Origin of the sequence: uncultured Roseovarius sp. (genome assembly GCF_963972555.1) — a bacterium.
In the GTDB taxonomy this organism is placed as follows: Bacteria; Pseudomonadota; Alphaproteobacteria; order Rhodobacterales; family Rhodobacteraceae; genus Roseovarius; species Roseovarius mucosus.
Window position 1 is genome coordinate 1 of record NZ_CAXAUM010000025.1, and the last position, 43,795, is coordinate 43,795.

Here is a 43,795-nt window from a genome sequence, read left to right on the forward strand (position 1 = left end):
CCAAAGACAATATCCCCGCCAATCCACCGCAAGCGTGCCGCGCAGGTCCGGTTGCGGCGACATCCGCTTGCCGCCCGTGGGCATGTATATAATCGAGAATACAGGTCACACTGGGCCCAAGAGGACCGATCCTTGCCCGAATTTGCAAATTTTGTTATACTTTTTGATATTACTTTCTTCGTTCTTGTCAAAAAACAATTTCGATCGCGACAGGTTTTATCGTCGCTGAGATAAAAGGGATAGTTTGCATGGGTCTTGAGCTGGACGCCTACAAGGCGCGCACCGAACAGACAATTCTTAGATTACAAGCGCTTCAGGATGTGACGTCACGCATTGGCAGGCTGATATCCACAGCCCAGTTTGGCGTGAAGAAATACAAGACGGCAGATAAAACGGCAGAGAGCGTCGACGACTCTCTCTTTACGGTGAACAATCTTCTGACCGTTGCCGGGTTTGTATCGCCGCTCAAGACGCCGGTGACGGCTCTGAAAACCGTTCTGGACCGGATCGAACCGGTGGTTGACAGCATCGACGACAAGTTCGACGAAATCAGCGGCAAAGATAACGCGGCCACACCAGAGACCGAAACAGATGGCCAGTTTGTCGAGACAATCGAAACCGGGCTGACAGGTGCGGCGCTTACGTTCAGCGCCGTGACGGATGCGCTAGCCTTGCGCATCCGACAACTGGAAATCGCCTCTGCCGCGACGGGGAATTTTGTAGACGCCTTAGAGGTGGCTAACCGGGATGCCGAGGCGTGGAGCGGTGATTACACGGCTTTGAATGCGGCAATCGAAGCGCAGATGGCCGCGCGTAATGCCCTGATCCAGGGAGTCCAGGCCCTCTACACCAACGTCAAGGCAGAGGTGGACGCATTTCTTGCTGTCTTGGTCGACATCGACTTTGACAGCATTCTTGGCGAGATTGTCGATCTGGAAGAAATCGCAAAGGTCTTTGATTTCCTCAAGGCACCTCTCAGCGTGGCCGAGAGCCTTTTAGCACCCATTCAGCCGCTGTTGAACGCGGTTGATTTTCTGGTCGGGCTTATCGTTAATCCGGTAATTGATTTTGTCATTGAAACCCTGAACCTCGACAACATCCTGGAAGCCACCGAGGCGGTGATTGATGCGCTTATTCCCTCGATCAACCTGCTGGATGCGTTCGAACAACTGATTCAGCCCCTTCAGGATTTCCTGTTGGAATATATCGTTGATGGGCTTGGCACGCTTCCCTTGTTGGACACTGTGGAGAACGCCTTTTTTGGTGGCGTCGCTGGGAATGCCGATCAGGGGCCGACCGGCTGGGGGAATGATGTCGCGAACCTGCTGACCGGGGACAGTGACGACGACATACTTGATGCGCTTGACGGGAGCGATACGATCTTGGGCGGCGGCGGCAATGACGTGCTTATCGCCGGGGCCGGCTCTGACTTGCTTAATGGTGGCGCGGGCGACGATCTGTTCTATTTCGGGGCAAGTTTCACCGAGTATGAACTTGCACGTGATCCCGATACCGGGGATATCATCGTAAGCCATCTTGCGCCGCAAACCGAGGTCAACACCGGCATCGACGTCCTGAGTGCGCTTCAGGATGGCGACCATGTGGTGTTTACGGATATTTCCTTTACTGGAGCGGAACTGAACAACGCGCTTATCGGCGGTTCTGTCTTGAACGGCGACCGAAATGGTTTTGCCGAGGATGATCTTCTCTTTCTCAATTCAACTGGAACTCCGGTGAACGGATTTCATGTGGCGAATGGCCTTGGGGGTGATGATAGGATCTTTGGCTCGACCTTGGACGATCAGTTGAACGGCGGGACAGGCAACGATGTGCTCGTGCCAGGACGGGGCGATGATCAGGCCAATGGTGGTGCCGGTATCGACACGTTTCAGGTGCTCCGAGGGGCAAATTCGCGCCTGACCGTAGATCTGATCGCGGGGACATCATTCGGACAAGGCCAGGATACACTTAGTTCCCTGGAAAATGTCATTGCCTCTCCGGATCAGGATCACAAGATCCGCGGCACCGAAGGCGCCAACGCGATCTATACAGGCGATGGGATCGACGTGATCACGGGTCTGGGTGGCAATGACACGATCGACGCTGGCGGCGAGGATGATTACATCATCGGCGGGCGCGGCGCGGATGTGATCAATGCCGGGGCGGGCAACATTGATGTGATGATTTCAGGTAGTGCGGCGCAAGCCGGGGTCAGCGATCACTATATCGGTGGCGACGGGTTTGACGTTGTGTCCTATACAAGCTCTTCCAATACGATCCGTTTCGACATCAACGATCAGAGCGACGATCCGTCGATCTTGCAGCAACTGAACACCTACATGCAGGGGATCGAAGACAGCGGCCCGGTGCGGATTGATGCAGATACTGGCCGCATTTCCCGGTTTGATCTGGCAGGCAATATGATCGCGACGGATACGACCGACGGTGTTGAAGGGTTCATGGGATCGGACCTGGCCGATACGTTGTTTGGTGCGCCAAGCGCCCGGCTCTTGCACGGCGCGGGCGGAGATGACGTGATCCGCACCGGCGGCACTGAAAACATAGACGGTGGCGAGGGCGATGATCTAATCCTGATCGAGGAGGTCGATGGCGGAGCGACCGCGCTTCAGGTCGAGGGTGGCGGTGGCTTTGATCGCCTGCAACTCGACGGGGTGGGGGATGCGCGATGGTTCTACCGCGTCGAAAGTGCGATCTCCCTCACACTGCGTGCCCATAAAACAACCGTGCAGGGCGAGGATTTGCGCAACGCGCGCGATGTCTTCTTTTCGGTGCGACCCAGAGGCGTCGAAGAGATTGCCTTGGGGAACTTTGACGATCACGCAATTTATGCCCCCGGTGGCAGCGCGACGGCGGTGTTCTTGTTGCAGGACGGCAACGACCGGTTCGACGGGGAAAACGGATTTGCCGATGTGGATGCTGGCAATGGTAACGATATTGGAAATTTCAATTCTGGCGGCGGCGGGATATTTCGCGGCGGCGCGGGAGACGATTTCGCAGTCTATGACGATGCCGGCACTGACAACGCGGCCCTCATGGGGGCCGACAACGATTTAGTGCAGATAGAGCGGTTTCGTGGCCATGCCGATGGTGGCACAGGCTATGATACGATTGCCTTTGACGTGAATTTCAACGCGCGCATCGTTGCCGATCTCGCGGCGGGCACGGTCATGTCGTTCAACGGTCTGCCTGTTAACAACTCTGAGCAGGTCGGTATGACCCTGCAAGACTTCGAGGTGGTGATCGCAACGGAGTTCAACGATCTCGTAGACGGCAGTAGCCAGTCCGAACAGATTCTTGGGCGTGGAGGAAACGACACGCTGCGCGGTGCAGGGGGGCGTGACAAGCTCTATGGCGGCGCAGGCAATGACACGCTTGAAGGTGGGGCTGATGAGGATTTGCTCCACGGCGGTGGCGGCAATGACCGGCTCGATGGTGGCGCAGGCAATGACACCGCGTCTTACGCGTGGGCGCGCCCCGGCGGGTTGAACGGCGCGATTATCGCGGACAGCTTTGGCGCGGTGACGGTCAACCTTGAAACGGGCACCGCGACAGGCACCTTTGGGTCCGATGTACTGATCTCGATTGAGAATGTGATCGGCACCGGCGCGGATGATCGGTTGATCGGTGATGCGCAGAACAACATGCTGTCGGGCGGTGCGGGGCAGGACAGTCTTGAGGGCGGAGGCGGCGACGATATTCTCATCACAGGCACAGGAGACGATACCGTCGCCGCAGGGGCCGGGGATGATACTGTCGTGGTCGGACTGGGCGTAAAGAGCCTTGATGGCGGTACCGGGTTCGATACGCTGGACTTTGGCACGGCGTCGGGCTCTGTCGACCTGAACCTCGTCACGGGCAGTTATATAGCTACGTTGACTGACCGCATCCCACGCTGGGCAGACCTTGACCCGGATGGCGACGGCGTCACCGAGAGCGATGGCACAGAAGCGCGCATCTTTGCCGATGTGTCCCTGACGCCCCTTGATGTGTTCGAGGCCAATCCAAGCCAATCCAATAGCGCCGACGATGTGACGAGGATACTGCCCTCGCTTGAGGATAGCAGCTTTGCGGCGTTTCAGATCGCTTTGGCTGAGGTTGCGGTTCCCGCATCGGGCAGTTTCGCCGGTTTCGAGCGCGTGATCGGAGGGGACGGCAATGATACCGTCGCCGGGACATCTGAAGGCGACGAGATGTTCGGTGGGGCCGGGCGGGATCGCCTTACGGCGCTTGCGGGGGACGACCTGCTGAATGGCGGGCTGGGCGATGACACCCTCGACGCAGGTGCGGGGAATGACACGCTTGAGGGCGGACTTGGCAACGACAGCCTCGTTGGGGGTGCGGGCTTTGATGTGATGATCCTTGCGGCAGCCATGAGCGATGTCAGGATTGCGCAAGACGGCGACTCTCTCACGCTTGCCTCGCCTGATGGCACCGATACGGTCGTCGGCATCGAGCAGTTCCGCTTTTCGGATGCCACGCTCAGTCTTGCGGAAGTGTTGAGCTTGCCGTCTGTCGGTCGACAGGAGACCGGAACGTCGGGGAATGACACACTTACCGGTGGATCTGGTGACGACACGTTGATCGGGCAGGGGGGCGACGATTCGATCAGTGGGCTTGAGGGTGATGACGGCGTCTTTGGCGAAGATGGGAACGACGCGCTGTCTGGTGGCGATGGCGACGACTCGATTGCTGGCGCGGATGGTGACGACACGGTCAGTGGCGGCCCCGGCAATGACAATATCGGCGGCGGACAAGGTAATGACACGCTACGTGGCGACGATGGCAATGACATCATCGGGGCAGGGTTCGGCGACGATTCCGTTTCCGGTGGGGCGGGCAATGATGTGGTCGCGGGCGGTGCCGGGAATGACAGCCTTTCAGGCGGTGATGGCAATGACAGCATGTCAGGCAGCTTTGGCAACGATATAATCGACGCTGGCAGTGGGGATGATGACATTGGCGGCGGTACAGGGCGCGATACGATCGATGCCGGGGCTGGAAATGATCGGGTCGGTGGTGGCGAGGGTGATGACAGCATCTTGGGTGGCGATGGCAACGATTTCCTCGCGGGGGGAGGTCGTAACGACACCATCGACGGAGGCGCGGGAAATGACACGATCAACGCGGGCGCCGGCAATGACATCCTAACCGGTGGCAGCGGCGGTGATCAGTTCGTGTTTACGGCGTTTTTTGAAGGTGAGAGCGATGTGATCACCGATTTCGAGGACGAGATTGACCGCTTCTTTATTCGCATCGTGAACCCGGACACGGGCGTGGAGAACATCAATAATGGCGGAAACGGCCTTGTCGGTTTTGTCATGGCATTGAACATCACCGACACGGCGGCAGGGGCGCAAATGAGCGTCAACGGCAATACGATTCTTGTCGAAGGTGTCGGCGCGGCGGATCTGACGTTGGATGACTTCAGCTTTCTGTGATGCAAAACCTCGTTGGAATGAAGCTCTGAAATGCTGTTCCACTGGACATTTAAGGTGGGTCGCGCCTGATCTTACATCATTGCATAAGGCGCAATGGGTGGTCCACGCAGATTGCCCCAGGTGCCGGAGAATTCCCCTACGAGCAGTGCCACGTCATGCATGGAACTGTTCCCAACTCACTTGAGAGCTTGCATACATCTTGGTCACTTCGACAGGCGCGCTGAGCCATGTCTCGTATTTCTTGAAGACGCTTGTCGTGTAGTCCTGCGCATAGTGGGCGTTCAGCGCGTCCTCATTTTCAAAACATTCAAACAGATGCAGCGTGTCGCTGCGATCCTTGCTGACGAATGCCGAAAAGACGTGGCAACCTGGTTCTTCCAGAGTAGGCTGGATGATCTCATCCAGCGCGGCCTTGGCCGCGCTGAAATATTCGGGTTTTACCTGGATCACTGCGAACAGGAACAGTTTGGGTTTGTTGTCGGCCATTTACATGCCTCCCGTATACACAGGTTTCAGGCCTTGGATGAGCTGGGCTTGAATGGGCAATACGGCCGCGTTAACGGCAGATACACCCATGTCTTGCCCGATCTGGGTACGGATCGGGCGCGGCCCGCTCATGTCTACAAGGTTCGCGATCTGGGTTGCGACATTGCCGGCATCCGTGCTCGCGTCCCCTTGATCGAACATGCCCTGGAACATCCCCAGCAGGCGGTCACGGCCTAGCGCAAGATCCCCATAGTCATGGACACGCGCGGTGTCGGCAGGTGCTGGGGCCGTTGTAACCAGATCGGTGCCGTGGCCGCTCGGCTCGACCAGGATCGACTCGATGCCGAAGGGTTCCAGTTCATAGTGGAGCGATTCACAATAGGCTTCCATCGCCCATTTGCTGGCGCAGTAGAGCCCGAAGTAAGGCATCCCAAAGCGCCCTGCCGCGGAGCTCAGGCTGATGATCAGCCCCGACTTTCTGGAGCGCATATGCCCTAGAACGGCACGGGTCATCCGCATGATGCCGTAGACATTCACGTCGAACAGATCTTTGGCTTGCTGCATCGTGAAGGCCTCCGTCAGGCCTACGGGCATGACGCCGGCGTTATTGATCAGGACGTCGATCGGAGCCTCTGTTTCGATGGTTGCAACTGCGGATGTGCAAGCGGTCTCATCGGTGACGTCGAGCTCGATCGGTATGATGCGCCCTTGGGCAAAAGCCGCAAGTTCGGCTGCGGCGTCTTTGTTGCGCTCAGTCACGTCGCGCATTCCCGCGTACACGGTATGCCCGCGCGAGGCGAGAGTTTTGGCCGCGAGCAGACCGATGCCGCGGCTGGCGCCGGTGATGAGGATTGTGTTTGAAGATGTCACTGGTGTCGTTCCTTTGTTTTGAAAACTGTTTGCATGAAGAGCGCGAGCGGTTCGTCATTTCCGCGGACCTTCATGCGCGTAAGTGCGCCGCTCCAGGCGTTCATAAGCCAGTCGGCAGCCTGCGCCGGGGTGAGATGCTGCAAGCCGATGTCGGACAGGTCGATATTCTCCAAACACTCGGCCAGCACGGCGGTCATGCCCGACCAATGCGCATCGAGTGCGGCCTGAAACGCGGGCCGTTCATCGGCGAGTTCCGTCGCGAGATTGCACATCAGGCATCCCTGCTGGAATTTGCGGCTGGCCATTTCGCTGCGGGCTTGTTCGAAAAAGCGGCGCAAGCGGTCGATATGCGGGAGCGACGGATCCTCGAGACAGAGTCTGGCTGCCTCGATCTGTCGTTCGTTGTAGCGATCGGCCACCGCGATCCCAAAGGCCTCTTTGGAGGGGAAGTGGTGATAGAACGACCCTTTCGGAACACCTGATTCCGAGAGGATTTCGTTGATCCCGCTTTCGGAAAAGCTGGTCGTGCGAAAGGCGCGTTCGCCCACATCCAGAAGCTTTTCGCGGTGCGACATATGTGTGTTCTGATCTCTGGGGCGTGCCATCTTGGATTCCTCCGGTGGTGTTCAAATAAAAATAGACCAGTCTCTTATTAATTGAAAGCAGATTTTCTTCACACCCGCGTCAAGTCCGTGTGAGGAGGGGCAATGTCTGATCGCCGGAGATTGGCGCAGCTTGCACTGCGCCAAGTCCGTATTCAGGCGCTCGGCCCCAGAATGTGAATTTCCATGTGCAGAAAGCTATCATCGCGCAGCGGGATCAGGTCTTGATACGCCTCTTGCTCAAAGAACGCCTTGGCGGCGACATGATCCGGGAATTCAAGAACCAACGCCGTGGCGGGGCTGCTCTTGCCCGCCAAGGTCTCGACAATGGGCCCCTTGAGTTTGGGGGCCACACCTGCGGCCGTCAGCAAGGGCTGAACTGACTCGGCGTATTTTTTCGCCCCTTCGGCTTTGCCAGGGTCGGGTTTCGCGATGACGATAACATGTGCGGTCATGGTTGTTTTCCTTTCGTGATTATTGAAACATTTCAGGCAGTTCGATCGCAAGGATGCGGTATGGTTCGGCGGGGCCGGCGCTCGGGTCGAACAGATGATCAAGCTGGCCTTCAACGACGTAAGCCATCTTGCCAATCACGGTTGCCGTGGTGGGCACGTTCAGGTCGTCCGCGATGGTGCTAAGATTGACCGTTCCTTCAGAAACGGTTGCCCCCAAAAGCGCACCGCGCGCGCCTGCGTGCAATCCGCCCCCTTCGACGATGAGGAACCTGCGCCCGCCCAGGGCCGTCAAACCGTCGGCGCCGTGGATTTCTGCCGACATTTTCAGATCCGTGATCTTTCCGGCCTCGCCATGAGCGCCAAGGTCGATCTGATGCAGCGTGCCGGTGTTGTAGCGCGCGACAAAAACGGCCCCGTCGTCATAGGCGATACCATTCAGATTGAACCCTTCGCCCGCAAAGCGGCTATCGTCGAGCCAAACCTCAAGCTGATCTGTGCCGGGATTCAGGGCGTAGATACGAGGGACGAAACTATCCGTGGCCAAGATCGTGCCATCGGGGAGTGCTGTAATGTCGTTGCAGAACATGCCGCCCTCCGGCAGCGGGTAGCGGCCGGTGGGGGTGCCGGTTTCAGTGTCGAAGGCGACGAGCGCAGGAGCCGACGTGCCCGTCAGGGCGCCGATGCCCGGATCGGACGAACAGGCAAAGGTTTGATCCCCCTCGACATGCACCCCGACCACGGTCACCAAACCGTTCGCGCCAGCGGGTGCAAATTCCGTAATCTCGCCCGTTTTGAGGGAGATCTTTGCAATACGGCCTTGTGTCAAACTGCCGACATAAAGGTTGCCGGAGGTGTCATGTGAAATGCCCTCGGGGGCGAAGTCCGCGTCTGGTAGAGAAATAGTGGCATCGGCCATCGCCGGGGCGGGCAGCGTCGCGGCCAGTGCGCCCGCGAGCAACAGAGGTTTGAGTGAGAGAGTCATAGCTTTCCTTTCCTGAAACGCTGGAAAAGACATGGGCTATGTGCGGTCGGTTTTCGCGCTGCGGATGGTCAAGCCTGCGCTTGAAACGGTCAATTGCGCGCGCGGTGCCGGTCCAGTGATACAAGGTCTGCGATCGGACGTTTCTGCGTTGCGCGCAGCTCGGTCGGGCTCATGGAAAATCGGAGCCGAAACCGCTCTGCGAACCTCGATTGCGATTGGTAGCCGCATTCAAAGGCGATCTGTCCAATTGGCATATCGGAAGAAATGACACGTTCCACCCCTTGGTTCAGGCGCGTATCCTCGAGCAGCTCTCGAAAGCCTGTCTTTTCGGATTGCAGACGACGGCGCAATGTCCGCTCGCTCATGGCAAGTGTTTTGGTCAGATCCTTGACCGACCAATCGCGTGAAAGATCTGTCTTGAAGTGAGAGGTGATCCGTTCAGACAGGGTTTCACTGTGGGACAACAGCAGGTTTCCAGCCAAACCTTGCCGCGCCAGTATGAGGAGAATTTCGACCAACCTGTGGCGGGCTTGGGTCAGGTCCGCGGGGTAATTCTGGTCGTGGGTGATCCAGTCTGCGATCAAGGAATAAACCTCGTTTGACCCACCGGCCTTCCACTTTGGCGTCAAGTCCCAGTCCTTCAACCTGTCTGAATACGCTTTGTCGAACAAATCCAAGGTCTGCCGATCAAAGACCAGGGACGCCCCCATAAAGCGGCTTTGCCCTGCTTCGGGAATGTTCTCGACGTCACATCGTATCCCCTTGGGGAGCAAAAGAACCTCTCCGGCCTGTGTGCCATAGGTTTGACGATCTGCGATGATCCTCTTTTGCCCGATAATCGGGAACATGAGCATCGGCGCGGAAATGTCCATCCTGGTGATGGTTTGCGCCTGCTGGCAGCCGTTGATCCAGAAAACCCGCGAGGTTTGGCCAGACAGGAAGGCCGTTATCATGGATTTTTCCAGCCGTGACATGATGTTGTGCTCAGTCATCAATCAGTTCCCTTGTCGGTCTGAATGGTGTCCACGTATCAGTTTTTTGGCCTTGCCGGAGGGCAAAGATTGCCCTTGACCGTTTGCGGCTCAGAATTGGCCGGAAGTGGGCAGCATGACCATGCCCCTGATGGATCGCTTGTTGCCTGGTGTGGTGACAATAAAAAAGCGGATCACTATGTAACACTTTGGCGCGTCGAGGCCTCTTCATAGGTATCTGTCGCACTTTCGCGGCGGGAAACTTGGAGACCAAAATGAAAAACTTCGACGTGCAATCCATCGGCCTTACAGTCTCTGCAGAGAGGGCGTTCGACTATATTTCGCAGCCCGCCAACCTGCCGAAATGGACCAACGCGTTTTCGCGGGCCGATGCCAATTCCGCTAATCTGGTGACAGCGAATGGTGACGTTTCAATCGCGTTGCAGACTGTGACCTCGCGAGAGGCGGGCAGTGTCGATTGGCTGATGACCTTTCCTGACGGGGCCGTGGCCACGGCCTATTCGCGGATCACCCCGAATGGGGCGGATGAATCCATCTATTCTTTCGTGCTGATGGCACCTCCGGTTCCGCTCGAGGCTCTGGAAGGCGCTCTGGAAGCGCAGAAGGTGATCTTGGCAACCGAGTTGGAAAACCTGAAAGGAATTCTTGCTGCATGATCCGTTTTGATCCTGTGCAAGTGGAGGCCGCGCGACAGGGAAGTCGCGCGGCGCTGGAAGCACTTGTGAACGCTGCGAAAGGTCCTGTCTTTAACCTCGCGATGCGGATGCTCGCCCATCGGGAGGACGCAGAGGACGCCACGCAGGAAATTCTGATCAAGATCATCACCCATCTGGGGGAAGTGCGTGACACGGATCTTGCCGGGGCGTGGGCCTTTCGCGTGGCGACCCGCCATCTGTCCCACACCGCACGGCTGGGGCGGGTCGAGAGGATGCGGCTGAGCTTTGAAGACTTCGCCGAGGACCTGAACCGTGGCCAGAGGGGGCCTTCGCATCTCGAACTGACGGAGGTCGAACATCAACTGGCGTTGAAGGAGGTGAAAGTGGGCTGCACATTGGCCATGTTGGTGTGCCTGTCACGGCCTCTGCGCATGGCCTATATTCTTGGGGACATCTTCGAGATGACCGATACGGAGGCCAGTGAGATCCTGGAAATTCCGGCAGGGACCTACCGCCAGAGAGTGCGGCGCGCCCGATTGACGGTCAGCGGCTTTCTGCAATCAAATTGCAGCCTGCAATCCCGATCAGCCCCGTGCCGTTGTGAAAACCGCATCACGCCCGCGTTGCAGATGGGGCGCATTGCAAAGGGGGCGGCGCAACTGGACAGCGATCAAGCGGGGCAGAAGTCTCCGCTTGAAATCGGTCAGGATGTGGCGACGCTTGAAGCCGCGCAGCGCTCGGTTGCGATCATGCGCTCGAACCCGCAGTTCGCCTCTACCGTCCCGTCACTGGTCCACCAGGTGTTGGCCCAGATGTCTTGAACACTCCGACGGCGCGTCCGGCCCTCGGAGTGTTCGGTATCCAAATGCTATTGTGCCACGACGAATGTGTTGGGGCCGTCCATTTGCACCAGAATGATGCAGTCTTCCGGACCACGGCAGCGATCACCGTGGACTTCAAGCGCGGGCTGGCGGGCGTAGGAGCCTGGAGTGACCACATGCTCAACCCCGTCGGTGTAGGTATGAACCCAAGAGCCCTGTATCGCGACCGCATCATAGTTGGCATCGTGGTAATGGTCGGGGGCTTTGGCCCCGCCTTCAATCCGAACGATCATGGTGAACGGACCGGTATTCCAATCGCCCCAGAGTAGGCCAAAGTGGACACCTGGTGCGCCTTCGATGAACTCGATCTCGTCGTAGGCACGGCTGGTGTTTTCGTCCGCCTGAACACTTCCGGCGCTCAGGGCGCCGATGGCGATGGCAGCAACAGTGGTCAGAGCCGCAGTTGCATTCTTGAGTGCATGCTTCATGATAAACTCCTTGGGTTTGAGGTGCAGTTAATGCGCCAGCGCAACAGAGCGTTGCACGGCGGCTTTCTGGTCGCCGTCGGGGTCTGCGGTCAGAAGCGAGGGTTGGAACCGGACGTCCGAGATTTCGGATACACCGACGAATTTCAGCCACCAGGACAGGTAGGACGCGTGGAAATCCGCCCCGTATTTGGCCGGTGCGCCGGGGGCGTAGACGCCCGCGCTGTAGAATACTCGGGCCACTTTGTTTTCCAGCAAGCCGCTGTATCCGGCCTCTGGGTCAAAGCCAAACAGCAATCCCGGTTGGGTGATGAGGTCGATGTAGTGTTTCAGTTTGTAGGGGACGCCGCAGTTCCACATCGGGACGGAGAAAACGTATTCGTCCGCATCGGTAAAACGCCGGGTGATCGCGACGATCTGGTCCCAGGCCGATTGGCCGCCTTCGTCCATTTCGCCCACGCCAAAGAATGTCATCTTGGCTGCGGCTTTGTCGCCGTCGAATTCGGGCAGGTCTGCGTGCCAAAGATCAATGACATCTATTTCGACGTCGGGTTGATGGGCTTTGCGTGCCGCAAGATAGGCCTGTGCCAGTTTTGAGGACTGCGAGTTTTCGCCCCGTGGCGACGCAACAATATGCAGGATTTTCGTCATTCTCGTCTCTCTTTCCGTTTGTTGGGGGTGCGCAGCCTAGCGCGCCATGAATTGCAGGATTTCATCGCTGATCTCGGCGACATGCGTTTCCAGCGCGAAGTGACCCGCATCAAAGAGCTTCACATCGGCATCGGGCAAAAGCGCTTGCAGCGCGGACACGGCATCGAGGGTGAAGAACGGATCATTCTTGCCCCAGACCACCAAAGTGTCCGGCTGGGCACGTGCCAAATAGGCCTGCCATGAGGGGTAGCGCGCGACGTTGTCTTGATAGTTCCACAAGTATTCCAGCTGGATTTCAGCGTTGCCAGGGCGGTTCAAGCCCGCTTGGTCGTGGGTCCAGGCATCCGGGCTCAGACGATCCGAGCGACTTGAACCTTGGACGTATTGCCACTGCGTGACCTCGGCCTTCAGCAAGGCGCGCAGGGGTTTCTCCGTTTCGGCGGTGCGTTCCAACCAGAAAGGCGCGAACTGTGCGACAATGTCGGGATTCCACCCTTCGGCGTGGATGGTGGCGTTCTGAAAGATCAACCCTTCCACCCGGTCCGGGTGTTCCACGGCAAGGCGCAGGCCAACAGGCCCGCCATAGTCCTGCATATACAAGGTGTAGGCGGTCAGCCCGATTTCTTGAGTAAAGGCGTCGATGGTCTGCGCAAGGGTTGCAAAATCATAGTCATAGGCCGCCGCATCCGGCGCAGAGGACTGCCCGAAGCCCGGGTAGTCCGGCGCAATGACATGGTAGGTTTCTGCAAGTTTCGGGATCAGGTCGCGAAACATATGGGATGACGAGGGAAAGCCATGCAGCAACAGAAGTGTTGGCGCATCTTTCCGGCCTGCCTCGCGGTAGAAGATGGAAACGCCTTCGACCTCCAGGGTGTGGTAGGCCGTCAGGCTTTCGTTCTGAGACTCTGCCCAAGCGGCCGGGCTGAGCAAAACCGCAGCAAGTGCTGCGGCGTGCTGGGTTGGGAATTTCATGCGGCGTTCCTCATAGCAACCGTCAAATTGTACGTTCAATGGTTTCTTGGTGATAACCTGCAAAATGCGTTTAAGAAAGTTACTTTATTGTGAACGACTGCTGGTCGGAAATAACTTTCAATCGGATGCTTTAGGGGTTATCGTGTGGGGCTACCCCGCACCAACAAGGCGATGAGGCCAAATGGCACCAGAGACCGAGCGGCCTGCCCCAATGCTCATTGGAGACAGCCCAGCCCTTGATTTCCTGAACTCGATAGCTGCCCCAAAGGGCCTGGTGATAGATTGGCTGGAAACCAAGGCCAGTTTACTGGATTGGTTCGAGCAATCTGGGCTGTGTGAAAAGAGCGAGTTGGCGCGCCTGTGCGACGAAGCGGACCCTGCAGAGATGACAAAAGCTCTGCAAGATATTCATGCTTTCCGAGATTTGTTTCGCGATTTCATCAAAGAGGCCGCTGGAAAGGCAAACGCACCGGTGAGCGATCAGTTGGTGAGAGACATCAACGAGATTCTGCTGGGCGGCACATTAACCATGCAGATTGCGGTAACAGCGCAGGATCGCGCGGGCGATACGGGGGCCGCCCCGACCCACGCCCTTAGAACTCAGATCGAACTGCGCACCCCGCGCGATCTGTTGGTTCGGGTTGCGGCGGCTTGTGCCAAGTTGATTTGCGAAGCCGATTTTTCCTGCGTCAGAAACTGTGAAGGGCCAACATGTACGATGTATTTTCTGGACGTCAGCAAAAACCGCAAGCGGCGTTGGTGCAGCATGAGCATCTGCGGCAACCGCGCAAAAGCAGCGACACACCGGAAAGCCAAGGCCGCTTCACCTTAGGTGCACAGTTGGCGGTGCCCCCGATCATTGGCGGTCATGCTCGTCGCATTACGATGGGCAAACGCCTAGCGTCCGGTGCAAGTTGGCGAGCCGTGGGCTGAGCCATGACAGAGAAGACTGGTCACCGAGGCTGAGCTTTGTCCCGGTGGGGGTACCGCGTGTCCATGCGGTGACTGTAGTTCAAGCGTCGGGTTCCCTGTAAGGTAAACATCTAAGTCCGCCGAGCTTTCGCACCGGATCATTTTGGCAAGGCTGCCAACAGCCGGGCTATCGCCTCATTCACCGTGGCGCGTGGGCAGCCCAGATTGACCCGCATGTAGCCATGGCCTTCGGTCCCGAATTTTTGCCCCTTGTCGAACCAGAGGCGGGCGCGGGTCAACATGAAGTCGTTCAATGCCTCAGCTTCAAGGCCAAGCGCCCGGCAGTCCATCCAAGCCAGATAGAGTGCCTGCGTCGGCAGCACCTGAAGCTTGGTCTTGCTGTTGATTTCGGCGGCGAAATGGGCGTGGTTCGCGCGCAGATACGCGAGCAGCGCCTCCAGCCACGGCTCACCATGGGCATAGGCGGCCTCGGCGGCGACCATACCCATCACATTTACCAGAGCAAACATATTGCGGTCATACTGGCGCTTGAACTGGTCGCGGATCGCCCGATTTGGAATGAAGACATTGGCGCTTTGCAGGCCCGGTACGTTGAAGGTTTTGGACGGCGCGGTGCAAGTGATTGCGTTCTGCGCGAACGCTTCGGACAGGCTGGCAAAGGGAATGTGGCGCAGGGCCGGGTTCAGGATCAGGTCCTGATGGATCTCGTCTACCACGACCAAGATGTCGTGGCGGGCGCAGATTTCGCCCATCGTGGTCAAATCCTCGGCCGACCAGACATTGCCGGTGGGATTATGCGGATTTGACAGAATGAAGAGCCGCGTGTTGGGCCTGATTGCGGCCTCGAACACCGCGGCATCAAAGCGATAGCCGGTTTCGGTGCGGTTCAGCGGGGCCGCTACCGGGCAGCGGCCATTCAACAGAACATCGTCGCGGAAATGCGCATAGACCGGCGGTTGGATCAAAACGCTGTCGCCGGGGCTGGTGAAGCCCTGCACGATGGTTTTGATCGCCGTAATGATACCCGATGTCTGCACGACCCATTCTGGGGCTACCTCCCAGCCAAAGCGACGCGCTTGCCAGTCTGTGACGGCCCCAAGATAGCTTTTGGTGGCACCGTTGGGATAGCCGAAGACGCCCTCCTGTGAGGCCTCGATCAGCGCGTCGATCACCGGTTGCGGGGCGCGAAAATCCATGTCCGCGACCCACATCGGCAATGGATCGGCGGCGGCTTGCTCTGGGGTCAGTAGCCGTTCCTGCGCGCGCCACTTCATCGAATTGGATGCGCTGCGGTCGATTACACGGTCAAATGGGCAGGGGGCGGCATCAAGGCTCATGGACGGTCTCCGATACAGTGTTGACCGCACCATAGGGGTGCAATTACATGAAAAAAAATGGCTATTTCTCATTTAATCATGAAAGTTGTGCATGATGCTTGACCGACAGCACCTGACCATTGTCCGCCAAGTGGTGCGCTCTGGTGGCGTCACCGCAGCGGCAGAGGCGCTGAGCCTGTCGCAATCGGCAGTGAGCCACGCGATGGCCAAGCTGGAGGATTACCACGGCGTCAAAATCTGGCGGCGCAAGGGGCGTGGATTGCAACTTACTCAGGCGGGGGCCTATCTGCTGGCCTTGGCCGAGCGGATGGTGCCCGAGCTGGAACATGCCGAGCGCGTGTTGCGGGACATGGCGCGCGGGCGGCGCGGCGCACTGCGCATCGGGATGGAATGTCATCCTTGCGAAAAATGGCTGATGCAGGTGACGCGCCCCTACCTTGCCGCGTGGCCGGATGTGGATCTCGAGATACGCGCGGCCTTTCGCTTTGACGGGGTGGCGGCGCTTCATGCCCATGAAATCGATGTTCTGGTGACGCCTGATCCTGTGGTTCGGGACGATTTGCGGTTTACGCCGGTGTTTGATTACGCGCTGTTGCTGGCAATGCCGAACGATCATCCGCTAGCGGCGCGGCCGCATATCAGCCCGGCGGATCTGAACGATCAAGAGTTGTTTACCGTGCCCATCGGTCCGGATCGTCTTGATATCTTCACCCGGTTCCTGATTCCTGCGGGGTGCCGCCCGAGACGGCATACCGGCATCGAATCCATCGATCTGATCCTGCAACTGGTTGCCGCAGGACGTGGTGTGGCCGTGCTGCCGGATTGGCTGATCCATGCAGAGGCAAAAACCCTGCCGATCACGGCGCGGCCCATTGGCGCAAGCGGCCTGCACAAGAGTATCACCTTGGGGCTCCGGGTCGAGGATGCGGGGATGGATTATGTCGAAGGGCTGATTGCCATCGCCCGCGAGGTGCGGCCGGACCGCGCGCCTTCCAAAAATCGCTGACTGAGTGGCGCCCCCCCCAATTTCAGCTTGGGGGTCGTTCGGTCTAATGCAGGGGCGCGGTGCATTGGGCCGGCGCATTACCAATCGGGCCTTTATACGCCCGGGACTGTCATGCTCCAGCCTGCGGGTATATCCGGGGTCTTGCGGCGGGGCAGGCGCGGGAGGGCGTCGCGCCCCACGAAAATAGTGCCGTCACGGCGTTACGTCCGCCAGAACGGGCACGGGGGGCTGTCATCGTGTCGGGTATGGTCATGACTCGTATTAATTGGAATGATCATGCGCCCGGGTGGGCCTTTCCATTTGAAGATTTGCGAAGCGCAGGTCACAGGAAGCGATGCTCGTTCAATCTGGTGCTCAGGCCTACTTATCGGCTGTTTCAATGGTTGCTGGCAGAGGGCCAAAGAGGTCAGGCAACCGCCTATGAACCCGTCCTTCAACCTTGCGATGCAAATGTCGTCTGGCGGCCGTTAAGCCTTCGACACCGAACGCTTTGTCCTGATGCATTTTGATTTGCGCTTAGGTCCAGTCCGCCTCTACTATCTTCAGGCTGCTGATGCGGGAATAGAGCGTTGTGGGTTTGACACCGAGCAGGGCGGCCGCCCCTGAGGGGCCTGCAATTCGACCGCGTGTTTCGCGCAGAGCGGCGATCAGGTTGACGCGAATTAGGTCCAGCATCTGCGCCTCGGTCCGAAAGGAGCGGCCCGTTTCGGCCTGTGGCCCGAGGCCCCCCAGTTCGACCACCAGCTTGCGATCCTGAGACACAATCGCGGCGCGTTCCATCACGTTGTGAAGCTCGCGCACATTTCCGGGCCAGTCGTAGGATCGCAATTGCTGCACCACCCCTTCGGTCAAAACCGGTTCCGGGCGATTGAGCCTCCTGCAGGCGATCTTGAGCAGATGCGCGGCCAAAAGGGGAATATCCTCTTGCCGGTCGCGGAGCGGCTGGCAGGTGATGGGAAAGACATTGAGAAACAAATACAGGTCCTCGCGGATGCGATGAGAGCGGCGCGCCTTCTTGTCCGACAGGGTGGTCGCGGCGATCACACGGATATCGAGCGGCTTTTCTCGGGTATCGCCCAGGCGGGTCACAGTACTGTTTTGCAACGCGGCCAAGAGTTTGCCCTGTATCTCGAAGGGCAGTTCTTCGACATCATCGAGGAACAGCGTGCCACTATGCGCGAGTTCCAGCTTGCCGGGCTTGTCGCGCGTGGCGCCGTTGGGGGCACCGCGCACCTGCCCCCATAACTCGGCCTCCACTTCTTCGGGCGCGACGGAGCCGCATTTGAAGTGAATGAGGGGGCGACGCGCGCGGGGGCTGGCCTTGTGAATGGCGGTGGCGACGAGCGATTTGCCGGTCCCGGTCTCGCCGCTGATGAACACGGTGGCATCCGTGCGCGCCACGAGGTCAATCCGTTGCACGATCTGGCGGACCGCAGGCGACGCGCCGATGATGTTGTGATGCGCGCGTTCGGTCGTGATCGCCTCTTGCAGGTAGGCGTTTTCCTGTTCCAGCCGGTCGCGCAGGGCGGCAACCTCTGCCATCGCCTCGCGCAGCTTGCGTTCATTTTCCTTGCGTTCGGTGATGTCGCGAAAGATCACGACGGCCCCGGCGAGGACATTCTGATCGTAGATCGGGGTCGAGACATATTCGACACGGATCGGTTTTCCATCCTTGCGCCAGAACACCTCGTCTTCGATGCGGTTGACCTCTTCAAAGCGGAAGGACTGATAGATCGGGCAATCATGGGCGTGATACACATCGCCGTTGAGATGGTGGTGGTGGATCACGGAGTGAATGTCGTGGCCCAAAAGGTCTTCGGCGGTCCATCCCAGCATTTCCTGTGCTGCGCGGTTGAGAAAGGTGGTCTTGCCATCGGCATTGACGCCATAGATTCCTTCACCGGCGGCATTCAGGATCAACTGGTTCTGACGCTCAAGTTCGGAAAAGAACTCCTGTGCGCGCCGCCATTCGAGCAGACCCGAGCGGTGCAGTTCGGCGGCCTGCGCGATGCGGTCGTGCCGCTCCATTTCCTCGAGATCGAGAAGGGTCAGGGCCAGAAGCGAGGGTGCATCATTGACCAATCTGCCCCGAATTTCGACACGCAGGGCCATGCCTTTGGTCGTGGCGAGGGTGATGTCGCGGCTCCAGGCCTCGCCCCGATGGGCGATTTCATCCACCAGAACGATAAAGCCGGGCAGGCTGGCCCCGACCAGTGGCGAAAAGGTCGTACTGGGGGCGGGATCCAGATCCAGCAGCTTGCGGGCGCGAGGATTGGCCGCGACGATCCGGTCGGCGACAAGGTCGATCACCAGCGCCGCCTCGGCCAGCGCATCAAGCAGGGAATCGGGGGTTGTCGATATTTCACGCATGGCATTAACAAACACCGCCGCAGCGCGGCATCGCAATACGAAATCTCGTAAATTACGAAATGCCGTAATGAGTCGTCATGGGTAATTGATATTAGTGTATTATAATTAAACACAAATATAGCGTGCTTAAAAAATAGGCGCACCCCTTTTGTGTTGGGTTACTTCGTCGGATCATGGGTCAAACGGCATCTGAGCGAAAGGACACGACATGACCATGAAGAGCCTTGGCGACCCATTTTCAGAAAAGAATGACCTGCGCCACGGGGCGTCCTGCGGGTGTGAAACCTGCAAGAGCGTATCGCACATCGCAGCCGCGCCGGTCATGTCCTCTGAGGCGATGCTGGAGCGCGCGGTCGAGAGCGCCGTTGTGCGGTCGGTGTTCGGTCACAGTGACATCGGGCGGCGGTCGTTCATGGGGATGATGGGCGGTGGCACGGTTGCGGCGGCGCTGGAGTCGGTCTTTCCGCTCGATGCGGCCAAGGCCGCTATTTTGGACAATCTCGACACGCCGGAAAAGACCGATCTCAACATCGGGTTTGTGCCGATCACCTGCGCCACGCCGATCATCATGGCGCAACCGATGGGGTTCTATGAACGCTACGGTTTGAACGCCAGCGTCATCAAGACCGCGGGTTGGGCCGTGGCGCGCGACAAGTCGCTCTCGGGGGAATATGACGCGAGCCACATGCTGACGCCGATGCCGCTGGCCATGACGCTTGGCGCAGGCTCGACCGCCGTTCCGTATATCATGCCCGCCGTCGAGAACATCAACGGACAGGCCATCGTGCTGTCGAACGAGCATCTGGACAAGCGCGACCCCAAGCAGTGGAAAGGCTTCACCTTTGGGGTGCCGTTCGAATATTCGATGCACAACTTTTTGCTGCGGTATTACGTGGCCGAACACGGGCTTGATCCCGATGTCGACATTCAGATTCGCGTTGTGCCGCCGCCCGAGATGGTGGCGAACCTGCGCGCGGGCAATCTCGATGGCTATCTCTCGCCGGACCCGTTCAATCAGCGCGCGGTGTGGGAGGGGATCGGCTTTATCCATATCCTGACCAAGGAGATATGGGAGGGGCACCCCTGTTGCGCCTTTGCCGCGCCGCTCAGTTTCGCCACGGACATGCCCAATACCTATGGCGCGCTGCTCAAGGCGATCATCGACGCCACGCAATATGCGTCGAACCCGGATAACCGCATTGAAATTTCCGAGGCCATTGCGCCCACGAATTACCTCAACCAACCGGTCGAGGTGATCCAGCAGGTGCTCACCGGCACCTATGCCGATGGTCTGGGCGCGGTGCAGCAGGTGCCGAACCGCATCGATTTCGATCCTTTCCCCTGGCATTCGATGGGCGTGTGGATTCTGACCCAGATGAAGCGCTGGGGCTACATAGAGAATGACATTGATTACAAGGCTGTGGCCGAACAGGTCTATCTTGCTGCCGATGCCAAGAAGGTGATGAACGATCTGGGCTATGATGCGCCCGACATCACCTACAAATCGCACACCATCATGGGCAAGACATTCGATCCGGCAGAGCCCGAGGCCTATGTCAAAAGCTTTGCCATCGGGAAGGGCTGAGCGATGTCCACTCTGTCGCTGAACCAACGTGCCCTTCTGCTGTCTGTTGTGATGCTCGTTGTCGGGCTTCTGATCTGGGAGTTGTCGATTCCGGCGCAAAAAGCCGTGGGCGAGTTGACGGAATATGAGCGGTTGACCGGCGGGGGGGCGCAAAAGGCAGGTGTGCCGCCCCCGTCACAGGTATTGGCCAAGGCGTGGGAAGAGCTGAGCAATCCGTTCTACGATGCCGGACCCAATGACAAGGGCATTGGAATTCAGATCGGCTATTCGATCTACCGGGTGCTGTCGGGATACCTGATGGCGGCGGTGGTGGCGATACCGCTCGGGTTTCTGATTGGCATGTCGCCGGTCGCTTACAAGGCGCTCAACCCGTTCATACAAGTGTTGCGTCCGATCTCGCCGCTCGCGTGGATGCCGCTGGCTTTGTTCATCATCCAAGACAGCGAGGCGAGCGCGATCTTCGTGATCTTCATCTGTTCGATCTGGCCGATGCTGATCAATACGGCGTTTGGCGTGGCAGGTGTGCGGCAGGATTGGGTGAATGTGGCACGGACGCATGAACTGGGGCATTTCAAGACTGCCTTTACAGTGATCTTGCCTGCGGCGGCACCGACCATCGTGACCGGCATGCGGATTTCCATTGGCATCGCGTGGCTGGTGATCGTCGCCGCCGAGATGCTCGTGGGGGGGACGGGTATTGGGTATTACGTCTGGAACGAGTGGAACAACCTCGACCTGACCTCGGTGATCTTTTCGATCCTGATGATCGGCATTGTCGGCATGATGCTGGATGCGGCCTTTGCCTCGCTCCAGCGTGCCGTGGCCTATGCGGAATAAGGAGCCGTGAGATGAGCAAACCGTTTCTTTCGATCGAGAACCTGACCCAGTGTTACCCGGATGGTCAAGGCGGCACGATGACCGTGTTCGAGAACGCCACATTCGGGGTGGAGAAGGGCGAATTCGTCTGCATCTTGGGGCATTCGGGCTGTGGGAAATCCACCATCATGAACATTCTCGCGGGCCTCGCAGAGCCGACCAGCGGCGTGGTCAAGATGGATGGGTTCGAAGTCTCGGGACCAAGCCTGGACCGGGGGGTGGTGTTCCAGAACTATTCCCTGCTGCCTTGGCTCAGCACGCTGAAGAACGTGAGCTTTGGAGTGGCCGCGCGGCATCCTGACTGGTCCAAGGCCAAGGTGCTGGATCATTCCCGCGAATATCTGGCGATGGTGGGGCTGGAGGGGGACGTGATCCACCGCAAACCCAGCCAACTGTCAGGCGGCATGCGGCAACGGGTGTCGATTGCCCGCGCCTTTGCCAATCATCCCAAGCTCTTGCTTCTGGATGAACCGTTTGGCGCGCTGGACGCGCTGACGCGGGGCACGATTCAGGACGAATTGCTCAAGATATGGGGTGGCACCGGGCAGACGGTGTTCATGATTACCCATGACATCGACGAGGCGATCCTGCTGGCGGACCGTATTCTGCTCATGACCAATGGCCCCTTTGCCCGTGTGGCGGAATCGGTCGAGATCACGATCCCGCGCCCGCGCAACCGGACCGAGATCGTCGAGCATCCAAATTATTACCCGATCCGCAACCATCTGGTGCAGTTCCTTGGCAAGCGGTCCAAGGAGTTGGCGGGACGGGCATCCGATGGGGCGGCCCAGACCCCCGAAACCGTGCGGATCGACCGCACAGTGCCCGAAGACGAGACCGGCGAGGCCCGGCGGCTACGCGCCGTGAACCTGTGATAGCGATTTTCACCCGAGACCAAAGGAATGGAGGACCCCATGAAAGACAATCTGCACATGCCCGCATTGATGACCAAAGAGGATGTAACCACCCTGATCCTGATCGCAAAGAAACGGACCGGGATGAAATGGGAGGAGATTGCTGAAGCCATCGGCATGTCGCCCGTCTGGACCCACTCGGCCTGCATGGGCATGAACGCGATGCCCAAGGTCAAGGCCGAGGCGATTGTCGCGCTGCTCGATCTGCCGGAGGAGGCGGTTTCGGTGTTGGAGGAATATCCCACCAAGATTTGGGAACAAGCGGTGCCGACAGATCCCTGCATCTATCGCCTCTATGAAATCGTCGGCGTTTACGGCCCCACGATGAAGGCGCTGATTCAGGAAGAGTTTGGCGATGGCATCATGTCGGCGATTGATTTCGACATGAAGATCACCCGCGTGGCTAACCCCAAGGGCGACCGCGTCAAGGTCGAGATGTCAGGCAAGTTTCTGGGGTATAATTCCTGGTGAGGTAGATAATCAAAGAGTTAGGCCCGGCCGTCGCGTCCGGGCCTAACCGGGCCCTCAACCAGCTACGCTTCAAGTGGCGGGGGATGTGCTGAGGATATAGAGCTTACGCATATGCTCGTGGATCACCCATTCTCCGGTCCATCCTTGGGGCAGGACCAAAAGGTCACCGGGACCTATGTCGCGCGTGCCCTGCCCATCGGCATTCGTGACCGATGCGCGGCCAGAGATGATATGGCAATATTCGCCCATCGCCGTGCGATCGGCGGTGAAATGCCCCGGCGTGCACTCCCAAACGCCAATCTTCGTATGCCCATCGGCAGAGGCCCAGAGCAGCGCCGAAGCTTCCTCCTGCCCCGGTGTGAGGCTGGTCGGTTTTGGGGCGAAGGCGCCAATCGGCTGAGTGGCGAGGCTCTGATAAGTCTTGAGGTCGATCATTTGGGTCTCCAAAGGTTCTGTCGGTATCGCAAGGTGACGCCTCGGTTGTGGGGGCGCGCGAATGTCAGTGTTTCTTGTCTTGGCCGAATACCTGCGCCAGCACCATCATCACGGTTGTCACAAGGATCATGATTGTCGAAATGGCCGCAATGGTCGGGTCGATCTGATCGCGCAGCGCGTTGAACATGTTGCGCGTCAATGTCGGGTTGTCGCCGCCAGAGATGAACATCGCCACCACAACCTCGTCAAAAGAGGTGAGAAAGGCCAAGAGAGCACTGGTCACAATCGCAAAGCGGATCTGTGGCAGGGTGACGGTCAGAAACGCCTTCCAGCGCGGGGCGCCCAGACTGCGTGCGGCCTGTTCTTGGCTCATGTCATAGCCCTTGAGCGCAGAGCCGGTGACAATCACCACCAGAGGCAGGGCAAGCACGGTATGGGCCAGAACCAATCCGGTTACGGTGTAAAGGATGTTGAGTTTCACATAAGCGTAGAACGCGCCAATCGCCACCAGTACCAGCGGCACCATCATCGGCGTGATCATCAGGACAAACGCGAGTCTGACAAAGGCAAACCGAGAACTATGCAGCCCGTAGGCCGCCAGCACACCAATCGGTGTGGCCACGAGCATGGTCAGAAAGGCCGTCTGAAAAGAGGTCCGCGCCGCCTGCATCCATTCGCTGGAGCCAAAGAAATTATCATACCAGCGCGTTGACCAGACCTCGGGGGGAAACTCCAAATACTGACTGTCCGAAAAGGACATCGGAATCACGATCAGCGTTGGTGTCACCAACAAGATCATGACGATCACCGCAAAGACATAGAGCCACAGACGCTGACCATGGGTGACTTGCGTGTCGGTCGCCGGGGAAATGAGCCAGTTGCGCATCAATGCCCACCTCCGGTCATCCGGTCGAGGTTGAGAAACCGGGATGCGACCCAGAGGATTGCCACGGTCAGCACAAGCAGCACCACGCCCAAGGCACTGGCCGCGCCCCAGTTCACGAAAAGCTCGATGTTCGACACGATCTGCATCGATACCATGATCACCTTGCCCCCGCCCAGCACCGCCGGTGTGACAAAGAAGCCAAGGCAGAGGATGAACACCATCAGCGCCCCGGCAAAGAGCCCCGGTGTGGTCAGCGGAAAGAACACGGTCCAGAACGCCATGCGCGGGCTTGCCCCGAGATTGGCCGCAGCCTTGAGGTAATCGCGGTCAATCGCCTTCATAGCGCCGTAGACCGGCAGGATGAGAAACGGCAGCATGATATGGACCATGCCGATCAAGGTGCCGGTCATATTGTGAACGATCTTGAGCGGCTCGTCCCAGAGGCCAAGCGAAATCGCCCATTTGTTGATTAGCCCCTGCTTCTGCAACAGCACCAGCCATGCGTAGGTGCGCACCAGCAGCGATGTCCAGAACGGCAAGAGCACGGTGATGAGGCACAGATTTGCCAGGCGACTGGGCAGTTGCGACATGAAATAGGCAAAGGGGTAGCCGATCAGGATGCACAGCCCGGTGGTCAACAGGCTAACCTGAAAAGTGGTGACGAAAATGCGCAGATAGGACCGTCGGCTGATCATGCGCTCGTAATTCTCAAGTGAGAATTGTCCGTTTGCCCCGATGAACGAGACATAGAACAACCAGCCCACGGGAATGACCAGTACCACGAGAATAAGCAGGATTGCCGGGGAACTCAGGCCAAAGAGCGCCAGCCGCTCCAGCCGCTCGTCGCGGCGTAGCCCGGCGGCGTTGGTCCTTGCTGCCTGCGCGGTCATGTCTGGCTTCCGTCGATCAGCACGGTGTCTTCGGGGGCAAGCGTGAGGGTCACGCGGTCGCCCAAACGAGGCAGGGAGGTTGCATTGCTGCCCCGCACCGCGCCGCGCAAGGCCACCATTTCGCCTGTGTCCAGCCGTGCGTGCAGCAAATAGCTGTCGCCTTGATAGACCACATCCGTTGCGGTGGCGGCAAAATTGTTGGCCCCCTCACGCGGTCCATTGGGAGAAAGCACGACGCGTTCCGGTCGGATCATCAGTTGAAGGTCTGGCACGTTGGGTAATTCACCCGTGTGGATAAGTGGGACGCTTCCGAACGTCACAGTATCGCCAGTTCTACTGACGGGCAGGAATGTAGAGTCTCCGATAAAGTCAGCCACGAAACGATTTGCTGGGCGTTCATAAAGATCACGGGGCGTCGACAGTTGCATGATGCGTCCATGGTTCACCACGGCGATCCGGTCAGACATGGTCAGCGCCTCGCGCTGGTCATGAGTGACATAGACGGTGGTCATGCCCAGCTGCTCGTGCAGATGCCGCAACTCGATCTGCATCTGGTCGCGCAGCTTTTTGTCGAGCGCTGACAGGGGCTCATCCATCAACAGGATGCGGGGCTCAAAGACAATGGCGCGCGCCACGGCGACGCGCTGCTTTTGCCCACCCGAAAGCTGATCGACACGCCGGGGGCCGTAGCCGCCAAGCTGCACCGTTTCCAGCGCCCGCTCGACCCGTTCCGCAATCTCGGCCTTGGGGCGTTTGCGCAGGCGCAGCGGATAGCCCACATTGCCCGCCACGGTCATATGGGGAAACAGAGCATAGCTCTGAAAGGTCATGCCGACATCGCGCAGATGCGGCGGGGTGCGGATGACTTCGCGGTCGCCGAATCTGAGGCTGCCGCAGTCCGGCCGGGTAAAACCCGCAAGCACCATCAAGAGCGTGGTCTTGCCAGATCCCGACGGTCCCAGAAGTGTCAGAAACTCTCCGCTCTTGACCTCGAGCGACACATCGTCGAGCGCCTGCACCGCCCCGTAGGTCTTGGTGATGTTCTGCACCAAAATCGGCAGCGCTTCTGTGGCGATGTTGGTCAAAATGCTGTCCTCTGAATGGTCCATTGGCACAGACGGGCGCCGCAGCGCCCGTCTGTTCTTGTGTGGCTCTGCCGGTTATTCGGTCAGCATTTCCTGATACATCTCGGCGGCGACAGTTTCCCACTTAGCATACCATTCCAGCGAGATGGGCAGTTGCATGGCTGCATTTTCGGGCGAAGAGGGCAGGTTGGCTGCGACCTCTGCGCTGATCTCGCCGGTGTCATAGGCGGCTTTGTTGGTCGGACCGTAGGTGATGTATTTGGGCAGGTCGTCTTGATACTCGGGTTTCGAGATTTCGGCCAGGAACTGCATCGCGGCATCCTTGTTCGGCGCGCCCTTGGGAACTGCAAAACAGTCGTAGTCAAGCAAAGCCTGATTGAAGCTGTAATCCACCTTGGCCCCGTCCGCCGCAGCGTTGTCAAAGCGTCCATTCCAGCCGGTGGTCATGTCCACTTCGCCGTCTTTCATCAACTGGGCATGCTGCGCGCCAGAGGACCAGAAGACCGAGATATTGGGCCGCAACTCGCGGATCTTGTTGAGCGCGCGTTCAATTCCTTCTTCCGAACTCAGCACCTCGTAGACCTGATCCATCGGGACACCATCGGCCATAAGCGCCGGTTCGAGCGCGCCTGCAACAGAGCCGCGATAGGCGCGCGAGCCGGGAAACTTCTCGGTGTCAAAGAAATCCGCCCAGCTTTGTGGGCCGTTCTCGCCATAGGTGTCGGTGTTCCACGCATAGACGGTCGAGAACACATCGCCCCCGACGCAATACTCGGAATAAAGGTTTGGATAGAAATTGGACACGTCAATGACGTTGTAATCGAGTGGCTCCAGCAGCCCCTCCGCACCCGCGCGCGCCGCGGAACCCGATCCGCTCGCCACGATGTCGAATGTCACCTGCCCGGTCGAGACCTGCAGGCGTACATCGGCCATCCCGCCATAGGTTTCCTGCTTGACTGTAACGCCGGTCGCCGCAGAGGCGGGTTCAAACAAGGCTTTGCTTTGAGCGTCCTGATAGGACCCGCCCCAGGATGCGATGGTGATTTCCGTGGCTTGGGCAACGGCCGCACTGGCAAGCAGCGTGGCAGCGGCGGTGAGTAAAAATGTCTTTCTCATCTTGTCTTTCTCCTGTTGGAATGCCGCAAAATGGCGGTGCGTGCCGATTGTTGTTATGTTTCGCTGGCTCGGCATGTTTCAGCGAAAATTCAAGGTCAGGATGGGTTTGCGATCATGGCCCGGCGCGTCTGTCTGTTGTCCATCCAGCGATACCAGGCGACTGTTGCAGGTAGAAACCACGGCTTGCCCGTATAAAGCGGCCGGGTCGGATGCGGCACGTCGTCAAAGGCGGTCTTGCCTTCGGCGAGGCCCAGGACCTTTTGACCGGCGCGCATGCCGAGATAACCCGCCATCGACACGCCAGAACCGCAATAACCCATGGCGTAATGCACCCCGTCGTGAACGCCGGTATGCGCCAATTCGTCGAAACTATAGGCTACCGTGCCGTGCCAGGAATGGGAAATTGCGCAGTCTTTCAACTGCGGAAAAATGCGGGTCATGCTCTTGAAAAGAAGAGGCGCACTGACCGATGTGTCGGTTTCCGCCGCCGAGACGCGACCGCCAAAGAGCACGCGCCGCCGGTCTGGCGAGGCGCGGTAGTAATAGAGCACCTTGCAGGTGTCGCTGGCGATCCGGTCGGTCGGAAACAACTCGTCCATCAATGTCTCGGGCAATTCTTCGGTGGCGATGATATAGCTGCCAATGGGTATCACACGGCGTTGCAGCCAAGGGGTGAGTGCCCCGGTATAGCCATTCGTGGCCACGATCACGTCGCGTGCCCGGACCTCGCCCTTGGCGGTCTGCACGCGAAAACCGGACCCTGTGTTCTCGATCCGGTCCACGGGGCAATGCGCCACGACCTCGACACCGGCGTTGAGGGCCGCCATCAAGAGCCCGCGATGATACTTGGCAGGATGCAAGGAACAGTGTTTGGTAAAGACCACCCCGCCATGATAGAAATCCGTGCCCATCTCGCGATGCTGTTCGGCGCGGGGTACGGCAAAGCTCTCGATGCCTTCGCCCTTGCGCATTTGGTCGGCGTCGCGCACCAGTGTTTCATAATGGGCGGGGGTATGGGCCGCATGAAAGCGCCCAACACGCCGGAAATCACAGTCGATCCCCTCGGCCTCGATAAACTCGCCTATCCATTTCAGTGCCTGCTCGCCTTCGCCGCGAATGGCCCGCGCCTTTTGTGCGCCGAATTTGGCGGTCAGTTTTTCAAGCGACGGTTTCACGCTGGTGCTTATCTGGCCGCCATTGCGCGTGCTGCACCCAAAGCCAGCGGCCTCTGCGTCGATCACAACCGTTTTGCGTCCCCCGCGTGCCGTGGCGATGGCCGCACTCAGGCCGGTATAGCCCGACCCCACGATCAGCACATCGGCGTCGCGCGGTGGATCAACAGGCAGGACGGGCATCGGGCCGACCTGATCGTGCCAATAAGGATGGTGCCGAGTTGTGTCAGGTCTGCTGCCGTCCATCGAGTTACTCCGTTTGCAGGGCAAGCCAATGTGGCACCCCACAGATGCAAGGGTTAACGCTAGGGCAGGATTGGACTTTCTTTCATATCCAATTTGACAAAACAATCAGACCAATTTCAGCGTAGGGCAGGCAGGGAGCGCAGGATTTCCATCCCGCGCCGGATGTCCTCGGGGGCTGCGCTGCCAAATCCAAAGACCAACCCAGATCGCTCAATCGGGCTAAGACAGTATTTCGAGAGCGGTGCCAGAACGACGCCACGCTCTGCCGCCTGCGCTACGACTGTTTGCGCGTCAATTCCCGGCGCCAGATAGGCCGGAGTGTGAAACCCACTGGCAGTTTCCTGAAGCGCGATACAGTCGGGAAGAATGCGGCTTTCCTCCATCAACGCCTCGTAGCGCGCCTTGTAGAGCCGCCGCATCAGCCGGATATGGGTGGCAAAATGGCCCTCGTCCATGAAATCGGCAACGGTCGCCTGGGTCGCGGTGGGCGGTCCGCTGGCCCAGAAACGGAACATGCGATCAAAAGCTTCGGTCATGCGTTCGGGCACGAGGACAAAGCCCAGCCGAAGCGACGGAAAGAGCGATTTCGAGAAGGTGCCGACATAGATGACCCGCCCCGACGTATCCGTGCTGCGCAGCGCCGGTTGGGGCGCATTGCCATAGTAGAATTCTCCGTCGTAATCATCCTCGACGATCACCGCCTGCGCCGCGTCCGCCGCCTGCAACAGCTCGAATCGCCGCCCTAGCGACATCACATGCCCCAAGGGCTGTTGGTGCGACGGGGTGACAAAAGCCATGCGGAAATGCGGTGCCTTGGCCAACCCATCGGCCACGATCAAACCCTCCTGATCCACGTCCACCGGGACCAGTTCCGCCCCTTCAGACAAGAGCGCATTGCGCGCGCCCGAGGCGCCGGGGTTTTCCATCCAGACCCGATCGCCGGGATTGAGCAACAGCCGCCCGATCAAGGCAAAGGCGTGCTGCGCGCCAGAGGTGATGAAAATCTGTTCATGGTGGCACTGAATGCCCTTGAGCACGCTCAGATGCGTGGTGATTGCGCGCCGCAGGGGTTCGTATCCTTTGGGTTGGCCATACCCCATCACCGCCCCGCGCGCGCCGCGCAGATGCCGCGCCGATAGCCGCGACCAATGCGCCAGTGGAAAGGCGTCGAGTGCAGGCAAGGCCGTCACAAAGGCGCGCGCCTCATGGGGCAGCCAAGTGCGTTGGGCATAGTTCTTTTCGGCATGGCTGATGGCATAGGATACGCGCGGATCTTGCGTCGTGGTATTCGGGGGCGTGGTGGTAACAGGGGCGGGATGCTGATGTTCCAGTGTGTCGCTTACAAAGGTGCCAGAGCCCACTTGCGACACGAGCATGCCCTCTGCCACCAACCGGTCGATAGCGTCGATCACCGTGGTGCGCGATACACCTGTTTCGCGCGCCAGCGTGCGCGTCGCCGGCAGCCTGTCCCCGGCCCGCAAACCGCCCGACAGGATGATGTCGCGCAAGGCCAAGTAAAGTTGCACGCTCATGCCCTTGCGCGATGAGCGGTCAAGATGGATCGCGGATAGAAGCGCCCCGGCAGCCTGTTTCATGCGCAACTCCGACGCAATTGGTCTGGAAAGACTACATGAACCGTTAGGGCGAGCAAGCCAATTGGCGCGACATGGGCCAGAGAGCAGGCCCGTTGACCTTGGCGTTCTACAGATGCGTCTATTTCTCGGAGACCTGATAAGTTGCGGTCTCAAGCCATGCCGGAGATATTTCGACACCCCAGCCGGGGGCATCTGTGACGGTGGCGTGACCATCGTCAATCCGGTAGGGATCGCCCAGAAACAGCCCCTCTTGCCACGGGTAATAGTCTGGCCCCTCGATCGAGAATTCGAGGTATTTCCCCGCATTTGGAATGGCGCGCAAGAGGTGCATCGTGCACATCGTCACCAGCGACAGATTGGCGGCATGCGGGGTCACGGGCAGGCCCGCGCGCGCGGCCATCTGGCAGACATGCAGGGTGCGGTGCATCCCGCCCATATACATTACATCAGGCTGCACGATATCGACGGCACCGCGATCCAGCATCAATTGCCAGCTGGAATATTCGCAATCCTGTTCGCCCCCTGCAACGTCGAGCAAGAGTGCTGCGCGCACGGCGGCAGTCTGGTCATACTCCCAATAGGGGCAGGGCTCCTCGAAATGGCCGATGCCATTATCCTGCAGTAGTTTGCCCACCTCGATCGCGCGGGCAGGAGAATAGCAGGAATTGCCATCCACCAGCTTGTCTATGCCATCGCCAAGGGCGCGCGACACGGTGGGCACCACCGCCTCGGTGCGGCCCGGCCATTCGTCGTGGTCGCGCCCCGCCTCGGCACCCACGCGCCATTTGAACGCGGTGAAACCCTTGTCGTCGCGCAGGCGGCAAAAGCGGGCGGCCTCATCCTCGGGGGTGATGTCGCGGCGCATCGAACTGGCATAGGCGCGCACACGACCCGGCGCGCCGCCCAAGAGGGCTGCGACCGCCTTGCCCTCAAGCTTGCCGCGCATGTCCCAGAGCGCGGTATCAAGCCCGGTCATGGCGCGACGCAGATAGCTGCCGGGGTATTTCAACTCGCGCTCGTAAATGAGATTGAGGGTATCCGCAAAATCGAGCGCATCGGTGCCGAGCGCATGCGGCGCGATCTGGCGGTGAAAGATCGTGCAGGTGATGTCGGCGTTATAGGTCGATACCTGTCCCCAACCTTGGTCGCCGCTATCCGTGGTCACGCGCACGAAACCCACAAATTCGTTGCAAAATGTCTCTAGCCGCGCAATCCGCATGTCTGTCTCCCGTTGGCCTTGCAGTTCACGTTGCTGATAAAGCGGTTGGGAACAAGCGCCACTCTGGGGGCGTATGCCAGTCCAATTCGTGCGGCGCTGCACCTCGTGTTCAGGCGAGCTCGGACAAGGCGGCAATAAAGCTGGAAAACAGCTCTCCTTGCGAACTCACACGCAGTTTCGCGTAGATATTGCGGCGGTGGATGCGCACGGTTCCCGGTGAAATGCCCAAGGCGCGGCCAGTGGCATCGGCGGAATGACCCTTGAGCACATACTCTACCACCTCTGCTTCGCGCGGGGTCAGCAGGTTGCGTCCAAGGCTTTGAAAGGCGTCCTCGATCAGTTGCGGCAGGCGTGGACCATCGGTCTGGGGCCGCGCCGAGAATTGGGAGATCAGCCCGCCCCATTGTTTCTGGGCGATGGCCGCGACAAAGGGAAAAGCCGCTTCAAGATCGCGGAACTCGCGGGCCGAAAAGACCTTGTGTTCACGCATGGCGGAAATCACCACGCTGACCCCGTCGCCAATCTCGACGATAAAGCCTATTTCTTCGGCAAGTCCGGTCTGGATGTAATAATTGCGAAAATATTCCGCCTGGTAGAAACGATCGGGGGCCAGATCGCGTAACCGTGCCAGACGCGGTGTCGTGGGGGACGCCGTATTGAGGTAGAAGGGATCAAGAAGATAGGGCCCTTCCTGATAGTCATCGACCATCACCTTGCGCTTGGCTGCGGGAAAATCATCATACAAATCAAGCGGTTTGTGGTCGCGGTAATAGGCAAAGATCACGGTGAATTCATAGGGCACGATGCTGCGCAGCGCCGTGGTGAGGGCCGGGGCAAGATCGGCTGTGCCAAGCGCAGAGACCGCGCGCGCACTGGTCTCGAACCAATCTGAGATCTGCGTTTTTGTCGTCATCTATGCTCTTTATGATATATACAACCGTCTGCGATTTTCTTACCGTTTTAAGAATATATGGCATAGGCGCAGAGGCGCGGCAACACGAGAGGACCGGCATGCTGGATGCGAATGCCGAGGCGGGGATCAGGATGGGCGCGAGCCGGGAACAGGGAACGCAAAACGCACAGGCCCACCCTGCGGAGGCGGATTGCGTCGCCGAGTTCGTCGGGGCTACCAAGCGATTTGGCGCGGTGCTGGCGGCGGATCGGATCAACCTGCGCATTCGGCGCGGCGAGTTCCTGTCCTTTCTTGGCCCCTCTGGCTGTGGCAAGACCACGGCGCTGCGGATGCTGGCCGGGTTCGAAAACCCAAGCGACGGCATGGTGCGGATCGACGGTCAGGATGTCAGCCGCGTGCCCGCCTACGCGCGCCCGGTGAACATGGTGTTTCAGCACTACGCGCTTTTCCCGCATATGACCGTGGCGCAGAACATCGGATATGGGTTGCGGCAGGTGCGGCCGAAACTGGCGAAATCCGAGATTGCCGCGCGGGTCGAGGCCGCCTTGGCCAAGGTGCGGCTTGAGGCTTTTGGCGCGCGGCGGACATGGGAATTGTCGGGCGGGCAACAGCAGCGCGTGGCGCTGGCGCGCGCGATCATCAACGAACCCAAGCTCTTGTTACTGGATGAGCCGATGGCGGCACTCGATGCCAAGCTGCGCGGCGAAATGCAGCGCGAACTGCTCGATCTGCAACGCAGCCTTGGCATTACCTTTGTTCTGGTCACGCATGATCAGGAAGAGGCGCTGTCGATGTCGGACCGGATTTGCATCATGGGCGCAGGGCGGATCGTGCAGGTGGGCACGCCGCAGGATCTCTATGATCGGCCCCGCAATCGCTATGTGGCGGATTTCGTGGGCAAGGCGAATATCCTGAGCGGAGAGGTTCTGTCGCGGCAGGCAGGTCTGGCGCGGATCGCCCTAGCAGGGGGCGCACAGGTCATGGTGCCGGAGGCGGCGGGGGATACGCGCCGCCATGTGGACATTGCGGTGCGCCCCGAGGCGCTGCGCCTTGGCGTGGCAGGCGATGCCCCGGGCGAGGATGCGGCGCTGCGGGCGCGGATCACGCACCGCACCTTTCTGGGCGATCATACCGAATATCTGTTGCAGGCCGAGGGGATCGGCCCGCTTCAGGTCAATGTTCCGCGACAGGCCGAAAGAGCCTTGGGCGGGCAGGGGGTGGGCGATGAAGTCCACATCCTCTGGACGGCGGGCACGGGTCTGGTTCTGGCTGCCGAAGAGTGACGGATGACAACTGCACCAAGTTCAACAAGGGAAACGAGACGATGACACAGGATAACACGACGATTTCGCGCAAGAAATTCATCGAAGAACTGCGCCGCTACGAAAAGGGCTCGATCAGCCGGCGGCAGTTTCTGGGCACCACGGGTCTTGGAACTGCGATGGCGGTGTTGGGGGGCGCCTTGCCGGGCCTTTTGCCGGGGCGTGCCATGGCGGAGGATCTGGGCGACCGGGTGGTGCTGGCGACCTGGCCAAACTACCATGATGCGGCAAACTTTGATCGCTTCGCCGATGAGACCGGCGTTTTCTCTCAGGTGAATGTGTTTGGCTCGAATGAGGAAATGCTGGCCAAGATTCAGGCGGGCGGCTCGGGTTGGGATGTGTTCGTACCGACCAACTATGCGATTTCGACCTATGTGGAGGCCGGTCTGATCGAGCCTTTGGATCTCTCGAAACTGCCCAATTATGATCCCGCCGCGTTTGATGCGCGCTTTGCAGATGCGGGCACGATTGACGGCAAGGTCTATGCCGTGCCGAAGAACTGGGGCACCACGGGGATCGCCTCGAACACCGCCAAGACCGGCGGCGTGGTCGACAGCTGGAAGACCTTTTTCGACGGGGCCAAGGATCAGTTCGATGGGCGCGTCATGGTGCATGACTATCAGCTGACCACCATCGGCAACGCGCTGGCCTATTTCGGCTACAGCTTCAATTCGGTCGATCCGGCAGAATTGGCAGAGGCCGAAAAGCTGCTGATCGAGGTCAAGCCGCATCTCTTTGCGATTTCTTCGGATTATCAGCCCGCGATGCGCAATGGCGATGCTTGGCTTACGATGTGCTGGACGGGGGATGGCAAGCAGCTCAACACCGATCTGCCTGAAATCGCCTTTGCCTTGGGCAAGGAGGGGGGCGAAATCTGGTCGGATTACTATGCCATTCCGGTCGGCGCACCGCACCGCGAGGCGGCCTATGCGCTGATTAACTATCTGCTCGCCCCCGAGGTCAACGCGCGCGAGGCGCTGGCGCATGGCTATCCGGTGGCGGATGCGCGCACCAATGCGCTCTTGCCCGAAGATCTGCTGAACGATCCGATCCTCTACCCGGCAGCAGAGGCGCTCAATGCGCTGGAATTCGGGGCTGCGGTCACACTGACCGATCCCAACCGCGCCGAATTGATGGCCCGGTTCAAATCGGCCTGACCGGGGAATGAGGGCGATGGCCATGACAAGAACACGGGCGCGCGCGTTGCTTCTGATGCCAGCGGGCATCTGGTATGCCGTGCTGCTCTTGTTCCCTCTGGCTGTCGTCCTCGTCTTTTCCTTTGGTGAGCGGAACCCGATTGGTGGCTACGCGCCGGGCTTTACCTTCGAGCAATACGCAAATCTGCCTGCGCGCCTCTCGGCTTTTCTCAATACGCTGACATTGGCCCCCATGGGCACGCTGGCGGCGCTGCTCATTGCCTATCCGCTGGCCTATTACCTGGCGTTGAAGGTGTCGGCGCGTTGGAAGACAACGCTGCTCATTCTCGTGATCGTTCCGTTCTGGACCTCGATCCTGATCCGGTCCTATGCGTGGATTTACCTGCTTGGGGGCAATGGCATTCCGGCGCTGCTGGAGGCGCTGGGTCTGGGTGACATTCGCCTCATCAATACACCTTTTGCGGTGCTGGTAGGGATCGTTTACGGATACCTGCCATTGATGGTCTTTCCGATCTATGTGGCGCTGGAAAAGCTGGATCGCAGCCTGCTCGAGGCGGCGGCGGACCTGGGCACGCCGCCTTGGCGCAGTTTTCTGCAAATCACGCTGCCTTTGTCGATGCCGGGTGTTCTGACAGGGTCGATGCTGGTCTTTATCCTGCTTACCGGCGAGTTTCTGATCCCCGCCATTCTGGGTGGCGGCAAGGTATTCTTTGTCGGCAATGCGCTGGTTGATCTCTTCCTGCAGTCGCGCAACTGGGCGTTCGGATCGGCGGTGGCCGTGGCGCTGATCGTGATCATGTTGATCGTTGTGGCCCTCTATAGCCGTGCGGTTCGCCGCTTTGGTGCGGGCCGCGACGATGTCGGGCTGATGTGAGGACGTCATGAGAGCCTATGCCATTGCCGTCTTTGCGTTTCTCTACCTGCCCATCGGGATCATCGCGCTATTCTCGTTTTCGGCCGGGCGGTCGGCGAGTTCGATGCAAGGGTTCTCGACCGAATGGTATGGCCGTGCGCTCAGCAATCCCTTTGTGATGGAGGCGCTCTGGACCTCGGTCAAGGTGGCGTTTCTGTCGGCTGTTCTGGCGACGGTGGCAGGTACTATGGCGGCGCTGGCGCTGACGGGCATGCGGGGGCGGTTGCGGGTGTTTTTCGACACGCTGGTGCAGATTGCGGTGATGATTCCCGGCATCGTGATCGGCATTGCTGCACTGATCGCGTTGGTCACGGTGTTCGATCTTGTCAATCCGTGGCTTGAGGCAATGAGCGGCCGTAGGCTGTCCTTGGGCATGGGATCGCTCATTGGGTTGCATGGCATGTTCACCATGTCCTTGGTGGTCCTGCTGGTGCGTGGGCGGCTCGAGAGCTTTGATCGTGCGCAAATCGAAGCCTCAAGCGATCTGGGGGCTGGCCCGGTGGCGACCTTTTTGCAAGTGACGCTGCCGCAGATTGCGCCGGCCATTCTGGCGGGGTTTCTCTTGGCCTTCACCTTCAGCTTTGATGATTTCATCATGGCGTTCTTTGTCGCCGGGTCCGAGACGACCCTGCCGATTTACATTTTCTCGTCGATCCGCCGGGGCGTAACACCCGAAATCAATGCGATTGGCACGATGGTCATGATCGCGTCCCTGACGCTCTTGATCATCGCACAGGTGCTGTTGCGTCCCGGCGCGGCGAAGGCCGGGCGCTGACCTTATGCAGGAGAATGGCATGCTCAAGGATCGAATCGCGCTGGTGACGGCGGCAGGGTCAGGAATTGGTCGGGCGGGGGCGATTGCGATGGCCCGTGAGGGGGCGGTGGTCATTGTCACCGATCTGGATGGCGATCTGGCACTGGAGACATTGACTCAGATCGAGGCGGCAGGCGGACGGGGGGCGACCTTTGCGCTGGATGTGACAGAGGATGCAGCCTGCGCCGCGATGGTCGAGAAGGTGGTTGCGGATTGGGGCCGGATCGACATTCTGCACAGCCACGCGGGCATCCAGATCCCAGGACGCGCCGAGGATGTGACGCCTGCGCAGATGGATGCCGCATGGGCACTGAACGTGAGGGCGCATTTCGTGTTGGCGCGGGCGGTGATTGTCCCAATGCGCGCGCAGGGAGGCGGATCGGTGATTGTAACCGCGTCTAACTCGGGATGCCAGTATGACCGGGGTATGGTGTCCTATGCCACGACCAAACATGCCGCCGTGGCGATGGTGAAACAGATGGCTGTGGATTACGCGGCTGAGAACATCAGGTTCAACGCATTATGCCCCGGCTTTGTCGATACGCCGTTCAATGCCGGGTTTGAGACACAGATGGGCGGGCGCGCGGCTTTGGAATCCTACGTCGCCGGGTCGATTCCCATGGGCCGTTGGGCCAGCGTCGAGGAAATCGCACACGGGATCGTCTATCTGGCTTCGGACCGCTCCAGCTTTGTCACGGGGCTGGCGCTTGTGATTGACGGCGGTGAAATGCTTTAGGGAAAGCCCGCGATAGGGTGCGCGCGACTATTTCGTTTCGGGGGGCAAACGGGTAGAACTGCAACCATCAACAGGCCGGAGGATGCTATGCGCAGGGCTCTTATCGTTGGATTGGCAAGCCTATTTGCCGGAGCGCTTCTGGGGACGTCATCGGCAGAAGCTGCCTCGCTTGGGCGCTACGAGGTCCATGGGGTTGCGGACGATGACATGCTCAAGATGCGGGCGGGGCCCGGCACCGGCTATGACGTGATCGTGGGTCTGCCCAATGGTACCGTTCTGCGGGTGCATAGCTGTCAGCAGACGGGAGGCACGCGCTGGTGCGAAGTCTCGCTCGACCGGGCGCGGGGGCTGCGGGGGCATGTGTCGTGGGCCTATTTGCGCAAGCTGTGATGCGGGCATTGCCGATCATAGTGGCTCTGATGCTCTGCGTTGGGGGCGTGGCAACGGATGCGCGCGCCGCTGATGTGGCATCGCCTCCCGCTGGGCTAATGTGGAACAAGACTGGCCTGCCTGCCGTTTTCCCGCTTCAGGTCAAGACCTTGCCGGGGCGTGATCATGTCCTGACCTTGCTTGATGTGAAGACCGGCGAAGAGGCCTTGGCCGCCTATATCCGGGGCGGCGCATTCTTTCGCGTACTGGTGCCACCGGGGGTTTACCGGCTGCGATTCGTCAGCGGCAAACACTGGCAGGGCGAAGAGGCGCTGTTTGGGCAAGGGGCTGATACCGAGGTTTTCGAGCTGCGGCACCCCCTTGAGTTTGAGACGCGCGGGCTTGGTATCAAGTCGGGTCATATTGTGGACTTGCGCGGCCGTGGTATGGAGGCGCGGATCACGGATCAGCGCATTTGCCAGGCGTTCCGTCCTGATTTGCCTCGGGCCAAAGTGCCAGTGCGAGAGGGCAGTCGCGCTGTTGGCCCTGATTTTCAAGCGCCTCAACGCGGCAATCTGCGGGCGCGCTACTGCGGTTAACGCCTTTGCGGCTTGCTACAGGGAAAAGGGTGAGAGGCTGGACAACGACCCAAGCGGGGCTCGTTACGGCTGCTTCCTTCCGGACCTGACCGGGTTGGCGAGGTGCCTGCCCGCGCCAACCTCTCAGGGCGTCATATAGGCGTCTGCCACGGGATGCGCAAGTGTAGGCTGCGTATCTGGCAAAGGTAGGGAAAGGCGCAGGAACCCTGTCTCTGTCAAACCAAGATCAGTCGCGTTCAAGGCGGCGATATCGGCAGGATGGGCGCGCAGGCCGGGACCGGTTTCGACCGTGACGGTAGTTCCGGGCTGAGGGGCAAAGCGCCAAGTCGGATCTGGCGCTGCTGCGATTTGACCCAAGGCCGCGACATGATCTGCAAGGATGTCGCGCACCGGGCGAGTGCCGGAATAGATCAACCCTGTCTCGGCGAGCGGGGCAAAGGGCCCCCCGCCATGCGCGCGATAGCTGTTGGTGGCGATGATGAAATGGGCATCGTGCCGGACGGGTTTGCCTGCGTGGCGCAGGTCGCGGATGCGCCGAGCCTTGGGATTGATCAGCGCGCCGAAAAGATCGTAGCGCGCGGGCTGGCTCAGGTCGATGGCATAGCTGAGCCCGTCGATCACATCGAAATCGTGCCCTGGCACAGAGGGATCAAGCAGCGGTTGATCTGGCAGACCGGGCATAATCTGGTTGAAGCAGATGGCGGCGCGTTCCAGCCAATCGCGCACATCAGCCCCGGTCACAAGCAGACCGCAAAGCGTGTTGGGAAAGCCATAGAGATCGGCGATGTGGCGCAGGCGCAGCGGGCCCTTTGGGATATCGGTGAAATGCGCGGGGCCGCCGCGGCCGCCGGTCTTGAACGGGGCAGTGGCGGAGAGCAGAGGCAGCCCGGCATGCGGGCTATCGGCCAAGGCCGCGGCCAGTGCCCGACGTTGGGCTTCATTGACGAGGTGCAGGATGGGATCGTCGCGCAATAGGCTGAGATAGCTGTGGAGGGGGGTCTTGGTCTGACCGATTTCCCGCGCGGTAAGGGCTGTGGTGTGGCGGTGGGCGGTGTCGAGCGCCCTGCAAAGTGCGGGGCATGGCGGGGCTCCGACCGCAGGCAGAAGGCGGGCATGATGCGCTGTCACGTGCCATTCCTTGGCATCGCGGGTCAGCATCAGGTCAAGCTGGCCCAGATGGTCGCCGCGAAATCCGGCCATCAGGCAGGGTGTGCCGTAGAGTGTGCCGTTGCTTGTGTCGGCGCCGGGAATGCCATGGTGATCTGTGCTGGGAAAGCTTTTGTGGCTGTGGCCTGCAAGCAGGGCGTCGATGCCGGGCAGGCGGGCGAGCGCACGTGCGGCGTTTTCCATCATCGGGCGGTCTGGTCCGGGATCGATGCCGGTATGGGCCATGAGCAGGATCAGATCGGCGCCCAAAGCACGCAAGGCAGGCACCCAATCGCGCGCGCTCTCGACCATGTCGCGCACATCGACGCGGCCTGAGAGGTGGGCGTGGTCCCATGTCAGTATTTGCGGCGGAACGAGGCCCAACAGGCCGATCCGCAAATCATGCGACCTGCCGGCACCATCCTGCATCTGGCGGGTAAGCAGCAGATAGGGCGGCAAGAGCGTCTTATCCTCGGTCGGCGTTGCGCCGCGCCGGATCAGGACATTGCAGCACGTCAAGGGAAAGCGCGCCTGCGCCAAGGTTTCCGTCAGCCAGTCGAGGCCATAGTTGAATTCGTGATTGCCAAGTGTGCCCGCGTCATACCCGATCTCGTTCATGGCGGAGATGACGGGATGTGGTCCGCTCCAGCCCTGATCTGGCTGCGCGGTGAGATCGGTGAGCGGTGTGCCTTGCAGGAAATCGCCATTATCCAGCAGCAGGCAGTTTGCCGCCCCAACCTCGGACCTTGCGTGCCGGATCAGCGTGGCCAGCCGCGCCAGACCCCAGGGCCGGTTGGATTGGTTGGTGTAGTAGTCGAAGGGTAACAGATGGCCGTGGACATCTGTGGTCTGCAATATCCGCAGGCGCAAGGTTTCGCGACAGGCAGGTATTGGGGCTGTTTTGGCAACGGGGTCGGTCAAATCGTCAACGCTCTAATACCGGGCGTGGCCCCGGTGCTACCATGAAAATGAAACCGCTTGGACAGGGTACAAATACAAGTTTTGCCAGAGGCTTAGAGAGGTTGGCATGTCGGCGCGCCGCGATCAATACACTATAAGTTGCAAATTGTGATTTGCCTGTGCTTTGTGCGCCTAGGCTCTTGTCTTGTGGACATGGGCATTGTGTAGAGAGTTAGGCACGGGAGGCGGTTGATGCGGACAGCGGAACAGGTGACATTCGGGGGATCGGGGCTCGACCGGGCCGATGAGGTGCGCGGTGACGAGGCCATGATCCAGGTGGCGGTGGCAGAGGGCCGCGCGCGGTCGATCGTGCTCTGGCGGGGCAAGCCGCTGCTGCGTGCGGAAACGCTTGATCAGTTGGTCGTGGTGACGCCGGATCATCCGGTTCTTGCGCGCTACAAGGTGCCGCCGATCCTATTGGGGCGTGACGAAAGCGGTGATCTGATTCTGGCGCATGATATTTCTGCCTGGGTGCCGCCAGGGCTGGAACCTGACCAACTGGATACGTTTCTGGATGCCTCCGAGCAGGTGCATCCCGACCTGCCCGAGGGCAGCGCCTTTGCCGAATTGCGGCGGGTGATGACGCGGCTCAGCCCGCGCGACGCAGAGCTTGCGGCGACGGCCAAGGCGGTGTTCGGCTGGCATCTGACGCACCGCTTTTGCGCGCGCTGCGGTCAGGAAAGCCGGATGATCCGGGCGGGATGGCAGCGGGCCTGCGATCATTGTGGCGGCCAGCATTTCCCGCGCACCGACCCGGTGGTCATCATGTTGATTACGCGCGAAAATTCTGTACTCATGGGGCGATCTCCGGGCTGGCCCGAGGGGATGTATTCGCTCTTGGCCGGGTTCATCGAGCCGGGCGAGACCATCGAGGCGGCTGTGCGGCGTGAGGTCTGGGAAGAGGCAGGGGTAAAAGTGGGACAAGTCAGTTATCTGGCGAGCCAGCCTTGGCCGTTTCCCGCCTCGCTCATGTTCGGCTGTCGCGGCGAGGCGCTGAGCGAGGAGATCACGATTGATCCGCAGGAGATCGAGGATGCCCAATGGATGAGCCGAGAAGAGATCCTCTCGGCCTTCGCCGGGGAGCATCCGTTCCTGATGCCTGCGCGCAAGGGGGCGATTGCGCATTTCCTGCTTGAGAACTGGCTTGCCGACTGTCTGGATTGAGGTGACAATGGATGCGGGCAAAGCGATAACAAACCGAAAAGGGCGGTCTGGGGATGCAGTTTACCGGCAGGGAAGATATTGAGGCCCCAATCGAGCGGGTTTTCGAAGAAATCACGGATTTTCAAGGATTTGAACGCTCGGCGTTGCGGCGCGGGGCGGATGTGCGGCGCACGGACAAGCTGAAGGTGCCGGGGGTCGGCATGAGTTGGCATGCTGTATTCAAGCTGCGCGGCAAGCAGCGCAAAGTGGATGTGAGCGTTGTTGACTACGATCCGCCCAACGGGATCAAGCTGGGCTTGATCTCGCCTTCGATTGAGGGGCAGATGATCGCGGAACTTGTGGCGCTGTCGCGGGGACGCACGCGGATGACGGTCACGCTGGTGTTGCAGCCGCGCACCTTGGCGGCGCGGCTGATGATGCAATCGCTAAGACTGGCGCGCAATAACCTGACAAAACGGTTCAAGGTCCGGCTGGCGGAATACGCGGCAGAGATAGAGGACCGGTATACGCGATCCGCCTGAAGTAAGTGTCGGTATTCAGTCGGTATCGTGTCGGCGCGGATCGGCGGGGTAAACGCCTAGAATCGTCACGTTCGAGGTGAAGTAATCCAACTCATCCAGCGCCCGCGCGACGGCCGGATCATCTGGATGACCTTCGATGTCGGCGTAGAACTGCGTCGCGGTAAAGGACCCGCCGACCATGTAGCTTTCGAGCTTGGTCATGTTGACACCATTGGTGGCAAAGCCGCCCATGGCCTTGTAAAGCGCCGCCGGAATGTTGCGGACCTGAAAGACGAACGTCGTCATCATCCCATTGTCACCGCGCTGCGAGAAATCGGGCTCTCGTGCCATCACGAGAAAGCGGGTGGTGTTGTTGCCCTGATCCTCGATATGCCGGGCGATCACGTCGAGACCGTAGATCTCGCCTGCCAACTCGCTGGCAAGGGCGGCCATTTCCGGTTTGCCGGCCTCGGCCACCTGACGGGCGGAGCCTGCGGTATCGGCTCCGGTCACGCGGTGGATGCCGTGGCGTTCGAGAAAGGCGCGGCACTGGCCCAACAGCATTGTGTGGCTCATCGCACTCTCGATTTCGTCGAGGCGCACGCCGGGCAGCGCCAAGAGGTTTATATGTACCCGCACAAAGGCCTCGTCCACGATATGCAGGCCCGATTCGGGCAAGAGGTGGTGAATGTCGGCCACCCGACCAAAGGTAGAATTCTCGACCGGCAGCATGGCCAAATCGGCCTGACCCTCGCGCACCGCAGAAATCGCGTCCTCAAAGGTGCGGCAGGGCAGTGCCTCCATCTCGGGATAGGTCTCGCGACAGGCTTGATGCGAGTAGGCGCCAAGCTCTCCCTGAAAGGCGATGCGGTTGGTCATCTGCGTTTTTCCGTGTTTTTGGCCCGGTCGGGCGTTTGGTCGCGGAAACTACACCTTGCGCGCCAGTAGGGGAAGCGGATAGATACGCGGCCAACGACGGATCAAATGGAAACGGGCCTATGTTCGACACAATGACGATGACAAAGACCGCGGGCGCACTGTGTGGCGCGCTCTTGGTGTTCCTTTTGGGCAATTGGGCGGCGGAGTCGATTTATTCGATGGGCGGCGGCCACGGCGAGGACCACGCGCAGGGCTATGTGATCGACACGGGCGATGCTGGTGCCGAGGAAGTGGTGGAAGAAGGCCCGAGCCTTGCCACGCTGATGGCGGCGGCTGATCCGGCGAATGGCGAAAAGTTGTTCCGCAATTGTGCCGCTTGCCACGCGGTTGTTCAGGGTGAGAACAAGGTTGGCCCGTATCTCTACGGTGTCGTCGGACGCGATGTTGGCGCGGCTTCGGGCTACGGCTCTTATTCGGGGGCTCTGACGGCTGTGGCGCAGGTCTGGACGCCGGTCGAGCTGAATGCGTTTCTGGAGAACCCCAAGGGGTATGCGCCTGGAACGACAATGGGCTATGCAGGTATGCGCAAGGCCGAAGATCGCGCAGACCTGATCGCCTATCTTGATCAGACCGATGGCACGACCTTTGAAATGCCGGTAGAAGAAGCAGCAGCCGAGCCTGCAGCAGAGGAAGCAGCAGCTGAGCCTGCGGCAGAGGAAGCGGCAGCCGAGCCTGCGGCAGAGGAAGCGGCAGCCG

Annotated in this window: 41 protein-coding genes and 1 other RNA gene; 19 read left to right on the top strand and 23 right to left on the bottom strand. The window is 59.7% G+C overall.

Annotated elements, in window-relative coordinates; all coding sequences use genetic code 11:
* Positions 1 to 248 precede the first annotated feature (248 nt).
* On the top strand, positions 249 to 5,459 hold the full coding sequence (locus AACZ65_RS17010; RefSeq protein ID WP_339672875.1) for a calcium-binding protein: 5,211 nt from the start codon (positions 249 to 251) through the stop codon (positions 5,457 to 5,459).
* Between the two features lie 153 nt (positions 5,460 to 5,612).
* On the opposite strand, the gene AACZ65_RS17015 is transcribed toward AACZ65_RS17010, so the two are convergent.
* From AACZ65_RS17015 to AACZ65_RS17040, 6 genes are all read right to left on the bottom strand, one after another.
* A complete protein-coding gene (locus AACZ65_RS17015; RefSeq protein ID WP_339672876.1) occupies positions 5,613 to 5,945 on the bottom strand; it encodes a putative quinol monooxygenase in 333 nt (110 codons plus the stop codon).
* Positions 5,946 to 6,815, bottom strand: a complete 870-nt coding sequence (locus AACZ65_RS17020) for an SDR family oxidoreductase (protein WP_339672878.1) — start codon at positions 6,813 to 6,815, stop codon at positions 5,946 to 5,948.
* A complete protein-coding gene (locus AACZ65_RS17025; RefSeq protein WP_339672880.1) occupies positions 6,812 to 7,420 on the bottom strand; it encodes a TetR/AcrR family transcriptional regulator in 609 nt (202 codons plus the stop codon). The genes AACZ65_RS17020 and AACZ65_RS17025 overlap by 4 nt, the downstream gene beginning before the upstream one ends.
* Before the next feature lie 152 nt (positions 7,421 to 7,572).
* Positions 7,573 to 7,872: a DUF1330 domain-containing protein gene (locus tag AACZ65_RS17030; protein ID WP_339672882.1), complete on the bottom strand. Its 300-nt coding sequence runs from the start codon at positions 7,870 to 7,872 to the stop codon at positions 7,573 to 7,575.
* Between the two features lie 19 nt (positions 7,873 to 7,891).
* Complete coding sequence (locus AACZ65_RS17035; protein WP_339672884.1) at positions 7,892 to 8,854, bottom strand: hypothetical protein; 963 nt, start codon at positions 8,852 to 8,854, stop codon at positions 7,892 to 7,894.
* Between the two features lie 89 nt (positions 8,855 to 8,943).
* Positions 8,944 to 9,846: a helix-turn-helix transcriptional regulator gene (locus tag AACZ65_RS17040; protein WP_339672886.1), complete on the bottom strand. Its 903-nt coding sequence runs from the start codon at positions 9,844 to 9,846 to the stop codon at positions 8,944 to 8,946.
* Positions 9,847 to 10,100: 254 nt separating this feature from the next.
* Here AACZ65_RS17040 and AACZ65_RS17045 point away from each other — a divergent pair, with 254 nt between their 5' ends.
* Both AACZ65_RS17045 and AACZ65_RS17050 read left to right on the top strand, forming a co-directional pair.
* Positions 10,101 to 10,502 (top strand): SRPBCC family protein, encoded by a 402-nt coding sequence (locus tag AACZ65_RS17045; protein WP_339672888.1) that lies wholly within the window; start codon positions 10,101 to 10,103, stop codon positions 10,500 to 10,502.
* The gene (locus AACZ65_RS17050) at positions 10,499 to 11,323 is read left to right on the top strand and encodes an RNA polymerase sigma factor (RefSeq protein WP_339672890.1); all 825 of its coding nucleotides are present in this window, start codon (positions 10,499 to 10,501) and stop codon (positions 11,321 to 11,323) included. The genes AACZ65_RS17045 and AACZ65_RS17050 overlap by 4 nt, the downstream gene beginning before the upstream one ends.
* Before the next feature lie 47 nt (positions 11,324 to 11,370).
* Here the strand turns inward: AACZ65_RS17050 and AACZ65_RS17055 are convergent, their stop codons facing one another.
* Genes AACZ65_RS17055 through AACZ65_RS17065 form a run of 3 tightly spaced genes read right to left on the bottom strand, consistent with a single transcriptional unit; the run spans position 11,371 to position 13,431 of the window.
* On the bottom strand, positions 11,371 to 11,811 hold the full coding sequence (locus AACZ65_RS17055; protein ID WP_297538510.1) for a cupin domain-containing protein: 441 nt from the start codon (positions 11,809 to 11,811) through the stop codon (positions 11,371 to 11,373).
* 27 nt (positions 11,812 to 11,838) lie between these two features.
* Positions 11,839 to 12,459: an NAD(P)H-dependent oxidoreductase gene (locus AACZ65_RS17060; protein WP_297538512.1), complete on the bottom strand. Its 621-nt coding sequence runs from the start codon at positions 12,457 to 12,459 to the stop codon at positions 11,839 to 11,841.
* A 36-nt stretch (positions 12,460 to 12,495) separates the two neighbouring features.
* Positions 12,496 to 13,431 carry an alpha/beta hydrolase gene (locus tag AACZ65_RS17065; RefSeq protein ID WP_339672894.1) on the bottom strand — a complete coding sequence of 312 codons (936 nt, stop codon included), beginning with the start codon at positions 13,429 to 13,431 and terminating at the stop codon, positions 12,496 to 12,498.
* 181 nt (positions 13,432 to 13,612) lie between these two features.
* Here AACZ65_RS17065 and AACZ65_RS17070 point away from each other — a divergent pair, with 181 nt between their 5' ends.
* Positions 13,613 to 14,263, top strand: a complete 651-nt coding sequence (locus AACZ65_RS17070) for a CGNR zinc finger domain-containing protein (RefSeq protein WP_339672896.1) — start codon at positions 13,613 to 13,615, stop codon at positions 14,261 to 14,263.
* A gap of 238 nt (positions 14,264 to 14,501) precedes the next feature.
* Here AACZ65_RS17070 and AACZ65_RS17075 read toward each other — a convergent pair whose 3' ends face one another.
* The gene (locus tag AACZ65_RS17075; RefSeq protein ID WP_339672898.1) at positions 14,502 to 15,701 is read right to left on the bottom strand and encodes a MalY/PatB family protein; all 1,200 of its coding nucleotides are present in this window, start codon (positions 15,699 to 15,701) and stop codon (positions 14,502 to 14,504) included.
* A gap of 91 nt (positions 15,702 to 15,792) precedes the next feature.
* Between AACZ65_RS17075 and AACZ65_RS17080 the strand changes: the two genes are divergently transcribed.
* Positions 15,793 to 16,707 (top strand): LysR family transcriptional regulator, encoded by a 915-nt coding sequence (locus AACZ65_RS17080; RefSeq protein ID WP_339672900.1) that lies wholly within the window; start codon positions 15,793 to 15,795, stop codon positions 16,705 to 16,707.
* 516 nt (positions 16,708 to 17,223) lie between these two features.
* Here AACZ65_RS17080 and AACZ65_RS17085 read toward each other — a convergent pair.
* The gene (locus AACZ65_RS17085; RefSeq protein ID WP_339672902.1) at positions 17,224 to 19,077 is read right to left on the bottom strand and encodes a sigma 54-interacting transcriptional regulator; all 1,854 of its coding nucleotides are present in this window, start codon (positions 19,075 to 19,077) and stop codon (positions 17,224 to 17,226) included.
* A 208-nt stretch (positions 19,078 to 19,285) separates the two neighbouring features.
* Here AACZ65_RS17085 and AACZ65_RS17090 point away from each other — a divergent pair, with 208 nt between their 5' ends.
* Genes AACZ65_RS17090 through cynS form a run of 4 tightly spaced genes read left to right on the top strand, consistent with a single transcriptional unit; the run spans position 19,286 to position 22,923 of the window.
* On the top strand, positions 19,286 to 20,662 hold the full coding sequence (locus tag AACZ65_RS17090; RefSeq protein ID WP_339672905.1) for a CmpA/NrtA family ABC transporter substrate-binding protein: 1,377 nt from the start codon (positions 19,286 to 19,288) through the stop codon (positions 20,660 to 20,662).
* A 3-nt stretch (positions 20,663 to 20,665) separates the two neighbouring features.
* Positions 20,666 to 21,499 (top strand): nitrate ABC transporter permease, encoded by an 834-nt coding sequence (ntrB, locus tag AACZ65_RS17095; protein WP_339672907.1) that lies wholly within the window; start codon positions 20,666 to 20,668, stop codon positions 21,497 to 21,499.
* 11 nt (positions 21,500 to 21,510) lie between these two features.
* Entirely contained in the window at positions 21,511 to 22,413 is a 903-nt protein-coding gene (locus AACZ65_RS17100) for an ABC transporter ATP-binding protein (protein WP_339672910.1), read from the top strand.
* Between the two features lie 27 nt (positions 22,414 to 22,440).
* Positions 22,441 to 22,923 (top strand): cyanase, encoded by a 483-nt coding sequence (gene cynS, locus AACZ65_RS17105; RefSeq protein WP_339672913.1) that lies wholly within the window; start codon positions 22,441 to 22,443, stop codon positions 22,921 to 22,923.
* Between the two features lie 69 nt (positions 22,924 to 22,992).
* Here cynS and AACZ65_RS17110 read toward each other — a convergent pair whose 3' ends face one another.
* The 9 genes from AACZ65_RS17110 to AACZ65_RS17150 form a co-directional block, all read right to left on the bottom strand.
* Positions 22,993 to 23,358, bottom strand: coding sequence for a cupin domain-containing protein (locus AACZ65_RS17110; RefSeq protein WP_037273241.1), 366 nt, complete (start codon positions 23,356 to 23,358; stop codon positions 22,993 to 22,995).
* A gap of 64 nt (positions 23,359 to 23,422) precedes the next feature.
* The gene (locus tag AACZ65_RS17115; protein WP_339672916.1) at positions 23,423 to 24,244 is read right to left on the bottom strand and encodes an ABC transporter permease; all 822 of its coding nucleotides are present in this window, start codon (positions 24,242 to 24,244) and stop codon (positions 23,423 to 23,425) included.
* Positions 24,244 to 25,134, bottom strand: coding sequence for an ABC transporter permease (locus AACZ65_RS17120; RefSeq protein ID WP_339672918.1), 891 nt, complete (start codon positions 25,132 to 25,134; stop codon positions 24,244 to 24,246). The genes AACZ65_RS17115 and AACZ65_RS17120 overlap by 1 nt, the downstream gene beginning before the upstream one ends.
* A complete protein-coding gene (locus tag AACZ65_RS17125; RefSeq protein WP_339672920.1) occupies positions 25,131 to 26,243 on the bottom strand; it encodes an ABC transporter ATP-binding protein in 1,113 nt (370 codons plus the stop codon). The genes AACZ65_RS17120 and AACZ65_RS17125 overlap by 4 nt, the downstream gene beginning before the upstream one ends.
* Positions 26,244 to 26,294: 51 nt before the next feature.
* The gene (locus AACZ65_RS17130; protein ID WP_339672923.1) at positions 26,295 to 27,335 is read right to left on the bottom strand and encodes a polyamine ABC transporter substrate-binding protein; all 1,041 of its coding nucleotides are present in this window, start codon (positions 27,333 to 27,335) and stop codon (positions 26,295 to 26,297) included.
* Between the two features lie 95 nt (positions 27,336 to 27,430).
* Entirely contained in the window at positions 27,431 to 28,690 is a 1,260-nt protein-coding gene (locus AACZ65_RS17135; protein ID WP_037273246.1) for an FAD-binding oxidoreductase, read from the bottom strand.
* Positions 28,691 to 28,869: 179 nt separating this feature from the next.
* The gene (locus AACZ65_RS17140) at positions 28,870 to 30,348 is read right to left on the bottom strand and encodes a PLP-dependent aminotransferase family protein (protein ID WP_339672925.1); all 1,479 of its coding nucleotides are present in this window, start codon (positions 30,346 to 30,348) and stop codon (positions 28,870 to 28,872) included.
* A gap of 118 nt (positions 30,349 to 30,466) precedes the next feature.
* A complete protein-coding gene (locus AACZ65_RS17145; RefSeq protein WP_339672927.1) occupies positions 30,467 to 31,567 on the bottom strand; it encodes a mandelate racemase/muconate lactonizing enzyme family protein in 1,101 nt (366 codons plus the stop codon).
* 109 nt (positions 31,568 to 31,676) lie between these two features.
* Entirely contained in the window at positions 31,677 to 32,480 is an 804-nt protein-coding gene (locus tag AACZ65_RS17150) for a helix-turn-helix transcriptional regulator (RefSeq protein ID WP_339672929.1), read from the bottom strand.
* A 98-nt stretch (positions 32,481 to 32,578) separates the two neighbouring features.
* Here AACZ65_RS17150 and AACZ65_RS17155 point away from each other — a divergent pair, with 98 nt between their 5' ends.
* The 7 genes from AACZ65_RS17155 (at position 32,579) to AACZ65_RS17185 (ending at position 38,390) form a co-directional block, all read left to right on the top strand.
* Positions 32,579 to 33,763 carry an ABC transporter ATP-binding protein gene (locus tag AACZ65_RS17155; RefSeq protein WP_339672956.1) on the top strand — a complete coding sequence of 395 codons (1,185 nt, stop codon included), beginning with the start codon at positions 32,579 to 32,581 and terminating at the stop codon, positions 33,761 to 33,763.
* Positions 33,764 to 33,804: 41 nt separating this feature from the next.
* On the top strand, positions 33,805 to 34,959 hold the full coding sequence (locus tag AACZ65_RS17160; protein WP_339672931.1) for an extracellular solute-binding protein: 1,155 nt from the start codon (positions 33,805 to 33,807) through the stop codon (positions 34,957 to 34,959).
* 22 nt (positions 34,960 to 34,981) lie between these two features.
* Complete coding sequence (locus AACZ65_RS17165) at positions 34,982 to 35,833, top strand: ABC transporter permease (protein ID WP_339672933.1); 852 nt, start codon at positions 34,982 to 34,984, stop codon at positions 35,831 to 35,833.
* Between the two features lie 7 nt (positions 35,834 to 35,840).
* Complete coding sequence (locus AACZ65_RS17170; protein WP_339672936.1) at positions 35,841 to 36,647, top strand: ABC transporter permease; 807 nt, start codon at positions 35,841 to 35,843, stop codon at positions 36,645 to 36,647.
* Positions 36,648 to 36,651: 4 nt separating this feature from the next.
* On the top strand, positions 36,652 to 37,422 hold the full coding sequence (locus AACZ65_RS17175; protein WP_339672938.1) for an SDR family oxidoreductase: 771 nt from the start codon (positions 36,652 to 36,654) through the stop codon (positions 37,420 to 37,422).
* A gap of 87 nt (positions 37,423 to 37,509) precedes the next feature.
* Entirely contained in the window at positions 37,510 to 37,812 is a 303-nt protein-coding gene (locus tag AACZ65_RS17180; protein WP_339672941.1) for an SH3 domain-containing protein, read from the top strand.
* A gap of 29 nt (positions 37,813 to 37,841) precedes the next feature.
* Entirely contained in the window at positions 37,842 to 38,390 is a 549-nt protein-coding gene (locus AACZ65_RS17185) for a hypothetical protein (protein WP_339672959.1), read from the top strand.
* Between the two features lie 27 nt (positions 38,391 to 38,417).
* Here the strand turns inward: AACZ65_RS17185 and ffs are convergent.
* Positions 38,418 to 38,516: signal recognition particle sRNA small type (gene ffs / locus AACZ65_RS17190), an RNA gene on the bottom strand.
* Positions 38,514 to 40,457: a bifunctional 2',3'-cyclic-nucleotide 2'-phosphodiesterase/3'-nucleotidase gene (locus AACZ65_RS17195; protein WP_339672943.1), complete on the bottom strand. Its 1,944-nt coding sequence runs from the start codon at positions 40,455 to 40,457 to the stop codon at positions 38,514 to 38,516. The genes ffs and AACZ65_RS17195 overlap by 3 nt, the downstream gene beginning before the upstream one ends.
* A gap of 231 nt (positions 40,458 to 40,688) precedes the next feature.
* Here AACZ65_RS17195 and nudC point away from each other — a divergent pair, with 231 nt between their 5' ends.
* Together nudC and AACZ65_RS17205 are read left to right on the top strand one after the other, a co-directional pair.
* Entirely contained in the window at positions 40,689 to 41,660 is a 972-nt protein-coding gene (nudC, locus tag AACZ65_RS17200) for an NAD(+) diphosphatase (protein ID WP_339672945.1), read from the top strand.
* Between the two features lie 53 nt (positions 41,661 to 41,713).
* The gene (locus tag AACZ65_RS17205) at positions 41,714 to 42,181 is read left to right on the top strand and encodes an SRPBCC family protein (protein ID WP_339672948.1); all 468 of its coding nucleotides are present in this window, start codon (positions 41,714 to 41,716) and stop codon (positions 42,179 to 42,181) included.
* 15 nt (positions 42,182 to 42,196) lie between these two features.
* Here the strand turns inward: AACZ65_RS17205 and AACZ65_RS17210 are convergent, their stop codons facing one another.
* On the bottom strand, positions 42,197 to 43,039 hold the full coding sequence (locus AACZ65_RS17210; RefSeq protein ID WP_339672951.1) for a prephenate dehydratase: 843 nt from the start codon (positions 43,037 to 43,039) through the stop codon (positions 42,197 to 42,199).
* Between the two features lie 137 nt (positions 43,040 to 43,176).
* Between AACZ65_RS17210 and AACZ65_RS17215 the strand changes: the two genes are divergently transcribed.
* On the top strand, positions 43,177 to 43,795 hold a 619-nt coding region (locus tag AACZ65_RS17215; protein ID WP_339672953.1), incomplete at its 3' end, for a c-type cytochrome.

What these genes read in the sequence shown, in the direction of transcription:
- AACZ65_RS17010 (WP_339672875.1), top strand. Translation starts at nt 249, where the DNA reads ATGGGTCTTGAGCTGGACGCCTACAAGGCGCGCACCGAACAGACAATT.
- AACZ65_RS17015 (WP_339672876.1), bottom strand. Translation starts at nt 5,945, where the DNA reads ATGGCCGACAACAAACCCAAACTGTTCCTGTTCGCAGTGATCCAGGTA.
- AACZ65_RS17025 (WP_339672880.1), bottom strand. Translation starts at nt 7,420, where the DNA reads ATGGCACGCCCCAGAGATCAGAACACACATATGTCGCACCGCGAAAAG.
- AACZ65_RS17030 (WP_339672882.1), bottom strand. Translation starts at nt 7,872, where the DNA reads ATGACCGCACATGTTATCGTCATCGCGAAACCCGACCCTGGCAAAGCC.
- AACZ65_RS17035 (WP_339672884.1), bottom strand. Translation starts at nt 8,854, where the DNA reads ATGACTCTCTCACTCAAACCTCTGTTGCTCGCGGGCGCACTGGCCGCG.
- AACZ65_RS17040 (WP_339672886.1), bottom strand. Translation starts at nt 9,846, where the DNA reads ATGACTGAGCACAACATCATGTCACGGCTGGAAAAATCCATGATAACG.
- AACZ65_RS17045 (WP_339672888.1), top strand. Translation starts at nt 10,101, where the DNA reads ATGAAAAACTTCGACGTGCAATCCATCGGCCTTACAGTCTCTGCAGAG.
- AACZ65_RS17050 (WP_339672890.1), top strand. Translation starts at nt 10,499, where the DNA reads ATGATCCGTTTTGATCCTGTGCAAGTGGAGGCCGCGCGACAGGGAAGT.
- AACZ65_RS17055 (WP_297538510.1), bottom strand. Translation starts at nt 11,811, where the DNA reads ATGAAGCATGCACTCAAGAATGCAACTGCGGCTCTGACCACTGTTGCT.
- AACZ65_RS17060 (WP_297538512.1), bottom strand. Translation starts at nt 12,459, where the DNA reads ATGACGAAAATCCTGCATATTGTTGCGTCGCCACGGGGCGAAAACTCG.
- AACZ65_RS17065 (WP_339672894.1), bottom strand. Translation starts at nt 13,431, where the DNA reads ATGAAATTCCCAACCCAGCACGCCGCAGCACTTGCTGCGGTTTTGCTC.
- AACZ65_RS17070 (WP_339672896.1), top strand. Translation starts at nt 13,613, where the DNA reads ATGGCACCAGAGACCGAGCGGCCTGCCCCAATGCTCATTGGAGACAGC.
- AACZ65_RS17075 (WP_339672898.1), bottom strand. Translation starts at nt 15,701, where the DNA reads ATGAGCCTTGATGCCGCCCCCTGCCCATTTGACCGTGTAATCGACCGC.
- AACZ65_RS17080 (WP_339672900.1), top strand. Translation starts at nt 15,793, where the DNA reads ATGATGCTTGACCGACAGCACCTGACCATTGTCCGCCAAGTGGTGCGC.
- AACZ65_RS17085 (WP_339672902.1), bottom strand. Translation starts at nt 19,077, where the DNA reads ATGCGTGAAATATCGACAACCCCCGATTCCCTGCTTGATGCGCTGGCC.
- AACZ65_RS17090 (WP_339672905.1), top strand. Translation starts at nt 19,286, where the DNA reads ATGACCATGAAGAGCCTTGGCGACCCATTTTCAGAAAAGAATGACCTG.
- ntrB (WP_339672907.1), top strand. Translation starts at nt 20,666, where the DNA reads ATGTCCACTCTGTCGCTGAACCAACGTGCCCTTCTGCTGTCTGTTGTG.
- AACZ65_RS17100 (WP_339672910.1), top strand. Translation starts at nt 21,511, where the DNA reads ATGAGCAAACCGTTTCTTTCGATCGAGAACCTGACCCAGTGTTACCCG.
- cynS (WP_339672913.1), top strand. Translation starts at nt 22,441, where the DNA reads ATGGAGGACCCCATGAAAGACAATCTGCACATGCCCGCATTGATGACC.
- AACZ65_RS17110 (WP_037273241.1), bottom strand. Translation starts at nt 23,358, where the DNA reads ATGATCGACCTCAAGACTTATCAGAGCCTCGCCACTCAGCCGATTGGC.
- AACZ65_RS17115 (WP_339672916.1), bottom strand. Translation starts at nt 24,244, where the DNA reads ATGCGCAACTGGCTCATTTCCCCGGCGACCGACACGCAAGTCACCCAT.
- AACZ65_RS17120 (WP_339672918.1), bottom strand. Translation starts at nt 25,134, where the DNA reads ATGACCGCGCAGGCAGCAAGGACCAACGCCGCCGGGCTACGCCGCGAC.
- AACZ65_RS17125 (WP_339672920.1), bottom strand. Translation starts at nt 26,243, where the DNA reads ATGGACCATTCAGAGGACAGCATTTTGACCAACATCGCCACAGAAGCG.
- AACZ65_RS17130 (WP_339672923.1), bottom strand. Translation starts at nt 27,335, where the DNA reads ATGAGAAAGACATTTTTACTCACCGCCGCTGCCACGCTGCTTGCCAGT.
- AACZ65_RS17135 (WP_037273246.1), bottom strand. Translation starts at nt 28,690, where the DNA reads ATGCCCGTCCTGCCTGTTGATCCACCGCGCGACGCCGATGTGCTGATC.
- AACZ65_RS17140 (WP_339672925.1), bottom strand. Translation starts at nt 30,348, where the DNA reads ATGAAACAGGCTGCCGGGGCGCTTCTATCCGCGATCCATCTTGACCGC.
- AACZ65_RS17145 (WP_339672927.1), bottom strand. Translation starts at nt 31,567, where the DNA reads ATGCGGATTGCGCGGCTAGAGACATTTTGCAACGAATTTGTGGGTTTC.
- AACZ65_RS17150 (WP_339672929.1), bottom strand. Translation starts at nt 32,480, where the DNA reads ATGACGACAAAAACGCAGATCTCAGATTGGTTCGAGACCAGTGCGCGC.
- AACZ65_RS17155 (WP_339672956.1), top strand. Translation starts at nt 32,579, where the DNA reads ATGCTGGATGCGAATGCCGAGGCGGGGATCAGGATGGGCGCGAGCCGG.
- AACZ65_RS17160 (WP_339672931.1), top strand. Translation starts at nt 33,805, where the DNA reads ATGACACAGGATAACACGACGATTTCGCGCAAGAAATTCATCGAAGAA.
- AACZ65_RS17165 (WP_339672933.1), top strand. Translation starts at nt 34,982, where the DNA reads ATGACAAGAACACGGGCGCGCGCGTTGCTTCTGATGCCAGCGGGCATC.
- AACZ65_RS17170 (WP_339672936.1), top strand. Translation starts at nt 35,841, where the DNA reads ATGAGAGCCTATGCCATTGCCGTCTTTGCGTTTCTCTACCTGCCCATC.
- AACZ65_RS17175 (WP_339672938.1), top strand. Translation starts at nt 36,652, where the DNA reads ATGCAGGAGAATGGCATGCTCAAGGATCGAATCGCGCTGGTGACGGCG.
- AACZ65_RS17180 (WP_339672941.1), top strand. Translation starts at nt 37,510, where the DNA reads ATGCGCAGGGCTCTTATCGTTGGATTGGCAAGCCTATTTGCCGGAGCG.
- AACZ65_RS17185 (WP_339672959.1), top strand. Translation starts at nt 37,842, where the DNA reads ATGCTCTGCGTTGGGGGCGTGGCAACGGATGCGCGCGCCGCTGATGTG.
- nudC (WP_339672945.1), top strand. Translation starts at nt 40,689, where the DNA reads ATGCGGACAGCGGAACAGGTGACATTCGGGGGATCGGGGCTCGACCGG.
- AACZ65_RS17205 (WP_339672948.1), top strand. Translation starts at nt 41,714, where the DNA reads ATGCAGTTTACCGGCAGGGAAGATATTGAGGCCCCAATCGAGCGGGTT.
- AACZ65_RS17210 (WP_339672951.1), bottom strand. Translation starts at nt 43,039, where the DNA reads ATGACCAACCGCATCGCCTTTCAGGGAGAGCTTGGCGCCTACTCGCAT.